This window comes from Streptomyces sp. NPDC107454 (genome assembly GCF_055582885.1).
Genome location: NZ_JBVJPA010000004.1, coordinates 279908 through 337578, shown reverse-complemented (window position 1 = coordinate 337578; position 57671 = coordinate 279908). Strand labels below are relative to the sequence as shown.

47 protein-coding genes and 1 riboswitch (1 of these 48 cut by a window edge) are annotated in these 57671 nt (G+C 71.4%); of the genes, 25 read left to right on the top strand and 22 right to left on the bottom strand.

Annotation, left to right across the window (positions count from 1 at the left end; translation table 11 throughout):
* The 4 genes from ACZ69M_RS11765 to ACZ69M_RS11750 all read right to left on the bottom strand — a co-directional run.
* Positions 1-855: the 5' portion of an SDR family oxidoreductase gene (locus ACZ69M_RS11765; protein ID WP_470048946.1), read on the bottom strand. 60 nt of this gene lie to the left of the window's left edge; the window shows 855 of its 915 coding nt (coding positions 1-855); its start codon is at positions 853-855; its stop codon lies beyond the left edge, outside the window.
* Between the two features lie 122 nt (positions 856-977).
* Positions 978-1607 (bottom strand): MBL fold metallo-hydrolase, encoded by a 630-nt coding sequence (locus tag ACZ69M_RS11760; RefSeq protein WP_382241608.1) that lies wholly within the window; start codon positions 1605-1607, stop codon positions 978-980.
* Complete coding sequence (locus ACZ69M_RS11755; RefSeq protein WP_470048944.1) at positions 1607-2692, bottom strand: S-(hydroxymethyl)mycothiol dehydrogenase; 1086 nt, start codon at positions 2690-2692, stop codon at positions 1607-1609. The genes ACZ69M_RS11760 and ACZ69M_RS11755 overlap by 1 nt, the downstream gene beginning before the upstream one ends.
* Positions 2693-2723: 31 nt before the next feature.
* Positions 2724-2966 (bottom strand): hypothetical protein, encoded by a 243-nt coding sequence (locus ACZ69M_RS11750; RefSeq protein WP_470048943.1) that lies wholly within the window; start codon positions 2964-2966, stop codon positions 2724-2726.
* 775 nt (positions 2967-3741) lie between these two features.
* On the opposite strand from ACZ69M_RS11750, the gene ACZ69M_RS11745 reads away from it, so the two are divergent.
* From ACZ69M_RS11745 to ACZ69M_RS11725, 5 genes are all read left to right on the top strand, one after another.
* Positions 3742-4881, top strand: coding sequence for an inorganic phosphate transporter (locus ACZ69M_RS11745; RefSeq protein WP_470049343.1), 1140 nt, complete (start codon positions 3742-3744; stop codon positions 4879-4881).
* Positions 4882-4925: 44 nt separating this feature from the next.
* Entirely contained in the window at positions 4926-5162 is a 237-nt protein-coding gene (locus ACZ69M_RS11740) for a hypothetical protein (protein ID WP_470048941.1), read from the top strand.
* Positions 5163-5281: 119 nt separating this feature from the next.
* Positions 5282-5854, top strand: coding sequence for an SMI1/KNR4 family protein (locus ACZ69M_RS11735; protein ID WP_470049341.1), 573 nt, complete (start codon positions 5282-5284; stop codon positions 5852-5854).
* Positions 5855-6295: 441 nt separating this feature from the next.
* A complete protein-coding gene (locus tag ACZ69M_RS11730) occupies positions 6296-7072 on the top strand; it encodes a hypothetical protein (protein ID WP_470048939.1) in 777 nt (258 codons plus the stop codon).
* Between the two features lie 382 nt (positions 7073-7454).
* Positions 7455-10232: an alpha/beta hydrolase gene (locus tag ACZ69M_RS11725; protein ID WP_470048937.1), complete on the top strand. Its 2778-nt coding sequence runs from the start codon at positions 7455-7457 to the stop codon at positions 10230-10232.
* A gap of 41 nt (positions 10233-10273) precedes the next feature.
* Here the strand turns inward: ACZ69M_RS11725 and ACZ69M_RS11720 are convergent, their stop codons facing one another.
* Both ACZ69M_RS11720 and chvE read right to left on the bottom strand, forming a co-directional pair.
* A complete protein-coding gene (locus ACZ69M_RS11720; RefSeq protein WP_470048935.1) occupies positions 10274-10522 on the bottom strand; it encodes a hypothetical protein in 249 nt (82 codons plus the stop codon).
* A gap of 35 nt (positions 10523-10557) precedes the next feature.
* Positions 10558-11646 (bottom strand): multiple monosaccharide ABC transporter substrate-binding protein, encoded by a 1089-nt coding sequence (chvE, locus tag ACZ69M_RS11715; RefSeq protein ID WP_470048933.1) that lies wholly within the window; start codon positions 11644-11646, stop codon positions 10558-10560.
* An 806-nt stretch (positions 11647-12452) separates the two neighbouring features.
* On the opposite strand from chvE, the gene ACZ69M_RS11710 reads away from it, so the two are divergent.
* Positions 12453-14207, top strand: coding sequence for an ABC transporter ATP-binding protein (locus ACZ69M_RS11710; protein ID WP_470048931.1), 1755 nt, complete (start codon positions 12453-12455; stop codon positions 14205-14207).
* Between the two features lie 144 nt (positions 14208-14351).
* Here ACZ69M_RS11710 and ACZ69M_RS11705 read toward each other — a convergent pair whose 3' ends face one another.
* Positions 14352-14642: a hypothetical protein gene (locus ACZ69M_RS11705; protein ID WP_470048929.1), complete on the bottom strand. Its 291-nt coding sequence runs from the start codon at positions 14640-14642 to the stop codon at positions 14352-14354.
* 172 nt (positions 14643-14814) lie between these two features.
* Here ACZ69M_RS11705 and ACZ69M_RS11700 point away from each other — a divergent pair, with 172 nt between their 5' ends.
* Positions 14815-15180, top strand: a complete 366-nt coding sequence (locus ACZ69M_RS11700; RefSeq protein WP_470048927.1) for a nuclear transport factor 2 family protein — start codon at positions 14815-14817, stop codon at positions 15178-15180.
* A 24-nt stretch (positions 15181-15204) separates the two neighbouring features.
* Here ACZ69M_RS11700 and ACZ69M_RS11695 read toward each other — a convergent pair whose 3' ends face one another.
* Positions 15205-15819, bottom strand: coding sequence for a MarR family winged helix-turn-helix transcriptional regulator (locus ACZ69M_RS11695; protein ID WP_470048926.1), 615 nt, complete (start codon positions 15817-15819; stop codon positions 15205-15207).
* 59 nt (positions 15820-15878) lie between these two features.
* On the opposite strand from ACZ69M_RS11695, the gene ACZ69M_RS11690 reads away from it, so the two are divergent.
* The gene (locus ACZ69M_RS11690; protein WP_470048924.1) at positions 15879-16811 is read left to right on the top strand and encodes a hypothetical protein; all 933 of its coding nucleotides are present in this window, start codon (positions 15879-15881) and stop codon (positions 16809-16811) included.
* Between the two features lie 17 nt (positions 16812-16828).
* Positions 16829-16915, top strand: a riboswitch (ZMP/ZTP riboswitch).
* 23 nt (positions 16916-16938) lie between these two features.
* Positions 16939-17790: a bifunctional 5,10-methylenetetrahydrofolate dehydrogenase/5,10-methenyltetrahydrofolate cyclohydrolase gene (locus ACZ69M_RS11685; RefSeq protein WP_470048922.1), complete on the top strand. Its 852-nt coding sequence runs from the start codon at positions 16939-16941 to the stop codon at positions 17788-17790.
* 75 nt (positions 17791-17865) lie between these two features.
* Here ACZ69M_RS11685 and ACZ69M_RS11680 read toward each other — a convergent pair whose 3' ends face one another.
* Positions 17866-18852, bottom strand: coding sequence for a CU044_5270 family protein (locus ACZ69M_RS11680; protein WP_470048920.1), 987 nt, complete (start codon positions 18850-18852; stop codon positions 17866-17868).
* A complete protein-coding gene (locus ACZ69M_RS11675) occupies positions 18845-19408 on the bottom strand; it encodes an RNA polymerase sigma factor (protein ID WP_470048918.1) in 564 nt (187 codons plus the stop codon). The genes ACZ69M_RS11680 and ACZ69M_RS11675 overlap by 8 nt, the downstream gene beginning before the upstream one ends.
* 105 nt (positions 19409-19513) lie before the next feature.
* Between ACZ69M_RS11675 and ctaD the strand changes: the two genes are divergently transcribed.
* Entirely contained in the window at positions 19514-21199 is a 1686-nt protein-coding gene (ctaD, locus tag ACZ69M_RS11670; RefSeq protein WP_470048916.1) for an aa3-type cytochrome oxidase subunit I, read from the top strand.
* A complete protein-coding gene (locus ACZ69M_RS11665; RefSeq protein ID WP_470048914.1) occupies positions 21196-21543 on the top strand; it encodes a hypothetical protein in 348 nt (115 codons plus the stop codon). Before ctaD ends, ACZ69M_RS11665 begins: the two co-directional genes overlap by 4 nt.
* A 60-nt stretch (positions 21544-21603) precedes the next feature.
* Here ACZ69M_RS11665 and ACZ69M_RS11660 read toward each other — a convergent pair whose 3' ends face one another.
* Both ACZ69M_RS11660 and ACZ69M_RS11655 read right to left on the bottom strand, forming a co-directional pair.
* Entirely contained in the window at positions 21604-22179 is a 576-nt protein-coding gene (locus ACZ69M_RS11660; protein ID WP_470048913.1) for a hypothetical protein, read from the bottom strand.
* A gap of 521 nt (positions 22180-22700) precedes the next feature.
* Positions 22701-23354 (bottom strand): TetR/AcrR family transcriptional regulator, encoded by a 654-nt coding sequence (locus tag ACZ69M_RS11655; protein WP_470048911.1) that lies wholly within the window; start codon positions 23352-23354, stop codon positions 22701-22703.
* A gap of 173 nt (positions 23355-23527) precedes the next feature.
* On the opposite strand from ACZ69M_RS11655, the gene ACZ69M_RS11650 reads away from it, so the two are divergent.
* Positions 23528-24877 (top strand): YncE family protein, encoded by a 1350-nt coding sequence (locus ACZ69M_RS11650; RefSeq protein ID WP_470048909.1) that lies wholly within the window; start codon positions 23528-23530, stop codon positions 24875-24877.
* Here ACZ69M_RS11650 and ACZ69M_RS11645 read toward each other — a convergent pair.
* Together ACZ69M_RS11645 and ACZ69M_RS11640 are read right to left on the bottom strand one after the other, a co-directional pair.
* Entirely contained in the window at positions 24789-26657 is a 1869-nt protein-coding gene (locus tag ACZ69M_RS11645) for a cellulase family glycosylhydrolase (RefSeq protein WP_470048907.1), read from the bottom strand. The genes ACZ69M_RS11650 and ACZ69M_RS11645 overlap by 89 nt on opposite strands.
* Positions 26658-26784: 127 nt before the next feature.
* Positions 26785-28770, bottom strand: a complete 1986-nt coding sequence (locus ACZ69M_RS11640) for a GTP-binding protein (protein WP_470048905.1) — start codon at positions 28768-28770, stop codon at positions 26785-26787.
* 250 nt (positions 28771-29020) lie between these two features.
* On the opposite strand from ACZ69M_RS11640, the gene ACZ69M_RS11635 reads away from it, so the two are divergent.
* The 7 genes from ACZ69M_RS11635 to ACZ69M_RS11605 are packed head-to-tail and all read left to right on the top strand — an operon-like array spanning position 29021 to position 36748.
* Positions 29021-29491, top strand: a complete 471-nt coding sequence (locus ACZ69M_RS11635) for a (2Fe-2S)-binding protein (protein ID WP_054236554.1) — start codon at positions 29021-29023, stop codon at positions 29489-29491.
* Positions 29488-31890, top strand: coding sequence for a xanthine dehydrogenase family protein molybdopterin-binding subunit (locus tag ACZ69M_RS11630; RefSeq protein WP_470048903.1), 2403 nt, complete (start codon positions 29488-29490; stop codon positions 31888-31890). Before ACZ69M_RS11635 ends, ACZ69M_RS11630 begins: the two co-directional genes overlap by 4 nt.
* The gene (locus ACZ69M_RS11625) at positions 31887-32738 is read left to right on the top strand and encodes an FAD binding domain-containing protein (RefSeq protein WP_470048901.1); all 852 of its coding nucleotides are present in this window, start codon (positions 31887-31889) and stop codon (positions 32736-32738) included. The genes ACZ69M_RS11630 and ACZ69M_RS11625 overlap by 4 nt, the downstream gene beginning before the upstream one ends.
* A 5-nt stretch (positions 32739-32743) precedes the next feature.
* Complete coding sequence (locus ACZ69M_RS11620; RefSeq protein ID WP_470048899.1) at positions 32744-33628, top strand: AAA family ATPase; 885 nt, start codon at positions 32744-32746, stop codon at positions 33626-33628.
* Positions 33625-34905, top strand: a complete 1281-nt coding sequence (locus tag ACZ69M_RS11615; RefSeq protein WP_470048897.1) for a vWA domain-containing protein — start codon at positions 33625-33627, stop codon at positions 34903-34905. The genes ACZ69M_RS11620 and ACZ69M_RS11615 overlap by 4 nt, the downstream gene beginning before the upstream one ends.
* Positions 34906-34938: 33 nt before the next feature.
* Positions 34939-36099 (top strand): XdhC family protein, encoded by a 1161-nt coding sequence (locus ACZ69M_RS11610; protein WP_470048895.1) that lies wholly within the window; start codon positions 34939-34941, stop codon positions 36097-36099.
* Positions 36083-36748, top strand: a complete 666-nt coding sequence (locus ACZ69M_RS11605) for an SRPBCC family protein (protein ID WP_470048893.1) — start codon at positions 36083-36085, stop codon at positions 36746-36748. The genes ACZ69M_RS11610 and ACZ69M_RS11605 overlap by 17 nt, the downstream gene beginning before the upstream one ends.
* Before the next feature lie 5 nt (positions 36749-36753).
* Here ACZ69M_RS11605 and ACZ69M_RS11600 read toward each other — a convergent pair whose 3' ends face one another.
* The 4 genes from ACZ69M_RS11600 to ACZ69M_RS11585 all read right to left on the bottom strand — a co-directional run bounded on the left by ACZ69M_RS11600 (position 36754) and on the right by ACZ69M_RS11585 (position 42578).
* On the bottom strand, positions 36754-37254 hold the full coding sequence (locus ACZ69M_RS11600) for a metallophosphoesterase family protein (RefSeq protein ID WP_470048891.1): 501 nt from the start codon (positions 37252-37254) through the stop codon (positions 36754-36756).
* 27 nt (positions 37255-37281) lie between these two features.
* Positions 37282-38448, bottom strand: a complete 1167-nt coding sequence (locus ACZ69M_RS11595) for an acyltransferase family protein (RefSeq protein ID WP_470048889.1) — start codon at positions 38446-38448, stop codon at positions 37282-37284.
* Positions 38449-38553: 105 nt separating this feature from the next.
* A complete protein-coding gene (locus ACZ69M_RS11590; protein WP_470048887.1) occupies positions 38554-40074 on the bottom strand; it encodes a hypothetical protein in 1521 nt (506 codons plus the stop codon).
* A 59-nt stretch (positions 40075-40133) separates the two neighbouring features.
* Positions 40134-42578: a SpoIIE family protein phosphatase gene (locus ACZ69M_RS11585; protein WP_470048885.1), complete on the bottom strand. Its 2445-nt coding sequence runs from the start codon at positions 42576-42578 to the stop codon at positions 40134-40136.
* Between the two features lie 179 nt (positions 42579-42757).
* Between ACZ69M_RS11585 and ACZ69M_RS11580 the strand changes: the two genes are divergently transcribed.
* Positions 42758-44917: a SpoIIE family protein phosphatase gene (locus tag ACZ69M_RS11580; protein ID WP_470048883.1), complete on the top strand. Its 2160-nt coding sequence runs from the start codon at positions 42758-42760 to the stop codon at positions 44915-44917.
* 149 nt (positions 44918-45066) lie between these two features.
* On the opposite strand, the gene ACZ69M_RS11575 is transcribed toward ACZ69M_RS11580, so the two are convergent.
* Positions 45067-46476, bottom strand: a complete 1410-nt coding sequence (locus ACZ69M_RS11575) for a S1 family peptidase (protein ID WP_470048881.1) — start codon at positions 46474-46476, stop codon at positions 45067-45069.
* A gap of 731 nt (positions 46477-47207) precedes the next feature.
* Here ACZ69M_RS11575 and ACZ69M_RS11570 point away from each other — a divergent pair.
* From ACZ69M_RS11570 to ACZ69M_RS11555, 4 genes are all read left to right on the top strand, one after another.
* Positions 47208-47423, top strand: coding sequence for a hypothetical protein (locus ACZ69M_RS11570; protein WP_054236564.1), 216 nt, complete (start codon positions 47208-47210; stop codon positions 47421-47423).
* Positions 47424-47515: 92 nt separating this feature from the next.
* Positions 47516-48325 (top strand): hypothetical protein, encoded by an 810-nt coding sequence (locus ACZ69M_RS11565; protein WP_470048879.1) that lies wholly within the window; start codon positions 47516-47518, stop codon positions 48323-48325.
* Positions 48322-50544 carry an NHLP family bacteriocin export ABC transporter peptidase/permease/ATPase subunit gene (locus ACZ69M_RS11560; RefSeq protein ID WP_470048877.1) on the top strand — a complete coding sequence of 741 codons (2223 nt, stop codon included), beginning with the start codon at positions 48322-48324 and terminating at the stop codon, positions 50542-50544. The genes ACZ69M_RS11565 and ACZ69M_RS11560 overlap by 4 nt, the downstream gene beginning before the upstream one ends.
* 1 nt (position 50545) lies before the next feature.
* Positions 50546-53371 (top strand): NHLP bacteriocin export ABC transporter permease/ATPase subunit, encoded by a 2826-nt coding sequence (locus tag ACZ69M_RS11555; RefSeq protein ID WP_470048875.1) that lies wholly within the window; start codon positions 50546-50548, stop codon positions 53369-53371.
* A 38-nt stretch (positions 53372-53409) separates the two neighbouring features.
* Here the strand turns inward: ACZ69M_RS11555 and ACZ69M_RS11550 are convergent, their stop codons facing one another.
* Positions 53410-53946 carry an SRPBCC family protein gene (locus tag ACZ69M_RS11550; protein WP_470048873.1) on the bottom strand — a complete coding sequence of 179 codons (537 nt, stop codon included), beginning with the start codon at positions 53944-53946 and terminating at the stop codon, positions 53410-53412.
* Between the two features lie 5 nt (positions 53947-53951).
* Positions 53952-54305 (bottom strand): ArsR/SmtB family transcription factor, encoded by a 354-nt coding sequence (locus ACZ69M_RS11545; protein ID WP_470048871.1) that lies wholly within the window; start codon positions 54303-54305, stop codon positions 53952-53954.
* Between the two features lie 209 nt (positions 54306-54514).
* Here ACZ69M_RS11545 and ACZ69M_RS11540 point away from each other — a divergent pair, with 209 nt between their 5' ends.
* On the top strand, positions 54515-56014 hold the full coding sequence (locus ACZ69M_RS11540) for an MFS transporter (RefSeq protein ID WP_470048869.1): 1500 nt from the start codon (positions 54515-54517) through the stop codon (positions 56012-56014).
* A gap of 82 nt (positions 56015-56096) precedes the next feature.
* Here ACZ69M_RS11540 and ACZ69M_RS11535 read toward each other — a convergent pair whose 3' ends face one another.
* On the bottom strand, positions 56097-57623 hold the full coding sequence (locus ACZ69M_RS11535; RefSeq protein ID WP_470048867.1) for a phosphatase PAP2 family protein: 1527 nt from the start codon (positions 57621-57623) through the stop codon (positions 56097-56099).
* Positions 57624-57671: the final 48 nt, after the last annotated feature.

The window sequence follows — 57671 nt, the reverse complement described above, 5'->3', positions numbered from 1 at the left end:
CCAGGCGTCGGGCCTGCTGCCGTCGCGGTCGGTGAAGCCGTACTCCTGGGCGAGCTGTCCGCTGGAGAGCGAGCGGCCGTTCCAGCGCGCGACGTCCGGGTCGGCGGCCAGCGCGGCCACGGCCCGGCCGACGTAGAAAGGTGTCTCGGAGATGGCGAAGTGCGGGACGCGCTCAAGGGCGTCGCGCCAGTTCTCCTCGCGGACGTCGAAGTTGTCGAGCATCATCTCCGAGCGCAGCCAGCCGGGGGTGAGCGCGAGGGCGGTGGCACCGCGCGGGCCGAGTTCGTGGCCGAGGGAGAACGCCATGCGCAGGACGGACGCCTTGGCGAGGTCGTAGAAGAAGGAGACCCGGTAGGTGTCCCGGTTGTACTCGGCGGTGCCGTCCGTCATCTCGACGACAAGGCCGCCGGGGGTGCGCAGCAGCAGGGGCAGTGCGTGGTGGCTGGTGATCGCGTGCGTCTCGACGGCCCGGCGCAGCAGCCCGAGGCCCTGGTCGAGGTCGGTCTCCCAGAGCGGGGTGTCCCACTCGAAGTCCTTCTCGCCGCCCCAGACGTCGTTGACGAGGACGTCGAGGCGGCCCTGTTCGTCCGCGACGCGGGCGACCAGGGCCGCGACCTCGACGGGGACCAGATGGTCGGTGGGCACCGCGATGCCGACGCCTCCGGCCGCGGTGACCAGGTCCGCCGTGTCCTCGATCGTCTCGGGGCGGTCGTACTCGGAGCGCCGTTCGCGCGTGCTGCGTCCGGTGACGTAGACGGTGGCGCCGGCCGCGCCGAGCTCCACCGCGATTCCCCGGCCCGCGCCGCGGGTCGCTCCCGCGACCAGCGCGACCCTGCCGTCCAACGGCCCTGGCATGTCCGACCTCCGTGCTCGTGGCGTTGACGGGCTGCCTTCGCCCGTGTGTCCCCACGAGAGTCCCTCGGAAGCCGGACATCTCCTGTCGTGATTCGCTGGTGTGTCGCGACGGGTCCGCCCGGTCAGTGACCGCGCTTGATCCACTCCTCCAGATGCGGGGCCTCGGCACCGATCGTGGTCGAGTCCCCGTGTCCGGTGCGGACGACCGTGTCGGCCGGGAGGGTGAGCAGGCGCTCGCGGATCGACTCGACGATCGTCGGGAAGTGGGAGAAGGAGCGCCCGGTGGCTCCGGGCCCGCCCTGGAAGAGCGTGTCACCGGTGAAGACGGTGCCCAGGCCCGGGTCGTAGAGGCAGACCGCGCCCGGGGCGTGGCCGGGCGTGTGCAGGACGGTCAGGTCCGCGCCGGCCGCCTCGATCACCTGACCGTCCTGCAGCCAGGCGTCGGGGAGCCGATCGGGGTGGGTCTGCTTCCACAGCTGCAGATCGTCGGGGTGCAGCCAGATCGTGGCGCCGGTGCGCTCGGCGAGGGCGGGCGCGGCGTCGATGTGGTCGTTGTGGGCGTGGGTGCACACGATGGCCAGCAGCCGCCGGTCGCCCACCGCCGCGGCGATGGCGTCGGCGTCGTGCGCGGCGTCGATGACGATCGCCTCGTGGTCGTCGCCGACGATCCACACGTTGTTCTCGACGTCCCAGGTGCCGCCGTCGAGCGAGAACGTGCCCGAGGTGACGAGGTGCTCGATCCGGGCGCTCATCACAGCACCACCACGGAACGCAGCACGTCACCTTGGTGCATCCGCTCGAAGGCGGCCTCGATCCCGTCGAGGGCGATCGTCTCGCTGACGAACGCGTCCAGGTCCAGCCGCCCCTGGAGGTGCAGGTCGATGAGCATGGGAAAGTCGCGCGAGGGCAGGCAGTCGCCGTACCAGGACGACTTGAGGGCGCCGCCGCGTCCGAAGACGTCGAGGAGCGGCAGTTCGAGCTTCATCTCGGGGGTGGGCACGCCGACGAGGACGACCGTGCCGGCGAGGTCGCGGGCGTAGAAGGCCTGCCGGTACGTCTCCGGGCGGCCGACCGCGTCGATGACGACATCGGCCCCGAAGCCGCCGGTGAGTCCCTGGATCGCCTCGACGGGGTCGGCCGAGGTGGAGTTGACGGTGTGGGTCGCGCCGAGCTTCGCGGCGGTGGTGAGCTTCCGGTCGTCGATGTCGACGGCGATGATCTTCGCGGCGCCGGCCAGCCGGGCTCCGGCGATCGCGGCGTTGCCGACGCCACCGCAGCCGATGACGGCGACGGAGTCCCCGCGGCCGACGTTGCCGGTGTTGATGGCGGCGCCGATGCCCGCCATCACTCCGCAGCCGAGCAGACCGGCGACCGCCGGGGAGACCGCGGGGTCGACCTTGGTGCACTGTCCGGCGGCGACCAGGGTCTTGTCCGCGAAGGCGCCGATGCCCAGGGCCGGGGACAGTTCGGTGCCGTCCTTGAGTGTCATCTTCTGCTTGGCGTTGTGCGTGTTGAAGCAGTACCAGGGCCGCCCGCGCAGACAGGCCCGGCACTGCCCGCACACCGCACGCCAGTTGAGGACGACGAAGTCGCCGGGAGCCACGTCCGTGACGCCGTCGCCGACCGACTCCACGATCCCGGCCGCCTCGTGGCCGAGCAGGAAGGGGAAGTCGTCGTTGATGCCGCCCTGCTTGTAGTGCAGGTCGGTGTGGCAGACCCCGCACGCCTGGATCTTCACCACGGCCTCTCCCGGCCCCGGATCCGGCACGACGATGGTCTCGACCCGCACCGGTTCGTTCCTGCCCGGGGCGATCACGCCACGTACTTCCTGCGCCATGGTGGTGAACCCTTTCGTAGATCGACGTTCGTCAACCGACCCTACGGTGTGACCCGCCGGTAACCGGCCGGTAGAACGCCAGGTGACGGGCGGCGGACCCGAAGACCGCACGCCGGACGGGCAGATCACGGACGACCGGCTGGACGCCGAGTCCGGCGGCCCGGGCCTCCCGCCTCGCCCGGTGGTCGCGGTAGTCGAAGAGGATCTCGCCGCCCGCGATCACCGGCCGCGCATCGGGACGCGCGGCGCGCAGGGGCGACCGGGCAGTTTGCACTGCCAGTTGAGGGCGACCAGGCAGAACGAGTCCCAGCGGCGCCCGCGCCACGCGTGCCCGACGCGGTGTGCCTCGACGACGTGTTCGATACCGCGCTCGCGCAGGCAGTAGCCGACCGACAGTCCCGCCTGGCCCCCGGCCGACGACGGCCACCGGGCAGTGGGCCCACCCTGTGCTCCTGAGTCGGGCAGGGCGAGGACGAGGGCGGTTCACGGGATCCGGACGGGCGGTCCCGGACATGGACGAGCGTCTCGGCGACGTGCTGGGCGGATGTGCCGCGGGGAGGGCTCGACGAGCACGACGTCCGCGAGATCCTGCCCCGCGATGGCACCTCCGGGTGGCGCGCGGCACCGGGCCGAGGGTCGCGCCGATGGCGAGCACCACGCCGGCCGGCCCCTCACGGACGACCGCGAAGCCGCCGGGCGCCGCGCGCGGCTCGGACGGGTGGGACACGTGGAGGTACGCCCGGTCTCCGTGGGCCACGACGTCCAGGACCGGCGGCCCCACCTCGTCGAGGCCGTGCCCTGGAGCTCGGGCAGGGCGGCGAGGGACGCACGGTGCGGCGGCCGAACTCGCGCTGATCGGGAGGGTGGCGGCGCATCGCCCGGCGACCGGCCGTCGGCGACCGCGTGAGCGGCGCCGCGGCCGACGTGAGCCGGGCCTCCGGCCCGGCCCCCGGTCGCGGGCCCGGGAGGAGCCGCCTAGCGTGGAAGACGTCCGGGCGGGGGGCGGCACGGCGCTCGTGGGGGCCGTCCTGTTCTTCGGAGGTCCCCCCGTGGGTACCGTCTCGTTCCTCCTCGTCGTGGTCGTCCTGACGGCCCTGGCCTTCGACTTCACCAACGGGTTCCACGACACGGCCAACTCGATGGCGACGTCGATCGCCACCGGGGCCCTGAGACCACGCGTGGCCGTCGCCGTCGCGGGAGCGCTGAATCTGGCGGGCGCGTTCCTGTCCACGGAGGTTGCCAGGACCATCTCCGGCGGCATCGTGGACGACGCCAAGGTCTCCCTGGTGATGATCTTCGCCGGGCTGGTCGGCGCTCTCCTGTGGAACCTGCTGACCTGGCTCGCCGGGCTGCCGTCGAGTTCGTCGCACGCGCTGTTCGGCGGTCTGATCGGCGCGGTGTGGGTGGGCGCCGGCGCATCCGCGGTGCAGTTCGGAGCGATCGTCGAGAAGATCCTGATCCCCGCCGTCGTCTCGCCGCTCGTCGCCTGTGTCGTGGCCCTGCTGGCGACCTACTTCGCGTACGTCATCACCCGGCGGACGGCCCCCGACCAGGCGCTGCGGGGATTCCGCCGGGGGCAGGTCGGTTCGGCGTCGCTGGTGGCGCTGGCCCACGGCACCAACGACGCGCAGAAGACCATGGGGGTCATCACCCTGGCTCTCATCTCGACCGGGACGCTCGCCCACGACTCCGCGCCGCCCTGGTGGGTGGTACTCATCTCCGGAACGGCGATCGCGCTCGGCACGTACACGGGCGGGTGGCGCATCATCCGCACCATGGGCAAGGGGCTCACCGACATCGAGGCGCCGCAGGGCTTCGCGGCCGAGACCAGCGCGACGGCCGTGATTCTCGCCTCGTCCCACATGGGATTCCCCCTGTCGACCACGCAGGTGTGCACCGGCAGCATCCTGGGCGCGGGCCTGGGCCGCAGGCTGGCCCAGGTGCGGTGGGGCATCGCCGGGCGCATCGCACTGTCCTGGCTGCTCACGCTGCCCGCGGCGGCGGCCGTCGGCGGCGCGGCGGCCTGGACCGCCGGCCACGGCACGGCGGGCGTGGCTCTGGTGGCCGCCGTCGCGGCCGCGGCGGCGGCCGGGTTCTGGGCCCTGTCGCGCCACCGGCCCGTGACTCCGGACAACGTCAACGAAGGGCCCGCCCGGCCGGTCGAGCGCGTGCAACAGCCTGCGGCGTGAGAGCCGGCCGACCGTCCCGTCCGGCAGCGAAAGGAGGCACCGCGATGGACATCCACTGGGCCGCCCTCGGCGCCGTGTTCGGTGTGAGCCTCGGAATCACGCTGCTCACGGTCGTGCTGTTCTCCCTCGGTGTCGCCGCCCTGCCCCGTGGCGACGGCGGAGGCCACGGCGGGGAACGCTCCCGCGGTGCGGGCCGTACGGCCACCGTGGCAGCGGTGCTGTGCTTCGGCGCGTGCCTGGCGGTCGCCGTCTACGGGCTCACCCTGATCATCGGCAGCTGACATCCGTCGTACCCGAGGCACCCCCCTCCAGGCCCGAGGCCTGGCCTGCTGACCCGAACTGCCTGAGATGGCCGGGGCGTTGTCAGTGGTGGCCGGCAGGATCGCCGACATGACGGCCTCTGCGTACGCGCCGACCGGGGTTCCCGCCCGCGTCCGAGGAGCGTATCCGCGCCCTGGAGGAGCGGCTCGGGCACCGGCTGCCGCCCTCGTACCGGACGTTTGTAGCGGTGAGCGACGGCCGGCGGCACGCGGGCGGCTTCGTCTGGCTGCTCGCCGGTACCGACGCGGTGCGCCGGCACGAGGACGCGGCGGGCCTGGCCGAGTACGTTCCCGGGGATCTGGAGGACGACCCCACGCCCGAGGACGTGTTGCTCGCCGGGATGTGGGAGCGCGCGCTGGAAGTGGAGTCGGACGCGGTCCACGTGCTGCTGCACCCGGGGGACGTGGACGACGCCGGCGAGTGGGCGGTGTACTGCTACGCGTCGTGGCACGCGAGTCCTCCGGAACGGTACGCGTCGTTCGGCGCGTTCACGGAGGCGATGTACCGCGAGTTCTACCGCATGCAGGTGAACCGCTCGGAGCGGGCGGGGGCGGAGTTCGTCAACGCGACGACGAGGGCCCTGGACGCGTCCGTCGGGGCCGCGCGGCTGGACGCGCTGGGCGGGAGGTACGAGCGGGCGTCGGCGCCCTGACGGAGGCGATCGCGTACGGCAGGCCCCGGGCGTCGGGGCCGCGCGACCAGCTCCGTCGGCTGCTCGGGGAGACCTGCATGGTGTATTTCCCGGGACTCACGCCCGACCCGCTGTACGCGCCCGAGTTTCTGGCCGTGCCGGCGGCCGAGGACGTACGGCACCACCGGGACCCCCAGCCTCGACCCGCCACCCGAGGGGCGCCTCCGACGAGGTGCGCGAGGCGGCGGACGAGATCCTGCGGCAGGTGGGGGACGGCACATTCCGCTACACCGCCGAAGGCCCCTTCGGCCGTGCCGTGGAGGAGGCGCGGGAGCTGGCACGCTGGGGCGACTGGGGGACGCGGCCTGGCGCACCCGGCGCGCCGCGCTGCCCGAGTGGCGGCCGGTCGGCCGCGAGCACCTCGCGCCGGTCGGCCTGTGCGCCGACCCGCTCCTCGGCCCCTTGATCACTCCGGAGCGGGGCCGGGAACTGCCGGCCACACCCCGGGCCGGACAGCGGGGCGACGCACCGGCTCCCGCGGCCGACCTGGATCCGCCGGGCCTGGCGTGGCCGGCGGACGGCGATCCCGGCAACTTCCTGGTGTCCTACCGCTTCGTCCTGGTGGAGTCAGTGGAGCCGGCCGAGTTGCCCGGTCGTGTCGGCGCCCCCGACAACGCCGTACCGAACGCGCCGGCGACCTTGTGGGACTCGCGCACGCGTTTCCCCGGCAACCGAGCCCTGGCGTGCGAGGACGAGGCGCTGGTCGCCGTCGGCCGGGCGGGCCCCGGCTGGAGCTTCGCCTTCGCGCCACGGCCGGGCGGGACCTTCGACGAGCGGCGGTGCGTCTCCCCAGGCATCGCCGCTTCCCGGGGCACCCGTGCGGTGACGGTGTGGAGCGAGCCGAGCCGCCCCCACCGTCCCGGTGTCTTCCATCTGTCCGTCACGGACGACGGCGAGGAGCGGTACGCGTTCACCGTCCGGGGGACCTCGGTCGGCAGACGGGGGTCCGTGCCGATCGCGCTGGACCCGGACCGTCTCTTCCCGCTGGACGACGCGCACGCCCAGCGGCTGAGCGAGCGCCGTGCCCTGGAGGCCCTTGCCGCCGAGTTCGGCGTCCGGCTGCCCCGGTTCGCCCTCAGTCGCGGACGTCTCCAAAGCTTCCGGACCCGGCCCTGGAACCGGCCGCCGGGACGCGGCGAGGGCTATGTGACGCTGGGCGTGGTCCGCGCGCGGCCCTGACGCCCTACGCCGGCGGCCTGGGCGGGATGCCGGTCCGTGAGGCCAAGGGACGGTTCGCACGCGGCCAGGGCTGAAGCGGTGGGCCAGGGCGCCGGTGAGGGAGTCGCCGTTGCCCGGGCGGTGCCGAGGATGCGGGCGCGGTGGCCGGTGCGGGCGCGGTGGCCGGTGCCGACGACGGCCGTGCGGACAAGGGGAGTTAGGCCCATGGAGGGGCCCATTCCGGCGCCCGCGCGGGGGAATTCCCCGGTGACCCGATTCTTGTCCTGCGCGGGCACATTTCCCTGGCACAGGCAACCCACAGGTTCCGTTTCGCTTCCTTCGAGGCGCGAGGGGCTCCCGGTATCGACGGGGCGCCCGCGCTCGAAGTGTGAGGAGGGGATCCTTGAACCGTACCCGGCGCACAGCGGTCACCGCCGTGGCCGTTCTCGCGGCCCTGGCGGGCTCACCGGGACTGGCCCAGGCCCAACATCCGGTCAAGGTACAGCCGTTGACGCAGAAGGCCGACAGCCCACTGCCGCCAGGCTGGCGCGTCACCGGAAAGGGCGTGGCGCGTGAGCTGGTCTGGCGGTCGGACAGGGCCGTGCCCGTGGGCGACGCCCGTGTCGAGTTCCGCGCGGCCGGCCAACTGCTCGGCATACCGAAGCCGGCCAAGGACGGCCACACGTTCCGGCTCGCTCTGCACGGAGCCACCCCGCTCAAAGACCTTCAAGTCCTCGCGGCCGGGCGCCGGTTGGACGCGCCTGCCGACCACACCGGCAAGAAGCCGGAGAACTCCCTCAAGGCCGTGCAGCCCCCGGCCCCACTCCCGGCGAACTCCGTGGACCCGGGCAGGCCGGGCGGGTATCGCACGGTCACCGGCGAGTACCACCTCGACCCGGTGAAGCTCCCCGGCTTCGCCCAGCCGGTCGAGATGCAGGCCGTCGTGGTCGCGCCCGCCGGCGCCACCGGCAGGCGACCGCTCGCCCTGTTCCTCCACGGCCGCCACGCCACCTGCTTCAAGCCGGGCGGGTCCGAGGACGACGTGACCCTTGAGTGGCCCTGCTCGGCCGGCACCCAGCCGATCCCGAGCCACAAGGGCTACCTGAAGGACCAGAAACTGCTGGCCTCGCAGGGCTATGTGACGGTGTCGATCTCGGCGAACGGCATCAACGGCCAGGACGGGGACGTCGAGGACGGCGGTGCGCAGGCGCGCTCCTCGCTGGTGCGACAGCACCTCGCCAAGTGGGCCGGCTGGGCCGCCCATCCGGGCACCGCCCCGGCGGCCGTGCCCGACGCGGCTCAGGCCGACCTGTCCCGCGTGCTGCTCGTCGGCCATTCGCGCGGCGGCGAGGGCGTCAACCGGGCCGCCATGGACAGCCTCTACCCGCCGCCCGCCGCGCAGGACGGCTACCGCGGCCCGGTGCGCTGGAAGATCCGCGGGACCGTCCTCATCGGACCGACGATCTTCGGCCAGAATCCGGTGGCCGACGTGCCGTCCACGACGATCCTCCCCGGCTGCGACGGTGACGTCTCCGACCTCCAGGGCGAGGTGTACGTCGACGGGACGCGCGGGGTCAGCCGGGGCACCGCCCTGCACAGCGCCGTCTACGTGGTCGGCGCCAACCACAACTTCTTCAACACCGAGTGGACGCCGGGCAAGTCCGAGGCACCCTCCTTCGACGACTTCTGGGACGACCCGGAACAGCGGCCCGACCCGGTGTGCTCCACGGGCGTTCGCACCCGGCTGACCGCCGACCAGCAGCACCGGGCCGGCGCCACCTACATCGCCGCCGCGGCGCGGCTGTTCGTCGCCGGCGACGACCGGGTGCGCCCGCTGCTCGACGGCTCGGGCCGACGCGCCCCCTCGGCCGACCCGGCCCGCGTGCTGACCCACGCGGTCGGCGCCCGCCGCACGGGCGGCTTCCTGCCCGACGCCCCGGTGAAGGTGACCGGCGGCAGGCTGTGCTCGGCGCTCGACCCCGACCCGGCCGTGGCATGTCTCGACCCCGACGCCGCGGGGAGGTCGCCGCACTTCGCACGGTGGTGGACGCAGAAGGAGGCCGGCCGCGGCGCGGTCGCGCTGAAGTGGTCGGCGCCGGGCACGGCGACAAAGGTCCGTCCCGCCGCTCCGGTGTCCCTCGCGGGCGCCAAGAGCCTTGCGCTTCGCGTGTTCGTACCGCCGAACACGACCGGCACCGAGCTGGACGTGGCCGTCACCGACTCCGGCGGCCGCCGGGCCGAGCTCGGCGAGGTCCAGGTCGACGGGCTGCCGGGCACCGACCGCACCGCCTCCTACTGGGCGCGCGAGCTGCGCGTCCCGCTGACCGCGGCCACCCGCGCCGGCCTCGACCTGAGGCACGTCAAGTCCCTTGAACTGACTCCGCGTTCACCGTCAGGACAGGCCTGGCTGATGGATGCCTGGGGCTGGGCCCCCGGTACCCCGGCGGCCAGGGCCGCGACGCTGCCGCGCGTCGACATCGGCCGACTCACCGTCAAGGAGGGCGACGCGGGCACCCTCAGCTACCACGTCCCGGTCCAGGTCTCCGGGCACGGCAGCGGCAAGGTCCGCTTCTCCGTCCTCGACCCGGACACCGGACAGGCCGAGGACAAACTGGTCACGGTACGGCCGGGCAGCGCCCCCATCGACGTGCCCGTGAAGGTGAAGGGCGACACACGCTTCGGCTACGACGAGCAGTACGACGTCGTCGCGAAGGCCGTGGGCGGCGCCGTCATCGGCTCGTACCGGGGCGGGGTCACCGCGGTGAACGACGACCCCGCGCCCGCGGTCACCCTGACGCCGGTCACGGACCGGGTGACCGAGGGAGGGACGCTGACGTGGCGGATCTCGCTCTCCGAGCCCGCCGAGGTGGACATCATGCAGCCGATGCGGGTGCTTCCGGTGACCGAGGGCGCCGAGCTGTCCACCAAGGACGTGGACCCGCAGTGGCTGATGGACCGCGCCGGTGAGCTCCCCGACCCGGAGCGCGCACTCTCCCGGGCGGACCTGTGGTTGGGGACGGACATCCCGGCCGGAGCCACCACCGCCGACTTCACCGTGCCGACGGTGATGGACCAACTGGCCGAGCCGGCCGAGTCGCTGCGCCTCGCGCTGACCGACGACAACGCCGAACCCCTTCCCGGCCGTCCCGTACTGACGGGCACGGTGGTGGACGCACCGTAAACCGCCTGCGTAGGGGGCATGGACAGGATGGTCCATGCCCCCTACGTGCCGCCGCGGGATCGGCAGGGAGCCCGCTGGATCACGAACACCGGGGATCCGTCGATCCGCAGGAAGTGGTGGGTTGCCGTCTTCTCGATCGTCCCGCCGAGCATCCGGTGCCAGAACGAGCATCCGGGCGCCGCAGCGTCGGTACCGGGCCGGTCGCCGCGGCGAAGCGCCGGGCCCTCTCCCCCCAAGCCGCGACTGCCGCCGGTGACCAGCACGCGCAGGCCGCTGAACCCCATGTCCATGGCGCGCCGCGGCATGACAGGCCATGGCCGTTCGGCTACTTGAGCTCGGCGTCGGTGTAGTAGCCGCCCGCGACCAGAACGCTGTCGTAGTTGGTCTTGTCGACGCTGATGGGCTGCAGCAGGTAGGCGGGCACGACCTTGGCGCCGTTGTCGTAGGTCCTGGTGTCGTTGAGCTGCGGCTTCCTTTTGTTGAGCACGTCGTCGACCATGTTCGCGGCGACATCGGCGAGCAGTCGGCTGTCCTTGTAGACGGTCTGCGCCTGCTGACCCGCAACGATCGACTTGACCGAGGCCAGTTCGGCGTCCTGCCCCGTGATGACCGGGAGGGGCTTGCTGAGGGAGCCGTAGTCGTCCGCCCTCAGCGCCGCCAGGACGCCGATGGATATGCCGTCGTACGGCGACAGGACCGCGTCCACCGTCTTGGTCTTGTACGACGTGGCGAGGATGTTGTTCATGCGCTTCTGCGCGGTGGCACCGTCCCAGCGCAGGGTGGTGACCTGGTTGAGCGCGGTCTCGCCGGACTGGACGACCAGTTGCTTGCTGTCCAGGAACGGCTGCAGAAGGTGCAACGCGCCACTGAAGAAGTACTTGGTGTTGTTGTCGTCACTGGAGCCGGCGAACAGCTCGATGTTGAAAGGGCCCTTGCCCTTGTCCAGGCCGAGCTTGTCGATGATGAAGCGGGCCTGGAGCCGGCCGACCTGCTCGTTGTCGAAGGAGGCGTAGTAGGTGACGTTCCTGGTGCCGAGGATGAGCCGGTCGTAGGAGATCACCGGGATCTTGGCGTCGGCGGCCTGCTGGAGCACCTTGTTCAGCGACTTGTTGTCGATGGCCGCGATGATCAGTGCGCTGACGCCCTGCGTGATCAGGTTCTCGATCTGCGAGACCTGGGTCTGCGGGTCGTTCTCGCCGTAGACCAGTTTGGTCTTGTACCCGTTGGCCTGAAGGTCCTTGACGACGCTCTTGCCGTCGGTGATCCAGCGCTCGGAGGCCTGGGTCGGCATGGCGATGCCGATCGTGCCGCCCTTGGAGCTGCCCGTGCTGTTCTGGCCGCCGCAGGCGGACATGGTGAGGGCGACGGAGGCAGTTCCGGCGATGGCGGCGAAGGCGGCTCTGCGATTGCGCATGGTGATCGTTCCTTGTTCTTCTCGTCGTTGAGAAAGATGACGGCGTATCAGATGTCTGTGAGCAGGCGGCGGTGGAACATGCCGGGCGGCCGACGAGCACGTCGAGCGCGAGTGGGTGTGTGCCGCAGCCGGAATGAGGTCCCCGCGTATGGGTGCCGTACGGGTGGATCCCGGGCGCCCTGAACAGCCCGAACTCGAGGTGGAGCGGTGCGCCGCGGCGGATCGGCTCGGCGACCTTGCAGATCCGCACGCGACCGCCGAGGTCGTCGGGGTCTTCGGTGCGCATCTCCATGGGAGTGAGCATCAGTATTCCCTGACGAGGTGACCGACGGTCAGGTTCTCCGCAACATTGTGGAGTCGGGACTCAGGAGCCTCGGTGCGTCGCGGGTCTCCGATCGACGCGTCGTGGCCCAGGCATCCGGGTCTTGCCGATCCGCGCGACCCCTCTGCCGGCGTGCACCTGAACGCATGCCGGGCCGTGCCGCGGGGTTACGTCCACACGTGTTCCAACTCCGGTGATGCACAGGGCAGTTGCCTTTCAACCGTTCGAAATGTCGTCACACGTTCGGAACGTAGGCGTGACCCTAGGAGGGCGAGCGCGGGGGTGTCAACGGGGGAGGACCGGTATGGATTCCGAAAAGATGTGGGAGATTCGCTCCCGGAACGCTCGGACCTGGCTTTCCTCGCAGGGCTGCGCCACTGGTGAGGCAGACGAAGCCGCCCCTGGCACCGGGTGACCCGTTCCCCTCCGGGGGCCGCGCCGACGTAGCCTGAATGCTCCGCGCCGAACTCCCGCTAGGAGCACCGTGAGCATCGCAGAGCCGCACGCCGGACCGCCCGCCTGGCGGCTGCTTCTCGGGTACGTACGACCGCATCGATGGGCGCTGCTGGCGGGCGCGTTGCTGGCGCTGACGACCGGCGCCACCGGTCTGGTGCTGCCGCTGGTGGCGCGGGGGCTCATCGACGACCTGTCGCACGACCGGCCCATCGGGCGGGCGCTCATCGGCATGGCGGCGCTGGTGGTCACCAACGCCGCGGTGGGAGCGCTGGGTTCGTACGTACTGCGGCGCACCGCCGAGTCGGTGGTGCTCGGCGCACGGCGCGCCCTGTCCTCGTATCTGCTGCGGCTGCGGATACCGGCCGTGGACCGCAGCGAACCGGGCGACCTGATGGCCCGCATCACCTCCGACACCACGCTGCTGCGCGAGGTCACCACCGATTCGCTGGTGGGCATCGGCACCGGCGGTCTCACCCTGGTGGCGACGGTGGTGATGATGGGCCTGGTCGACGTGGTGCTGCTCGGCGTCACCCTGGGGGTGATCCTGTGCGCGGGCACGGTGCTCGGCGTGATCGTGCCCCGCATCAACCGGGCCAGCAAGCAGGCGCAGGACGCCGTGGGCGTGATGGGCGCCTCGCTGGAGCGGATCCTGGGCGCGCTGCGCACGGTCAAGGCGTCGGGTGCCGAGCACCGGGAGGAGCAGACCATCCACGCGGCGGCCGAGGAGTCCTGGCGGCAGAGCGTACGGGCCGCCAAGTGGTCGGCGGCCGCGGGCAACACGGCCGGTCTGGCGATGCAGATCGCCTTCATCACGGTCCTCGCGGTGGGCGGCGCGCGGGTCGCGACCGGCGCGATCGAAGTCGGCACGCTGGTCGCCTTCCTCCTCTACGTCTTCTATCTGATGTCGCCGATCCAGCAGGTCGTGGGCGCGATCACCCAGTACCAGACCGGCGCCGCCGCGCTCGCCCGCATCCAGGAGGCGCTGCGGCTGCCCGCCGAACCGGACGCGCTGCCCGCGCCACTGCCGACCCCCGGCGCCGAGCCGGCCGCGCTCGCCTTCGACGACGTCCGCTTCCGGTACGCCGACGACCTGCCGTACGTCCACCACGGCGTCACCTTCTCCGTCCCGGCCCGCGGCATGACCGCCTTCGTCGGCCCCTCCGGCGCCGGCAAGACCACCGTGTTCTCGCTGATCGAGCGGTTCTACGACCCCGAGTCGGGCGTCATCACGGTCGACGGCCGCTCCCTGGACCAGTGGGACCTGCCCCGGCTCCGGTCCGCCATCGGGTACGTGGAGCAGGACGCCCCGGTCCTGTCCGGCTCCCTGCGCGACAACCTGCTGCTGGGCAACCCGGAGGCCGACGACGCCGATGTCACGCGCGTACTGAAGACGACCCGGCTCGACGGGCTGGTCGCCCGGCTGCCGCGCGGCCTGGACACACTCGTCGGGCACCGCGGCACCAAGCTGTCCGGCGGCGAACGCCAGCGGGTCGCGATCGCCCGCGCGCTGCTGCGCCACCCCCGCCTGCTGCTCCTGGACGAGGCGACCTCGCAGCTCGACGCGGTGAACGAGGCCGCGTTGCGCGACACGGTCGCCGATGTGGCCCGCACGACCACGGTCCTGGTGGTCGCGCACCGGCTGTCCACCGTGACGATGGCCGACCGTATCGTCGTCATGGACGCGGGCCGGGTACGCGCCGTGGGCACCCACCGGGAACTGGTGGCCGGGGACCCGCTCTACGCGGAGCTGGCCGCGACCCAGTTCCTCGCGACGGCGGGCTGAGGAGAGCGGACCGTCGCGCGTTCTCCGTACGAAGTTTCCTTCACTCGGCTCAGGACAAAAGTGTCTGCCCCCGGCACGGGGTGCCAGGGGCAGACGCGGGCGGACACGGCCGGACAGGCCGAGGCCCGGCCCGAAGGACCGGCCCTAGGCCTGGAGGCCCGGGAGAACTCCGGTGACGGGTGCGACCAGGTCGGTGACCTGGTGCAACTGATTGAGGTCGTTCAGGCGGTTGAGTCCGCCCAGTTGCTGGGAGACGCGCGGGATGTCGGCCTGGTGCTCCGCGGGGATGTCGCTGACGGCGAGCGCGTCGAGCTGGGTGATCGGGTTCAGCTTCCCCGCGTCCGGGGCCTCGGCCGCGGACGCCATCGGCGCGGCAAGGCCCGTGACACCGACGGCGAGACCAACGGCGGCGACCATACGTCGTGTTGAGATCATGCTTGCAGCAACGGTCCCGGACGGCGCGCGGTCACGGCCGTCCCCCGCTCCTCACCCGAGAGGCGCATCCCACCGGCTGGGCTTGCCGTGGGCCATGGGGCGGAGGACGCTCGGTAGAGAGGCCCTTCGCGGTCCCCTCCTTGGCGGACCGCGGCCTTCCGAGGAGGTCGACATGGGCACCATGGCAGGCCCCGCCTTCGACACCGAAGCGCTACGCCGGGGCATAGAGGGACACAGTGCGGCGGATCTCCTGTCGCTCTACGCGGACGACGCGGAAATGACCATCGTCGACCGCAACACCCAGCCAAGCCACCCGATGATCAAACACGGTCGCGGCGAGATCGCCGAGATACTCAACGACGTCTACAGCCGCGACATGACCCACAAGTTGGAAGAGTGTGTCGTCCAGGGCGACCACGTCGCGTTCACCGAGTCCTGCCAGTACCCGGACGGCGTGCGGGTACTCGCCAGCTCGATGATCTCGCTGCGGGACGGCAAGATCGTCGAACACACGCTGCTCCAGGCATGGGACGAGTAGGAAGGAACTGGCCGAAGGTCCAGATCAACTCTCGCCTGACCTGGACCTTTTCGGCGAAGGTCGCGATGGGTCGCTCGCGCTCGCAGCGGCCTCTGCTGCCACGACCAGTTTCCGCAGCAGGTCTGCGAGCGTCCGCTTCTCTGCTGGAGTCAGTACTGCGAGCAGCGCGTTCTCACCCCGGTCCTCCGACACCGCGTGCTGTTCGAACGCGGCGTATCCGGCGTCGGTGAGCCGCACATCCACACGACGCCGGTCGGCCGTGTGGTGGGTACGGGCGATCAAGCCGTCCTCCTCCATCGGACCCAGCCGCGCCGACAGTGCGCCGCGGGTCAGCCCGAGCATGTCGGCGAGCTGCGAGGGGCTCGCCGCGTAGGGCGGGCCGAGTCTGCGCAGCATCAGCAGCACCTTGAACTGCCAGTGCTGCAGCCCGTCGGAGTCGAGCACGTCCCGACGGGCCTGAGCCGCGTGCCGGGCCAGGATCGCGAGCCGGACGAAGATCTCCTCCTTGACCGGGTCCATCCAGTCGAGTTCCTTCGCCCAGACCGCGACGTGCCGGTCGACCGAGTCCGCCGCCGACGCCCGCCCCCGAGCGGACTTCGGCTCTTCCGCCCTCACGTCTCCCGCCTTCACGTCTTCCATGCGCCACTCCGTAGATAGTTTTCTTGTGGATAGTTTTTCTGATTACTACTTTCCCTGCCATGACGAACACCGCAAGTACCCTTCGTACGGCCGTACCGCTCGACGAACTCATCGCTGTAGCAAGGGAGTTGAGGATCGGCGCTCGTTGGGAACGCGCTACGCGCCTGCTCGACTCGGCCGAGGCGTCCGATCCGAGGTCCCGTGCCCGTCTCGCCCTGGCCGCCGCCGAAGTAGCCCTGGAGAGCGACTGGTTCGGCGGGACCGCCCTGGCGGGGCCACGGCTCGCCGCCGCCGAGGAATTCGTCGAGGTCCTCGGCGCGAGCCCCGGCGGGAACCCCGCCCATGAGGCGCACTCCGGCATCCGCTGGGATCTGGACTTCCTCCGGCTGCGCCACGGCTACCTCGGGCAGGTGCGCGTCGACGGTGTTTTCCGTGCCGGACCCGAAGGCAAGGACCCGGACGCGCTGGCCGCCCTCCGCACACACGCCGAGCGGCTCCGCGGCCGGGCCCCGGACGAGGTGCGCCGGGGCTGGGCCGAGATGTATCTGGGCCTCGTCGCCGACAATCTCTTCGCCGAGCGGGACGTCGCGCCCGGCCACTACGAAGCCGCGCTGCGTGCCGGTGAAGCGGGTGAGGCAGGTGAAGGCGGCTCACACGACTGCGGTGACGATCTGCTCGTCCGTGAAGCGCTGCGGCACCTCGGCGATCACGACCACGATCACGGTGACCACGCACGGGCACGGGAGCGCTGGAGCAGGGCGACCGAGCTCGGCGCCCGGGCCGGGACCGTCCCGGGCACCCTCTCTCAGCAGCTGCTCCTGGCGGTAGTGGCGCGCGACGCGGGCGACGAGGCCGGTGCCGTCGCGCTGGTCCGCGAGATCGCCCGCTGGGCCAGGGCCATCGGCGCCGTGACCACCGAGGCACAGGCCAGGGGGTTCCTGGCCGGGGTCGACCCGACGGCGCCGCCCGCTCCCGCCGAGTCGGACAGCTGATCGTACGAGCTACTCTGGTCGCGGGCCGTGACTGGCGCTGAGGTGGAATACCACCGGGGAGCGGCCTGACGAACGGGTCTTTGCCGCGCGCCTGGGCGATTGTGTCAGCGACGCTCAGGAGTAGCTCATGTCCCAGGCCCAGCTCATGGACGGCGCGGGTCTCGCGCGCCGCGTCGTCGAGGAGACCGCGAAGCGCTCGGCCGCACTCACCGGGCGCACGGGGATGGCTCCGTGTCTCGCGACGGTGCTGGTCGGCGAGGATCCCGCCTCGGTCACCTACGTCCGGATGAAGCAGAACCGCAGCCGCAAGGCCGGCATCGAGTCCCGGCACGTCGCCCTGCCCGCCGACACCACCACCGCCGAGCTGGTCGACACGCTGAAGGCGCTGTCGGGCGACCCGACCGTGCACGGCATCCTGCTCCAGCACCCCGTCGGGCCGCACATCGACGAGCGGGCGGCGTTCGAGGCCATCGCGCCGGAGAAGGACGTCGACGGGGTGACGCTCAGCTCGTACGCGGCGATGAGCTTCGGGCTCCCGGGGTTCGTGTCCTGCACCCCCGGCGGCATCATGCGGCTGCTCGACGCGTACGACGTCGACCCGGCGGGCCGGCGCGCCGTCGTGGTGGGCCGCAGCGCGATCCTCGGCAAGCCGGTCGGGATGCTGCTGCTCGGACGCGACGCGACGGTGACGTACTGCCACTCGCGGACGACCGGTCTCTCCTCGGTCGTCCGCGAGGCGGACATCGTGGTGGCCGCCGTGGGCCGGCCCCGGCTGATCCGCGGTGAGGACATCAAGCCGGGAGCCGTCGTGATCGACGCGGGTTACAACGCCGGGAACGTCGGCGACGTCGACTTCGACACCGCCCGCGAGCGGGCCCGGCTCATCACGCCGGTGCCGGGCGGTGTCGGTCCGATGACGATCGCGGTCCTGCTGGAGCAGACCGTGACCGGGGCCGAGCGCCAACTCGGCCTCCGGTAGAGCGTTTCGGCCTCACCTACCGCGTTTCGGATTCCGCTACAGCGTTTTGGGTTCGCTCACGGGACGTCGGTCCGCTCAACGCATCCACGCGCTGTACGACATCACGTCCCCGGCCTTGACGCCGTACTCGGGATCGTCCTTGGTGACGGTGTCCTCGATCCCGAGTACGGCGCCGCTCCTCGGGTCGAGGACCAGCATCCGGCGCACGGAGTGCGCGGCGTCCTCGTACACGTACGCCTGTCCCTGCCTGCCCAGCCGGTCGGTGACCGCTCCGGCCGGGCGCAGGCCCTTCGCGTCGGCGAGGACGCGGACGAGCGCGGCGTCCTCACGGGCACCCAGCGTCCAGTTGTTCAGCAACTCGGCAACAGCATCGAGAAGTTGGGATGTACCCATGGCCTCGACGCGGTCGATCTCCTCGAGGTAGGCGCGCAGCCGCTCGGCGTCGTGCGGCGGCCGGGCCACCGGCGGGGCGTCGCTCCAGCTCGGCGGGTAGGTCTGCCGGCTGAGGACGTGCCCGTCCTCGACCGTGCGGGGGACGGGGTCGGCGTCGGTGACGACCGGCCTGCCCGGATGACGGGGGTCGGTCGCCACGACGAGTTCCGTGTGACTGCCGTCGGCCTTCCAGCGGACCACGCGTTCCGCGGGGAGGGTGATCGGCGGCCGGGCCCCGGGCCCGGAGGTCAGACTCATGCTCCAGGTCTGTACGTGGGTGCCCTGGACGAGCCGCTGCGAGCCCGCGGAGGCGGCCACTCGGTCGGCGAGCCGGTCCAGGGGTACGGGGGTGGAGCCCGCCTCGACGATCAGCGGGCGGGGTGCTGCCACGGCCGGGGTGGTGGTCGATCCCGACAGCGTGAGCGTCAGGACGACGACACCGACGGCGGCCGCGGTGCCGACGCTCCAGACCCAGCGGCGCAGCGGGCGGGGGCTCTTGCGCTGCCGTTCGCCGTGCAGCAGGTGGTTGAGGCGGCGCTGCGCGTGCTGGTCGAGGGGGCGGTCGTGGAAGCGGGGGTCGGTGGCCGGCACCGGGTTGGCGCGGCGCAGGATGTCGAGTTCGTCAGCCATGGCCGTGCTCCTTCGGGGCGTCGCGGCGGGGCGAAGCGGTGCCGCCGGCCACGGTGATGTGCATACGGTCGATCTCGGCTCTGAGCCGGCGGCGGGCGCGGTGCAGGCGCATGGCCGCGGCGCGGGTGCCGCAGCCGAGGGCGACGGCGACCTCGTCGACGCCGAGTTCCTCCCAGGCGGTGAGGCGCAGTACCTCCTGGTCGGCCGGGGAGAGCCGGGCCAGCGCCTCGTGCACCCAGTCGCCGGGCGACGCGGAGTCGGGGCTGTCGACGACCTGTCTGCCGTGCGCGCTCTCGTCGTTGCCGATCCGGTCGAGGAGCCTGCGGCGGCGCCCGTAACCGCGTACGGCGTTGGCCAGGCAGTGCCGCGCCACCCCGTACAGCCAGGGAAGCGGGGACGGCGGGAGGTCGGACCGGCGCCGCCAGGCGACGGTGAAGACCTCCGCCACCACCTCCTCCACATCACTGCCCCGGCCGTCCAGTCGCCTCGCCACGTAGCGGCTGACCGCCCAGTAGTGCTCGCGATAGGCAGCGGCGAAGGTCTCGTCGTTGCTCATGATCCGTAAGTGTCCGGCAGGTGCGCGATCGTCACAGGTGCGGGTGTGACGCTCGTCGCTTCCTTCAAGTGTGACGGCGGGGCCGGCGGCGGACACAGGCGGGGCATGGAAAGCACCACAGTGACGACGCCGCCCGCAGCGCTTCCCGCGCGTGCGCGGCGTCCTGGACTCGCCGCGGTGAAGTGGCTGACCACCACGGATCACAAGACGATCGGCACGCTGTATCTGGTCACGGCGTTCGGCTTCTTCTGCGTCGGCGGGGTGATGGCGCTGCTGATGCGCGCCGAACTCGCCCGGCCGGGGCTTCAGATCATGTCGAACGAGCAGTTCAACCAGGCGTTCACGATGCACGGCACGATCATGCTGCTGATGTTCGCGACGCCGCTCTTCGCCGGTTTCGCGAACTGGATCATGCCGCTGCAGATCGGCGCGCCCGACGTGGCGTTCCCACGGCTGAACATGCTGGCGTACTGGCTCTATCTCCTCGGCTCGCTGATCGCCGTGGGCGGATTCCTGACGCCTCAAGGAGCGGCCGACTTCGGCTGGTTCGCCTACGCGCCGTTGTCGGACGCGGTCCGCTCGCCCGGTGTCGGCGCCGACATGTGGATCATGGGTCTGGCGCTCTCGGGCTTCGGCACGATCCTCGGCTCGGTCAACTTCATCACCACCATCATCTGCATGCGCGCCCCCGGCATGACGATGTTCCGCATGCCGATCTTCGTGTGGAACGTGCTGCTCACGGGTGTTCTGGTGCTGCTGGCCTTCCCCGTGCTCGCGGCGGCACTGTTCGCGCTGGAGGCGGACCGAAAATTCGGTGCGCATGTGTTTGACGCCGCCAATGGCGGAGCCTTGCTATGGCAACACCTCTTCTGGTTCTTCGGCCATCCAGAGGTGTACATCATCGCTCTACCATTCTTCGGCATCATCTCCGAAGTCATCCCGGTGTTCTCCCGCAAGCCGATGTTCGGCTACATGGGCCTGATCGCCGCGACGATCTCCATCGCCGGTCTGTCCGTGACCGTGTGGGCGCACCACATGTACGTCACCGGTGGCGTACTGCTCCCGTTCTTCTCCTTCATGACGTTCCTCATCGCCGTACCGACAGGCGTGAAGTTCTTCAACTGGATCGGAACGATGTGGAAGGGGTCCTTGAGTTTCGAGACCCCGATGCTGTGGGCGACCGGCTTTCTGATCACCTTCGTCTTCGGCGGTCTGACGGGTGTGATGCTCGCCTCGCCGCCGATGGACTTTCCGGTCTCCGACTCGTACTTCGTGGTGGCGCACTTCCACTACGTGATCTTCGGTACGGTCGTGTTCGCGATGTTCTCCGGATTCCACTTCTGGTGGCCGAAGTTCACCGGCAAGATGCTCGACGAGCGCCTCGGAAAGATCACCTTCTGGACGCTGTTCGTGGGCTTCCACGGCACGTTCCTGGTGCAGCACTGGCTGGGTGCGAACGGAATGCAGCGCCGTATCCCCGACTATCTGGCGGTGGAGGGCCTGACCGCCCTCAACACCATCTCGACGATCTTCTCCTTCCTCCTCGGGAGTTCCCTCCTGCCGTTCTTCTACAACATCTGGAAGACCGCCAAGTACGGCGAGAAGGTCGAGGTCGACGACCCGTGGGGCTACGGCCGCTCACTGGAGTGGGCGACGTCCTGTCCCCCGCCGCGCCACAACTTCCTCACCCTGCCGCGCATCCGCAGCGAGTCCCCCGCCTTCGACCTGCACCACCCGGAGATCACGGCCGCGGCCGCACGTCTGGAGACGCCCCGGAAGGAACTGCGATGACGACGATGGACGATCGACCGCCGGCCTCGCGGGCACTCATCGACGAACTGGAGGGCCATCTGCTCATCGAGGCCACCAAGGCCGAGGGGCGGGCGGAAGCGGCTCGTTTCACCCATTCCCTCGCCTGCCTGACGGACACCCAGCGCGAAGAGGTGGAAGAACGCTTCGCGGACACCTATCTGGCCCTCACCCGCCGCTCCTGGGAACGGACGGCACGGCGCGGCCGGGAACTGCGCGCCGAGTACGAGGCGAGGTACCGCGCGCTGCGTCGGCGCCTTTGCGCGGTGTTCCTTCTCGGTGCCGCTTTCGCGCTGGTGACCGTCGATGCGGTCAGCAGACGGTGACCTCGCGAGCGAGGTCGGCACGCAGAAGCATCCCGGACGATTCGTCCACCAGATTCCGCATCATCGACAAGTAGGGCTCGTCGCCGCCCAGTTCGTCCAGAATGCGGTGCGCTTCGCCGCGGAACTCGTTGACGTCGTCCTCGTAGCGCCCAAGAACGCCCGGTGCCAGAAGGGTGTCGATGAGTTCCGCTCGGGCGTCACGGGAGTTCCTCGCGTCGGCGTGCAGCCGAGGGCACATGCCAGGAGATACGTCACCGTGCCGTTCAGAAGGTCCTCGTTGCGGCCTGACAGGATGTCTTCCTGGTCGTTGAACATCTGCCACAGGATGCCGAATGCATCGCCGAAATCCCGCCAGAGCTCCACTCTCTCCTTCTCGGCACCCGCCAATTCGGCGGCCATCGCGGTGACCATCTGGCCTTCGGTCGCGACGATCCAGCACTTCACGATCTCGGCCGACAGGGCGCCGCGCACCGATTCCGGGACGGCCTGCGTCTGGACGACGAGCAGAGGGAGCGAAGTCCCGCTGACGAGTGCGGCGAGCAGCGCCTCAGCTCCGCCGAGGTCACAGGTCGTTCCGGACCGTGCCGCGGCCGCTTCGCCCGCGCCGGCCTGCTGGTCGCCATCGGCCTCGTCCACAGGGCCACTTGGTGGGGACCCGCTCTCGGTGCTGCCGCTGATCGTGCATGCCGTGGAGACGGGCGCGCCCGAACCGGCCGTGCCGCTGGCCGACCGCGGCACGCACCGCGCCGGCCTCAGGGGACTCCGAGGTGGGGCTCTGCCCGTCGGCCAGGTGGTCGAGACTCCCGATGGGACCTTCATCGTCGGTTTTCGGTGGACATCGACGCGGAGATGGAGACCACGCTGGAGAGACCCTGGTCCCTCCCCCGCACCCGTCCTACCTCCGGAGGACGTGCCGGGCCCTCGGGCCGCGCAAGCCCACGGCTTCCCCCGGTCATGGGCTGCCGGCAGGGGCATCCTCGCGCGGAGGCGGCCCCACTGCGCCGAACCCGTGGGGACGGGGAGCGGCGCGCGGTTCCCGAACCCGGTGGCGGATCCCCGGGATTCACCGCCGGGTTCGAGGACGCCTCGACCTGCGCCCGGCACGACACGGCACGGCACGGCACTCACGGTGAGGTCACGGCGTCGGCTTCCGGCCCCTACGGGTTCCACCCCGCCGGTCGCAGGATCCCCAGCAGCTGACGGACCAGTTCCTCGACCACCTCGTCGAGCGTCGCCGCCACCCAGCCGGCGCGCCAGTCGTGCAGAAGGCCGTTGACGCTGCCGATGAAGGCGGTGGCGGCGATCCGGTAGTCGCGCGGCACCGCCTCACCGCGGTCGGCGGCCGCGGTCGCCTCGGCGCAGATGAAGTCGACCCAGCGTGCCCGACGGGCGAGCCGCTGCTCCTCCAGGCGCGGACTGACGCCGATGATCTCGACGAAGGTGATGCGGATGCGGCGCGGGTCCGCCGTCACGTTCGCGGCGTAGGCACGGAAGATCGCGGTGGCGCGCTCGGCGAGCGGCAGGTCCTGGGCGTCGGCGAGGGCGGCCAGAGCCGCCTGCTCGGCCCAGTCGTTGACCTGGAGGTGGAGGGCGGCCAGCACGTCCTCGAGGGTGCGGAACTCCTCGTAGAACTGACGCGTCGACAGTCCCGCCGCCTCGCTCAGCGCCGCGATGGTCGTGGATCTGAACCCCGGGCTGTCACCGAAGAGTTGGAGCGCGGCGGCCAGAAAGCGCGAGCGTCGCTCGGCCTGCCGTTCCGCGGCGGTCCTGCCTCCGTAACGGCCGGTCGGCTGTTTGATCCTGCCCGCCACGCGTTCCTCCCTCGCCGGAGGGACGAACCGTTCGCCCCTCCGATGATTTTGTCGTGCACGGACCCTTGTGGAGAGCACCGGTCCTTCCTTACTTTCCAGTAAGTCCATTGTGAACGCAGTCGTGTTCAGACTTTTCTGCACCCGCACCCCCCGCCTACGACAAGGGACCCACCATGTCTGCCCTCAGACCCAGACACCTCTGTACGCTCGCCGCCGCCGTCGCCCTCACCTTCACGCTCGGCGGTGCGGCGACCGCGGCCCCCGCGCGGACCGCCGCGCAGACCGCCGCGGCCGACCTGCGCGAAGTGATGTTCGTGGGCAACAACTGGGACGGCACCGCGGACGTCATCAAGTCCACCGGTGACTTCGCGAAGATCGGCCGGATCAACGTCGTCCCGGACAAGGACGCGCGGATGGCGGCGATCAACGCCGATCCGATCAAGTGGATCTACTTCCAGGCCATCCGCAACGGCGTCGGCGAGGGCCACGACCAGCTCGTGGACGACATGTACTCCACGCCCGACGGCAAGTCGGTGGTGGTCTCCCGCCCGAGCTTCGCCGATGTCGTCTCGATCGACCTCGCCACCGACAAGATCAACTGGCGCTTCCCCGTGGCCGGTTACCGGTCCGACCACATGGCCGTCTCCCCCGACGGCACCCGCGTCGCGGTCTCCGCGTCGACCGCGAACACCGTGCACGTGCTGGACATCAACACCGGCAAGCAGCTGGGCTCCTTCGGCACCGGCGACAAGCCGCACGAGAACATCTTCACGCGGGACGGCAAGTACATCTGGAACATGGCCATCGGCGATGTGAACACCTCGCTCGACGACCCGTGGCTGGACTGGACGAAGGGCGACCGGCACATCACCGTCGTCGACGCGACCACCTACAAGCAGGTCAAGGTGATCGACATGCGGCAGCGGCTGGACGCGATCGGTCTCACGGACTTCTCCGACGCGGTCCGGCCCGCCGTCTTCAGCCCCGACGAGTCCAAGCTGTACTTCCAGGTGTCGTTCTTCAACGGCTTCCTGGAGTACGACGTGGCCTCCGACCGGATCACCCGGGTGAAGACCCTGCCGATGAACCCCGCGACCAGCACCGACCGCACGACCTGGGTCAACGACTCGCGCCACCACGGCATTTCGATGAACCCGTCCGGCACCAAACTGTGCGTCGCCGGAACGATGGACGACTACGCGACCGTCGTCGACCGGGCCACCCTCCAGGAGGGCCCGCTCGTCACCGCCTCGAAGCCGTACTGGGCGACCGTCAGCGGTGACGGCAAGGACTGCATCATCTCCGAGAGCGGCGCCGACCAGGTCACCGCCATCGACTTCGCCACCGGGCAGAAGACGGTGTCGGTGCCGGTCGGCGACCACCCCCAGCGTGTTCGCCTCGGCCATGTGGAGGCGAACTGGACCGGCCCTTCGACTAGTTGCCCGTCGACGCGGCCCATGAGTTCAGTTCGGAACGGGCCGCGCTCAGCAGATCGACGGACGGGGCCGTCGCCCCGTTCGTGACCAGCGCGTAGTGCAGGGTCCCCGAGTCCGGTGCGGTGAGCAGCAGTCGGCGACTGCCGGTGCCGCCCGGCTCGGGGGCCACGGCGATCGGGGTGGTCGTGGTGTAGGCGGGCGGGGAGATCGTCGCACCGAGGTCGGAGACCACCGTCGTGGACGCGGTCGGGAAGGACGCCGGGAGATGGAGTTCGGTGGGAGCGCTGCCACCGCCCGAGCGCCACAGGAGCAGCCCGTACTGGCCCGATCCCACCAGTTGGGAGACGTGCGGCAGGGACGACGGAACCGGGTTCCAGGTCAGGGTGGTGGAGCCGTCCCGGGAACGGTCCTCGTAGGTGAAGGCGACGGTGCTGCCCGAGGTCGCGCTCGGATAGAGCCGGTCGAGCAGGCGGGCGTCCTGACGGAGCGCGGCCGTACCGGAGTCGTCGAGGCGTACGGCCGAGAGGTCCTCGTCGTTCCAGGCGTCGCCGGAGGTGAGGACCTTGCTCGCGTTGCCGTTCATCAGCTCGTGATGGCGGCCGCTGTAGATGTCCCACTGCCACTGGGTGCCCGAGAGCACCGGGCCGGAGGACGCCGGTCTGGTCCACCAAGTGGACCCCGGCAGGCGGGAGTCGAGGGCCTGGTACATCGCCTTGTCGACCGTGGGGGCCTTGCCGGAGACCGTTCCCGACAGCGGATGGCCGAACTCGCTGACGATGGCCGTCGTCCCCGCGGCCGAGGCGCGGTCGCGGACCGTACCGAAGTCGGTGGCGTACTGGCCGTCCGCGGCATTGCCCCACATGAGGATGCCCGAGATGGCCTTCTGGTCGTAGAAGTGGGTGTTGAAGACATAGCGCGGCCCGAGGGTGCCCGCGTCGAGCAGGCCGCCCTCCTGCTTCTGGGAGTCGATGTTGGAGTTCCAGAAGAGGTTGGCTTCGACGAAGGCGGGCTTGTCCTGCCAGCCGGCCGCGTCCATCCGGGCCCGGAACTTCACATAGAACGGCCAGAGCAGGTCCCGCTCCCAGGTGCGGCTGGTCTGCCCGGAGTCGTAGGTGCCTGCGTACGGCTCGTTGAACGGGTCGAAGCCGACGAGGCCCGCGAACTGGGCCGTGGTGAGGTGCTGTCTGACGTAGGTCATGGTGGCCTGGGCCGTGGTGAGGAAGGCGTCCTGGACGCCGTACGCGTTGTGCCAGAAGTCGTACTGTGCCTGCTTCACGGCCCCGTTCTGGGTGATGTTCTGCCCCCAGAAGAGGCAGATCCCGCAGGACTCGCTCGGGTAGTTTCCGGCGTCCACGGCCCACTTGGGGGCTCCGTCGCCGGTGTACCAGCTGCCCGAGTTGAAGAGGTAGCGGGAGTAGAGGTCCTGGTGGAAGTCGGGATACACGCGGATTCCGGCGTCGAGGAAGGCACGTATCTGGTCGGTGACGGCGGCGAGGTAGGCGGAGTCGACCTGCCCGCGTACGGGTTCGGCTTGGGCCCAGGAGAGCAGGAAGCGCACGGAGTTGCCGCCGCCGAGGGCCCGCAGGGCCGTCGCGGACTTCTTGGCGTCGGCGACCGAGGCGAAGGGCAGACCGCTGTTCTCTTCGAGTTTCGTCTCGCCGGAGACGTTGTAGCCGCGCAGGACGACCTCGCGGCCGAGGCCGTCGAGGAAGCGGCCCTTGTCGACCGTGAGAGTGGCCGCCGCGGGCGCGTCGAACCACAGGAAGTCGGGGAGTCCGTCCGCGGCGGCGGGCTGGGCGCCCACCGCCGAGAGGAAGCCGGTGAGGAGCACGAGGACGCCGAGCAGACGCGCACGTAACTTCGACATGTCCACAACATTCGCGGGTGCGCAAGTGGGCGTCAATACTTCTGACTCCAGAGTAAGTTTCAGGTTCTGAAGACCTTCTGAAGACCTTCTGGAGATCTTTTGGGGAGACGTGTCGCCTTGTGCGGGCTCAGGCACCGACCCGCCGCGTCACGTTCAGCAGGTACTCCTTCCGGTCCAACGGGTTGAGGTCGGTGCGCGGACGGTCGGGGACCGTGCCCCGCAGGACCGGCGCGTAGTGATCGAAGGCGCATTCCAGCTCGCCCTCGCCGCGGGTCAGCCCCGGCAGTTGCCGCTCCAGCCCATGGACCCGGGCGACCGGGATCCGGCCCTCCAGCACGAACGAGACGCCCCGCAGCTCGGTGGCCCCGGCGACGGCTCCCTGTTTCGCGAGCACGGGCAGCACCGCGCCCAGCGTGTCCGCCGGGGCCTCCAGCCTGAAGCGGTGCATCGGCTCGTACACCTGGGTGCCCGCCGCCCGCAGCGCGTCCATCACCACCAGGGGGGTCAGGCCCCGGAAGTCGGCGCCCGTGCTGGACATGCTCTTGTCGAAGCCCTGGTGGGCGTGGCTCTGCCGGGGCCAGTAGCCGGAGTGGGTCATGGTGACCGTGCAGTCCGTCACCTGCCAGCCGTGGATTCCCTGCGCGAGCGTCTCCTTCACGGTGTCCTCGACCGCCTTGAAGAACGCGTACGGCATCGCTCCGAGCTCGACCTCCAGCCGGAACTCCACCCCGGAGCCGACCGGGGCCGGATCGACGCGCAGGCCGACGGTCGCGAGAAAGGGATGGAGACCTTTCTTGATGAAGTCGACCGCAGCGCCGCTGCCGAGGGGCCGCTCGATGCACAGGGGTGTCGTCTCGCGGAACAGGACGTCGATGCCGAACTCATCGGCCAGAGTCGCCTGGATGACCTCTTTCTGCACCTCTCCGTAGAGCGAGACGGAGATCTCCTTGCGCGTCTCGTCCTGGCGCACATCGATCAGGGGGTCCTGCTCGGCCAATTGGGTGAGGGCGCCGTGCAGTGCGCCGCTTTCGGCCGGACGGCAGGCTTCGACGACGGTTTCGAGGGTCGGGGGCGAGAAGTGGTGCTCACCGGCCGACGACTTCCGCGGTACGCCGATGGTGTCACCGATCCGGATGTCCGCGAGGCCCCAGAGCTTGCCGATCCGCCCCGCCGCGACGGACATCTCGCGCGGCGCCGCACCCCGGTCGAAGACACTGATCGCGGTGACCCTGCCCTCCTTGCCGTCACCCAGAGGCAGCCGGTCGCGCGTCCGCAGCGTCCCGGAGAACATCCGGGCGTACGCGATCTTCTCCCCGGCGGGCCCGCGCTCGACCTTGAACACGCTGCCCGACAGCGGGCCGTCGGCATCGGCCTCGGCGCGCGGCAGCAACTCCCTGATCCCCACGATCAGTTCGTCGACCCCCGCGCCCGTCACGGCCGAGCCGAAGAACACCGGATGGACCAGGGCCTGCCCGGTCTGCCGCACCAGAGCGGCGCGGATCAGGTCGTACGACACCCGGCCCTCGACGTACGCGGCGAGCAGCGCGTCGTCGTGCTCGGAGAGCAGGTCGAGCAACGGCGCGCCGAGCCGCGCCTCGTCGAACAGGCCGAAGCGGGCGTCCCGCGTGCCCTGCGCCCGGACCTCGCCCATGGGGACGATCGCCGGGGTGAGCCGCGCCGCGACGGCGTCGAGCACGCGCTCGGGACACGCCCCGCCACGGTCGATCTTGTTGACGAAGACGAGCGTGGGGATGCGCAGCCGCCGGAGCGTCCGCATCAGCACACGGGTCTGGGCCTGCACGCCCTCCACGGCGGAGATCACCAGCACGGCGCCGTCGAGCACGCTCAGCACGCGCTCCACCTCGGCGATGAAGTCCGGGTGTCCCGGGGTGTCGATCAGATTGACGGTCACGTCGTCGACCGCGAAGGAGACCACGGCGGACTTGATCGTGATGCCACGCTGCCGCTCCAGCGCGAGGGAATCGGTCTGGGTGTTCCCGTCGTCGACGCTGCCGATCTCGTCGATGACTCCGACCGAATGCAGCAGCCGCTCGGTCAGGCTTGTCTTACCGGCGTCTACGTGCGCCAGGATTCCCAGGTTGAGCATATGCACCGGGTGTCATGTCCTTTGGAGTGGGAGTGATTCCTTCCTGGGTGGACATGAACGGTGTGGTGCGCATCGCTGCTCCCTGATCTTGGTGGACGCTTCGCTCTCAGTGGAGCAGGCGGCCTCGCTCGGCAGCAACGGATTAACGCTCAACGAATCCCCGCCGCAGCACTCGCCGCCCTCCCCGCCCGGCCCTAGAGTGACGCACACCACGTAAAATGACTGATACCCCTCACCTGGCTCTCCGGGAGGGCACATGACCCGCATTTCGGTGAAGGTGGACGGCACCACGTACGAAGACGAGGTCGAACCCCGCCTTCTCCTGGTCCACTATCTGCGCGACCACCTGGGTCTGACCGGCACCCCGATCGGCTGCGACACGTCGAACTGCGGGGCCTGCACGGTCGACCTGGACGGGGAGACAGTCAAGAGCTGCTCGGTCCTCGCCGTCCAGGCGGACGGGAGCGAAGTGACCACCATCCAGGGGCTGGCGCACGACGGTGAGTGGCACGCGCTCCAGAAGGCCTTCCACGAGCGGCACGCGCTCCAGTGCGGCTACTGCACCCCCGGGATGATCATGGCGGCCCGCGATCTGCTGCGCGAGAACCCGGCCCCCGGCCCGCAGGAGGTACGCGAGGCCCTGGAGGGCAACCTCTGCCGGTGCACCGGCTACCAGAACATCGTGCGCGCGGTCCTCGCCGCCTCCCGACAGGAGGTCTCGCCGTGACGGACCAGATCGTCGAACGCGAGGTCGGCCGCTCCCGGCCGCGCAAGGAGGACGCCCGTCTGGTCACCGGGCAGACCAACTGGACCGACAACATCAACGTCAACGGACTGCTCCACCTGGCCATCCTGCGCAGCCCCATGGCACACGCCCGGATCGACCGGATCGACGTCGCACCCGCCCGCGAGCGCCCCGGCGTGGTCGCCGCGTTCACCGGCCAGGATCTCGCCGAGGGCCTCGGCTCACTCCCCTGCGCCTGGCCGGTCACCGAGGACATCGTGCTGCCCGACCACCCGCCGATCGCGGCCCGCGAGGTCCGGTACGCGGGAGACCCGGTGGCCGTCGTCGTGGCCCGCGACCGGTACGCGGCCGCCGACGCCCTGGAGGCCGTCGAGGTCGACTACACACCCCTGCCCCCGGTGCTCGACCTGGAGGCCGCCCTCGCCGAGGACGCCCCACTGGTGCACTCCGACAAGGGCACCAACCGCTGCTACGTCTGGCCGCTGGCCACCGGCGAGAACTACGCGGCCGTGCGGGAGCGGGCGGACGTCGTCCTGAAGCGCCGCTACCTCCAGCAGCGGCTCATCCCCAACGCCATGGAGCCGCGCGCCGTCGTGGTCACCCCGCTCGCCGCCTCCGGCGAGTACACCGTCTACTCGGCCACCCAGATCCCGCACATCCTGCGGATCATGCTCGCCGTCGTCACCGGCATCCCCGAGCAGAAGCTGCGCGTGATCGCTCCCGACGTCGGCGGCGGCTTCGGCTCCAAGCTCCAGGTGTACGGCGAGGAGGCCCTCGCCCTGACCGTCGCCCGGCGGCTCGGACGGCCCGTGAAGTGGACCGAGTCGCGCTCCGAGGGCTACCTCGCGACCCACCACGGCCGCGGCATGATCCAGGACATCGAGATCGCCGCCACCAGCGAGGGCAGGCTGCTCGGCCTCAAGGTCGACCTCCTCGCCGACATGGGCGCCTATCTGATGCTCGTCACCCCGGGCATCCCGATCCTGGGCGCCTTCATGTACCCGGCGATCTACAAGATGGACGCGTACGACTTCACGTGCACCGGCGTCTTCACGACCAGGACGCCGACCGACGCCTACCGCGGCGCGGGGCGCCCCGAGGCGACGTACGCCATCGAACGGATCATGGACGAGCTGGCCGTCGAACTCGACCTGGATCCCGTCGAGTTGAGGCGGCTCAACTGGATCAGGCACGAGGAGTTCCCGTACACGTCCGTCGCGGGTCTGACCTACGACAGCGGCAACTACGAGGCTGCCACGGACAAGGCGCTCGCCCTCTTCGGATACGACAAGCTGCGCGCCGAGCAGGCGGACCGCAACCTGCGCGGCGACTCCGTACGCCTGGGCATCGGCGTGTCCACGTACACCGAGATGTGCGGGCTGGCGCCCAGCCGGGTGCTGCGTGACCTGCGGTACGCGGCGGGGGGCTGGGAGGCGGCGAGCATCCGCATGCTGCCCACCGGCAAGGTCGAGGTGGTCACCGGCACCAGCCCGCACGGGCAGGGCCATGTGACCTGCTGGAGCCAGATCGCCGCCGATGTGCTCGGGGTGCCCTTCGAGGACATCGAGGTGGTGCACGGCGACACCAGGGCGGCGCCCCAGGGCATGGACACCTACGGCTCGCGCTCGCTCGTCGTGGGCGGGGCCGCGGTGCACCACGCGGCGCGCAAGGTGGTGGAGAAGGCGCGGAAGGTGGCCGCGCACCTGCTGGAGGCGAGCGAGCACGACCTGGAGTTCACGCACGGCGTGTTCTCCGTGAAGGGCTCGCCCGAGGCGCGCAAGACCATCCAGGAGGTCGCCTTCGCGACGTTCTCCTCGCACGACCTGCCCGACGGCATGGAGCCCACCATCAACGCCGAGCACCTGGTCGACCCGGACAACTTCTCCTATCCGCACGGCACCCACCTGTGCGCGGTCGAGGTCGACACCGAGACCGGACGGACCACCATCCGCTCGTACGTCTGCGTCGACGACGTCGGCAGCGTCATCAACCCGATGATCGTCGAGGGGCAGGTGCACGGCGGGGTCGCGCAGGGCATCGCGCAGGCGCTGTACGAGGAGGCCGTGTACGACGACGAGGGCAACCTCGTCTCGGGCACGATGGCCGACTACCTCGTGCCCTCGGCGGCCGACCTGCCCGAGTTCGTGACGGACCGGACGGAGACACCGGCGACATCGAATCCCCTGGGTTCCAAGGGAGTCGGAGAGTCGGGGACCATCGCCTCCACGCCCGCCGTCGTCAACGCGATCGTGGACGCGCTGCGCCCGCTCGGAGTGACCGAGGTGAGGATGCCCTGCACGCCGCAGCGGGTCTGGGAAGCCCTTCGGTCCGCTCGGGCGGCGGACGGGTCCGCCCGCTCCGGTGAGGAGGCGTCGGCATGATTCCCCCCGCATTCGACTACGTGCGGCCCGCGAGCGTCGACGAGGCCGTGCGCACCCTCGCGGACGCGGGCGAGGACGCGAAGGTGCTGGCCGGCGGGCAGAGTCTGCTGCCCCTGCTCCGGCTGCGGCTCGCCTTCCCCGAACTGGTCGTCGACGTCGGCCGGATCCCGGAGCTGCGCGGGATCCGCGAGGACGCCGGCACGCTGGTCATCGGCGCGATGACCTCGCACCACGACGTCATCCGCGATCCGCTGGTGCGCCGGCACGCCGGACTCCTGGCGGCGGCCACCGCCACGGTCGCCGATCCCGCCGTACGCCATCGCGGCACCCTCGGCGGTTCGCTCGCACACGCCGATCCGGCCGGTGACCTGCCCGCCGTGGTCCTCGCGCTCGACGCGACCCTGATCGCGGTGGGACCGGAGGGGCGGCGCGCGATCCCGGCCCACGAGTTCTTCGTCGACTATCTGCAGACCGCGCTGCGCCCGGACGAACTGCTGGTGGAGGTGGAGATCCCGTCGACCGAGGGCTGGGGCTTCCACTACGAGAAGTTCCAGCGGGTCGCGCAGGCCTGGGCGGTGGTCGGCGTGGCGGCGCTCGTCCGGCGGGACGACGGACACCTCGCCGAGTCCCGGATCGGGCTGACCAACATGGGCTCCACGCCCCTGCGGGCGACGTCCACCGAGGCGGCGCTCACCGGCGCCGACGCCGAACCGGGCGCGGTGGCACGGGCCGCCGAGTCGGCGGCGGAGGGCACGCGTCCGTCGTCCGATCCCTCGGGCTCACCCGAGTACCGCGCGCACCTGGCCCGGGTGCTGACGCGACGCGCGGTGCTGGCCGCCCTGGAGTAGCGCCCATGCACGAGGTGAGCGGTCCGGCGGAGGTGCGGGCCCGCCTGGAGAAGACGGGCTATCTCGTCGACGACGGGCTGGCCGTGGCCTGCTTCCTGGCGCTGCGGCTGCACCGGCCGCTGTTCTGCGAGGGCGACGCGGGCGTGGGCAAGACCGCGCTCGCGTCCGCCCTGGCCCAGGCGATGGACGCTCCGCTGATCCGGCTCCAGTGCTACGAGGGCATCGACGCCTCCCAGGCCCTGTACGACTGGGACTTCCCGCGTCAGCTGCTGCACCTGCGGGCGGCCGAGGCGGCGGGCGTGACGGATGCCGACCGGCTCGAAGGGGAGCTGTACGACCGGCGGTTCCTCGTCACGCGTCCGCTGCTGCGGGCGCTGGAGACCCAGCCGTCGGTGCTGCTGGTCGACGAGATCGACCGCGCGGACGACGAGTTCGAGGCGTTCCTGCTGGAGCTGCTGTCCGAGTACACGATCACCATTCCGGAACTGGGCACCCTGCGGGCGCAGCTGCCGCCCGTCGTGGTGCTGACCTCGAACCGGACGCGCGAAGTGCACGACGCGCTGAAGCGAAGGTGCCTCTACCACTGGTTCGACCATCCCGGGTTCGCCCGTGAACTCGCCATCGTGCGGAGGCGGTTGCCGCGGGTCACGGAGCGGCTGGCCGAGCAGGTGACCGCACTCGCGCAGGCTCTGCGCGCCGAGGACCTGGTCAAACCGCCCGGGGTCGCGGAGACCATCGACTGGGCGGAGGCCCTGGACGCGCTGGGGGCGAGCGAGGTGGACGCGGAGCTGGCGGTGGCGACCCTGGGCTCGGTGCTGAAGTACCGGGAGGACGCCGAGCGGGCACGGGGGCTGGATCTGGCGGCGATCCTCGCGGCACGGGAGACATGAGCGGCGTGAACGGCCGGGACGGCGTGAACGGCGGGGACAGCCGGGACGGCCGGGAGGGCGTGAACGGCGGGGACGGCCGGGACGGCGCAGACGGCCGGAACGGCGGGGAGGACGCAGACGGCCGGGACGAGGCGGGACAACGCCGTACCGTCGACGCGTCCGCCGTGGTCGTCGGGTTCGCCCGCGCGTTGCGCGCCGCGGGCGTCGACGCCTCGCCCGACCGTGTGCAGGCCTTCCTGGGCGCGCTCGACGTGCTCGATCCCGGTGCGCGCTCGGACGTGTACTGGGCGGGACGTCTCACCCTGTGCGGGAGCCAGGACGACCTGGAGCGCTACGAGCGGGTCTTCGCGGCGTACTTCGGCGGCCGGCCCGGCGGCGCCCCGGCCCGGTCCGCTCCCCCGCCGCGGACCCGGACGGTCCTGCGCGGCGCCGGTACGGTGCCCCGCCCGGCGGCGCGGGCCGAGGACGCCGTACCCGTGGCCGTGCTGGCCGACTCCACCGACGTACTGCGCCATCGGGACTTCGCCGAGCTGACCGCCGCCGAGCGCGACCAACTGCGGCGGCTGCGGGCCGCGTTCACCCTGCGCGGCGAGGCCCGGCGCACCGCACGGCGGCATCCGGCCCGGCGGGGCGCCGTCGATCCGCGGCGCACGGTACGGGAGTTGCTGCGCGGCGGCGGGGAGCCGGCGCGGCTGCGGCACCGGGCACGAGCGGACCGCCCGCGCCGGGTGGTGCTGCTCGTGGATGTGAGCGGCTCGATGGGGCCGTACGCGGACGCGCTGCTGCGTTTCGCGCACGCGGCCCTCCACGGCCCCCGCATGGGTGGGACCGCACGGGGCACCCGCACGGAGGTCTTCACGATCGGTACCCGGCTGACCCGGGTGACCCGTGAACTGGCGCACCGGGATCCCGACACGGCCATGGCCGCGCTCGCGGCGGCGGTGCCGGACTGGCGTGGCGGCACCCGGTTGGGTGAGATGCTGCGCGGCTTCCTGGACCGGTGGGGGCGGCGGGGCATGGCGCGCGGAGCGGTGGTCGTCGTGCTGTCCGACGGCTGGGAGCGTGGCGATCCGGCCCTGCTCGCGGAGCAGATGCGCCGCCTGCACCGGCTCGCGCACCGGGTGATCTGGGCGAATCCGCGCAAGGTCCGACCCGGTTACGCGCCCCTGGCCGGCGGGATGGCCGCGGCGCTGCCGAGCGTGGACGCGTTCGTCGAGGGACACAGTCCGGCCGCGCTGGAGCGGCTGGCGGCGGTCGTGAGAGGAGCGGACTCTTGAGTGGGACGCACCCTGTGGTGAGCGGAGCGAGCGATGCGTGAGATCCTCCCGGCGCTGGAGCGGTGGTACGCGGCGGGCTCCCCCTTCGGGCTCGCCACGGTGGTCTCGGTCAGCCGCAGCGCGCCCCGGGACCCGGGAGCCGCCATGGCCGTAGGGCCCGGCGACGAGGTCGTGGGCAGTGTGTCCGGCGGCTGTGTCGAGGGGGCGGTGTACGAGCTGGCGCAGGAGGTGGTGGCGTCCGGCGAGGCCCGTCTGGAGACCTTCGGGTACAGCGACGAGGACGCGTTCGCCGTGGGACTCACCTGCGGCGGCGAGATCACCCTGCTCATCCGCCGGGTGACGCCCGCCGAGGACCCCTCGTTCGCCGCGGTGGCCGACTCGGTGGCCGCCGGCCGGCCCGTGACGGTGGCGACGGTGATCGGGGGACCGGCGCCGCTCGGGGCCACGCTCGCGGTGTGGCCGGACGAGGTGGCCGGTTCGCTGGGCTCCACGGGTCTGGACGTGGCCGTCACCGCCGACGCCCGGGGTGAACTGGCCCAGGGCGCCACGATCCGGCGGCACTACGGGCCGCACGGCGAGCGCCGCGAGGACGCCGTGACCGTCTTCCTCCATTCCTTCGCGCCGCCCCCGCGCATGCTGGTCTTCGGCGCGATCGACTACGCGGCGGCGGTGGCCCGCATCGGGGACTTCCTCGGCTACCGGGTCACGGTGTGCGACGCCCGCCCGGTCTTCGCCACCGCGAAACGGTTCCCGGCGGGTGTGGAGGTCGTCGTGGACTGGCCGCACCGCTATCTGCGCGGCACGAAGACCGACGCGCGCACGGTGATCTGCGTCCTGACCCACGACCCCAAGTTCGACGTGCCCCTGCTGGAGGAGGCACTGCGCCGCCCGGCCGCGTACATCGGGGCGATGGGCAGCCGTCGTACCCACGACGACCGCAGGAAACGGCTCATCGACGCCGGTCTGTCGGAGGGCGAACTGTCCCGGCTGCGCTCGCCGGTCGGGCTCGACCTCGGCGCCCGTACGCCGGAGGAGGTGGCCGTGTCCGTCGCCGCGGAGATCGTCGCACTGCGGTGGGGCGGCAGCGGGGCGCCGCTGACGGCGACGGGCGGGGCGATCCATCCCGGTCCCGTCGTTGCGCCTGCCGGACCCGTCGATACGCCTGGAGGAGAGCAGCATGGAACTGCATCATGAGTTCACCGTCCCCGTTCCCGTCGACGACGCCTGGCGGGCACTCCTCGACGTCGAACGGATCGCCCCGTGCATGCCGGGCGCGACGGTGGACGACTACGACGGCAAGACCGTGACCGGTTCGGTGAAGGTCAAGGTGGGGCCCATCACGGTGACCTACCGGGGCACCGCCGTCTTCGAGGAACAGGACGAGTCCGCGCACCGGATGGTACTGATCGCGAACGGCAAGGAGACCCGCGGCCAGGGCACGGCACGGGCCACGGTCACGGGCACGCTCGCCGAACGCGACGGCGGCACGGCGGTGTCGGTGCGGACCGATCTGACCGTCACCGGGCGTCCGGCGCAGTTCGGTCGCGGCGTCATGGCGGAGGTGGGTGACAAGCTGGTCGGGCAGTTCGCGGAGTGTCTGGCACGGCGCCTCGGGGAACCGGCCGAACGAACCGAGTCACCCGAGCCGGTCGAACCGTTCCAGTCGGCGCGACCAGTCCCACCGGTGCCGCCGGTCCAACGAGTCCAACCAGTCCAACCGGTCGAGCCGATCGACCTGTTGCGGACCGCCGGGCCTCCGGTCGCCAAACGCGTGGCGGTCGCCGTGGCCACCGCCGTACTGGCACTGGTCTTCGTGCGCATCCGACGGCACCGGCACGCCTGAGTGCCTCAGCCGGGGTCGACGCGGTGCAGGGTCACCTCGGTCAGCTGTCCTTCGGCCACGGTCGCGGTCATGTACGTGTGGTGCGGCTGGCGGCGGCGGTCGGTCGGGGAGCCCGGGTTGAGCAGGCGCAGGCCCGTCCCGGTGGTGGTGTCCCAGGGGATGTGGCTGTGTCCGAAGACCAGGACGTCGAGGTCGGGGTAGCGCTCGGCGCAACGCCGTTCGCGGCCCTGGGCGGCGCCGGTCTCATGCACGACGCCGAGGCGCAGACCGTCCAGGTCGACGCGGGCGACCTCGGGGAGGCGGGCGCGCAGGGCCGGGCCGTCATTGTTGCCGTACACCCCGACGAGCCTGCGTGCCCGCTGCTCCAGCAGATCGAGGGTGGCGGTGTCCACCCAGTCGCCCGCGTGGACGACGACGTCGGCGTGCGGGAGTTCCGCCATCAGCTGCGGCGGCAACGCCTTGGCCCGCTTGGGCAGGTGGGTGTCGGACATCAGGAGCAGACGCACGGCACCCACCCTAGGAGTGCGGTCGGGTCATCGCGAGGAGTGCGGTCGTGCCGGCGCGCGCCCTGCCGAGAACATGGACTTCCATGATCGGTTCCGCTTGAACGGCAGCTCGAACAGCTTGGCGAACAGCCACGCTCCCAGCACCGAGGCGGGCAGTGCCAGTGTCAGCGTGAACCAGAACGCGGGCAGACCCGGCGATACGAAACGGGGGGCCATCTTTCGGCAGACGATCATGACGATCGGCAGGTGGACCAGGTAGAGGCTGTAGGAGAAGTCGCCGAGGCCGCGCATGGGGCGCGTGGCCAGCAGCCGCATGAGGAACGCGGGCCTGCCGGTGGCAACCGCCGTGATCATCATGGTCATGGCGGGCGCCACGGCGAGATCGATCCAGAAATAGTGGTCCACCGTCCACACCGACCCCCTGATGACGACAAGCGCCACAACCGGCAGGGCGGCCAGAGCGGCGAGCCAGTGCCACGGCAGCCGCCGGACCTTCTCCGGCGCGACGACGATCCCCGCGCCCACCAGTCCCGCGACGAACACGGGGGCGAGGTTCGGTGTCAGCCAGTTCACGCCTTCCACCGGGGACGCGTTCGGCGCCAGCAGGCCACGCGCGATCACCAGGAGCGTCACGCTCGCGACCAGGACGACCGCGCCCAGCCGCCGTCGGACGAGAAGGAGGAGCGGAAAGACGAGATAGAGCTCCGCCTCCACGCCGATCGACCAGAAGGCCCCGTTCGGCGTGGGAGCCGTGAACACGTCCTGGACCACGAAGCCGTACACCAGAATCGATGCGCCGGTCGGCGGTCCGAAGTGCGAGGCCGGCACGACGAACCAGGCGACCGCCAGGCTCAACGCGAGTGCCGCCCAGTAGGGAGGCAGGATGCGCCACGCGCGCCGCCGCAGGAACCGGGAAGCGCCGCCGAGCTGCCAACCGTTGCGCGCCGGTGAGATGGCCAGGGAGAAACCGGACAGCACCAGGAAGAAGACCACGGCGAGACGCCCGTACATCAGCCAGCCCAGCCATGCGGGACCCGAGTTCTTGGGAAAGCCCGGCATGGTCAGAAGCCAGCAGTGGAAGAGCAACACGTAGAGCGCGGCCAGGCCGCGGAGCCCGTCAAGGCCCAGCACCTGGCCGCGACCACGCGTATCGGGCCGCTGCAGCGGTGGAGAGACGGTGAGTGGCGTTCCCATACTCTCTCTCACGTGTCGTCCCGGGCCGATGTTCAACTACCGTCCGATCATCGGTCTGTACGCCTCGGAGTCGATGCACTGGAACAGCCGACCGGGCCGGACCGCTCAGCTCAGCGTATCGACGCGGGGCCCGGCCGGGTCTCCGAGCGTCCGCGCCAGCCGCCGTATCTCCGCCACGTCCAACGCCGGGTTCGCGGCTGCCGGATGGGCCAGTTCCTCGTCGTCGAGGAGTTCCGTCAGCCGGGGCCGCGGGAGGTTCGGGTGGCGGGCCGCCGCGGCCCGTACGGCGGGGTCCGGGTCCCTGGTCAGGCGTTCCGCGACGGCCGGCGCGATCTCGGGGTCGCGCATGGCCAGGGCCCTGACCTCGGGGTCCTCGTGGTCGGCGAAGGCGGCCAGTCGGGTGGCCGGGAAGTTCGGCCGGGTGGCGAGGTGCGCGCGGTCGGAACCGGTGTACTCCAGGAAACAGCGCAGCAGCAGAGCCGCGGGGGCGTCGGGATGGTTCTGGGCGAGCGTGACGCGTACACCGAGGTCCTCGTCGTCGGCCAGGCGTGCCACGAGGTCCGGCGGGAGCTCGTGGACCCGTGCCGCCCTCCGGCGCAGCATCGGATGGGCGGAGAGGGCGTCCCGGCGGACGTCCTCGGGGGCCCGGGGCACCCCCGGTGCAGGCGAGTGGGAGAAACCGCAATCCGTGGGCACCTCGTAGTCGATCGCGGCCCGCTCCTCCTCGCTCAGCGCCGGGTGCACGGACAGCGCGAGCCGCACCTCGGGGTCGGGGTCCACGGCCAGCGCACGGCGTTCGGCGGGTCCGAGATCCGCGCGGTACGCGATGCCCTCCCGCACCTCCGGGTCCGGATCGGCTGCCAGCAGGACCACCACATCGGCGGGGAGGCTGGGGTTGCGGGCGATCATCGCCCGCTCGTCTTCACTGGCCGGAGCGGTCAGGACAAGGTCCACGACGGCTCTGGTGAGGGGCAGGTTGCACAGCATGCCGGTGCGTGCGTGACAGGGACGATCGGGCAGCGCGCTCTCCAACCAGGCCGCATCCTCGTTGTGCGTGTACAGCAGCGCCCTGTCCCGGACGCCCTCGTCGGAGTCCGCCAGCAGCGCGGCCCGGGCGTCGGCGGACAGCCACTCCCACGCGCCGACCCCCCAGCGGCGGACCTTCGCGTCCGGGTGGGTGTGCATCGTCCGCAGCAGCTCCGTGGAGATCTGCTGGTAGAAGGAACCGCCGAGTGCGTCGTTCCCGTACGTCCTGATCATGTGGACGAGCGCCTCGTCGGGCAGTGGTTCGGGCCGGTCCCGGAAAGGCATCCGGGGACCGTCGGCGAGGTGGGCGCGGACGAACCACTCCGGATCGTCGATCAGCCGTACCCGCTGGGCCGGACCGACGTGGGGATTGCGGGCGAGGAAGCTGCGGGTGTACCTGTCGGGGTGCTCGATCACCGCGTCCACGACGGCGTCGGGCAGGACCCGGTCCCGGCACAGCACCATCCGTACCGCCGCCGGACCCTCCGCGAGCAGCCGCAGCAGAACGTCCTGCGGGCTGGAGGGATTGAGTGCCAGCCCGGCCAGCCGCCGCGCGGCCAGGTCGGCTTCCTCCCATATCCGCTCAGGCGTCTTCACCATGCTCAGTGCCCCCCGTGTGCAATCCGGCCCCCGCCCCCAGGAGCACCTGGTGCCCGACCCTATCCCCTTGCGTCCAGCGGGATTTCGCTCCACACCTGCTTGCCGCCGCTGACCGGCACGGTGCCCCAGGTCGCCGACATGGCCTCGACGAGGAGGATGCCGCGGCCGCCGGTGGCCTCCCAGCCGATGCTGGTGGGCTTGACGGGCGTACGGGGTGAGGTGTCGGCGACGGAGATCCGCAGGCGGTGGTTGATGAGGGTGATGTCGAGTCTGACCTGCCCGTCGGTGTGCACGAGGGCGTTGGTGACGAGTTCGGAGACGACGAGGAGCGCGCCGTCCATGCTGTCGTCGGGCACGCCCCAGGCGCGCAGGGTGCGCCGGGTGAAGCGGCGGGCGTGCCGGACCGCCTCCGGGACGCGCCACACCGTCCAGCTCTCCCGCAACGGGCGGGTCGCCAGACCGTCGTAGCGCATCAGGAGGAGAGCCACGTCGTCGCTGCGGTTGGCGCCCGTGAGCAGTCCGTCGGCCACCACTCCGAGGTGGGCGGGGTCGGACGCGGTCAGTTCGCCGGCCAGTCGGTTCAGTCCGTCCTCGATGTCGACCTCGGCGGACTCGACGAGACCGTCCGTGGTCAGGGCGAGGACCGTGCCGCGCTGGAGTCGCAGCGGGATCATCGGGAAGTCGGCCTGGGTGACGACGCCCAGTGGTGGTCCGCCCTCGGACACGGTGACCTCCGTTGTGCCGTCCGGGTGACGCAGCACGGGCGGGTGGTGTCCGGCGCGTACGCACCAGGCGGTGCCCTCCTCCAGGTCCACGTCGACGTAGCAGCAGGTGACGAAGAGGTCGGTCTCCAGGTCCATGAGGAGTCGGTTGGCGTGCTGCACGACGACGTCCGGGGGGTGGCCCTCGACGGCGTACGCGCGCAGGGCCGTGCGCATCTGGCCCATCAGGGTGGCCGCCTGGGCGTTGTGGCCCTGGACGTCGCCGATGACGAGGGCGACGTGGTTGTCGGGCAGCGGGATGACGTCGTACCAGTCGCCGCCGACCTCCAGGCCCGCTGTGGTGGGCAGGTAGCGGGCGACGGCGACCGCGCCGGGGATCCGGGGCAGGCGCCGCGGCAGCAGGGAGCGCTGGAGCATGCCGACCAGCTCGTGTTCGGCATCGAAGGCGCGGGCACGTGTCAGAGCCTGGCCCGCGAGGCCCGCGGACGCGGTGAGCAGCGCGCGCTCGTCGGTGCCGAACTCGTGCGGGTCGTCCCAGCCGATCAGACAGGCACCCGCCATCCGGCCGCCTGCGGGCAGCGGCAGGATGGCGAGACCGCCGGGGCCGACGTCGGCGAGCGCCGGTTCCAGAGGTGCTCCGGCGGGCCAGACGGCGGGGCGCCCCTCGATGAGGGCCGCCTCCAGCGTGGGCATGGCGCGTACGGGCGCGTCGGGCCACTCCGAGCGCCACTCGGAGCGCCACACCTCGGGCCAGGCTTCGGGTTCGGGAGGGTCGAGGAGGGTGACGACGAGACGGTCGCCCTCCAGCTCGGCGAGGGCGATCCGGTCGGCCCGCAGGGGGCCCCGCAGCGCGGACACCACGGCCCGGCCGACGTCGCGGACGGTGCCCGCGGTGGCGAGGGTCGAGGCGAGTCGCTGGACGCGGGCCACGTCACTGACGCCGGAGCGGAGCTTGGAGGTGTCGGCGACGGTGCCCACGAGGTGCGCCGGGCGCCCCTCTCCGCCGGGCACGAGACGGCCGTGCAGCCGTAGCCACTTCGGCTCTCCGGAGGGCTGGAGGATGCGGAACTCCAGCTCGCGGTCGCCGATGGACATGTGGTCCGCCTCCACCACGGACATCAGCGTGGGCAGGTCCTCGGGGACGGTCATCGACAGCAGGCTCTCGACCTTGCCGTCGAACTCCGCCGGGTCGAGGCCGAACAGCTCCAGCATCTCGTCGTCGACCTCGAGGTGCCCGGTGTCCATGGCGAGGTCGAACGAGCTGGTGGGCCGGGCGGCGGTGTCGCGCGGTACGCCGGGCGCGGGACAGACGGCGGCCTCGGCGATCAGGCCGAGGCACTCCCGGTCCTCCGCGTCGAAGCCGCCCGGGCGATCGCCGGCCGCCACGAGGCAGCCCCCGTCCGGCAGGGGCAGGACGGCCAGCCAGAAGTCCTGGGCCGGCAGCCTGCGGGCGTCGGCGCGGCGGGCGATCTCCGCCGGGCCGAGCCACAGCGGTCGGCCGGAGCGGTATACGTCCGCCACCGGGGAGCCGCCGGTGAGGACATAGCTGTCGCGCAGGCCGTAGAGCGTTCTGGGGACGCCCGCCGACTCGGACAGGTACAGCTCGTCGCCGCTCTCCGTGGGCAAGTACACCGCGACGACACTCGCGCCCGCGAAGACGAGTCCCTGTTCGAGAACGCGGCGCTGTCGCTCGCGCGGGTCCAGGTCCGGGGTGGGCGTCTTGAGGGCAAGTTCGGCACGCAGCGTCCTCTTTCCGCGTTCCGCCGCGCCCTCACTGACCACGTCCGCAATTACAGCGCTTCCGGGACGTCCGCGCAGCCCCTGTGACCGTTCCGGGGCCGTCGGGCCTGCGGCGGAGCCCGCATGCGGCACCCTGTGCCGCGCGTGGCGTTCGCCGTGCGGGAAGGGCCGTCACGAGGGAGCCTTGATCCCTGAGTCCCGTCGCGCGGCCCTGCGAGGAGGTGGTCGGCGTGTCGGACTGGCAGGGGTCCGTGCAGGCGCCGGCGGGTCGTCCGACGCCGGTCGGACGGCCGCTGCTGTCGCTGACGCTGGCCTCGATGATGGAGGAGGTCCACGCCCACTCCGGGGCGGTGTACCTGCTGACGCCGGGTGAGGCCGTGCTGGAGATGGCGGTCATGGCGGGCATGCCCAGGTCGTTCGCGGCGCCGTGGGAGCGGGTGGGGCTCAACGCGCCGATTCCGGTCGCCCTGGCGGTGCGCGAGCGGCGGCTGGTCTGGGTCGGCGGCGAGGAGGAGATGGCCCGCCGCTTCCCGCGGATCGCCGTGGTCCTGCCGTACCCCTTCGCGCTGGCCGCCCTCCCGGTGGCGACCGAGGGCACCGTGTACGGCGCCGTGTTCGTGACCTGGCCCGGCTCGCATCCGCCGGACCTCTCCGACCGGGAACGCGACCATCTCACCGCGTCCTGCGCCCGGCTCGCGCTGCGTCTGGAACGGGTGGCGGCGGAACGGCGTCCGCTCCGTCCCGAGCCGGATCTGCTGGCGTCGTCCGCGGCTCCGGCCGCCGGCGTGCTCGGCACGCTGGAAGCGGCGCGGATGGTGGCGCGACTGCCGTACGGGCTGTGCGCCCTGGACATGAACGGCCGGGTCAGTTTCGCCAACGCCGCGACGGCGGACATGCTCGGTGTCCCGGTCAGCGGGCTGCTGGGCAGCCAGCTGTGGGCGTCGGTGCCCTGGCTCAACGACCCCGTCTACGAGGACCGTTACCGGGCCGCGCTGATCAGCCAGCATGTGACGTCGTTCGTGGCGCTGCGGCCGCCCGGTGAATGGCTGTCGTTCCGGCTCTATCCGAGTACGACCGGACTGAGCGTGCGCATCTCCCGGGCCCGGGCGGTGGCCGAGATGGGGCGCGTCGAGTCCCGGCACGGCGAGGCCGACACCACCCCGCGCCTGGTGACCATCACTCAGGTGCTGAGTCTGGCCGGCGCGCTCACCCAGGCGGCGAGCGTCGAGGACGTGGTGCAGCTGGTGGCGGACGAGATCGCGCCGGCCGTCGGCAGCAAGGCCCTGGCCGTCCTCGGCTCGCGATCCGGCCGCCTGCACGTGCTCGGCCACCGTGGGTACGGGGACGCGCACGTCGTGGAGCGCTGGCACGGGGTGCCACTGAGCGCGCAGACTCCGGGCACCCAGGCCCTGAAGACCGGGGTGCCGGCGTTCTTCGACTCCCGTCAGCAGCTGGAGCGCCTCTACCCGGACCGGAGTGCGACGCCCGACGGGATGGCGGCGTGGGCGTATCTGCCGCTGATCGCGTCCGGACGGCCGGTGGGCGCCTGCGTCCTCGGGTACGCGGAGCCGCACACCTTCCCGGCGGACGAGCGTGCCGTGCTGGCCAGCCTCTGCGGTCTGATCGCGCAGGCCCTGGAGCGGGCCCTGCTCTACGACGCCAAGCTCCAGCTGGCGCACGGTCTGCAGGCCGCGCTGTTGCCGCACTCGTTGCCCACGCTGCCCTCGATCGAGGCGGCCGCGCGCTATCTCCCGGCCACTCAGGGGATGGAGATCGGCGGGGACTTCTACGACCTGGTGCCCTCGCACGGTCTGGCCGCCGCGGTCATCGGTGACGTGCAGGGGCACAACGTGACGGCGGCAGGCCTGATGGGGCAGATCCGCACCGCCGTACGGGCGTACACGACCGTCGGTCAGCCGCCGGAGGAGGTCATGCGCAGCACCAACCGGCTGCTGATCGACCTGGGGGCCGAGCTGTTCGCGAGCTGTCTCTATCTGCGTCTGGACCCGTCGCGCGAGGTGGCCGTCATGTCGCGCGCGGGTCATCCGCCCCCGCTGCTGCTGCGGCCGGACGGGCGGGTCCGGGTGCTCGACCTGGCCGGTGGGCCACTCCTGGGGATCGACGCGGCGGCCACGTATCCGACGACCGAGGTGCCGCTCGTCCCCGGTTCGGTCCTCGCCCTGTACACCGACGGTCTGATCGAGTCGCCCGGCGTGGACATCGAGGACGCCCTGGCCGACCTCGGCCGCAAACTCACCGAGGGCGGTGACCTGTCGCTGAACGCGCTGGCCGACCGTCTCGTCGAGCAGAGCGGGGCGGCGACGCAGGAGCGGCTCGACGACGTGGCGCTGCTTCTGCTGCGGGCGCGTGCGCACAACTGAGCGGTACCGGAAGCCCGCAGGCTCCGGCCCTCTCGTGAGCGGCGGGGGAAACGCGGTGGGGTCCGGCCCTCCCGCCGGAGGGCCGGACCCTTCCACTGCCGACCGGGCCGTGGTGGCGCGGCCGGGTCAGTGGCTCGTGGTCACCGGTGTCACGGGGTGCTGGTCACCAGGCCGGAGCCGGCGTCCATACCGGTGCTGGACTGGTCGCTGCCGGTCCCGGACTGGTCGCCCGCGGCCGGGTCGGTGGCCGCCGGGTCCGTGGCCGCGGGGTCCGTCGCCGCCGGGTCCGTGGCTGCCGGGTCCGTGGCCGCCGGATCGGTGGCCGCGGGGTCGGTGGCCGCGGGGTCGGTCGCGGCCGGGTCGGTGGCCGCCGGGTCGGTGGCCGCGGCGCTCGCGTCGCCGGCACCCGCGGCGCCACCCGCGCCGAGCGTCGCGCCGGTCGCCTGGAGGGCGGCGGTCACGGGCTGGAAGAAGGTCTCGCCGCCGACGGTGCAGTCACCGCTGCCGCCGGAGGTCAGGCCGATGGCGCTGCCGTCCTGGGTGAACAGCGAGCCGCCGCTGTCGCCCGCCTCGGCGCAGACGTTCGTCTGAATGAGACCGGTGACGGTGTCGACGCCGTTGGGGTCGGTCTCACTCTGGAAGTTGACCGTGGCGTCGAGACCGGTGACCGAACCGTCGTGCAGACCGGTCGTGCTGCCCATCCGGAGGACCTGCTGGCCGACCGTGGCGTCCGCAGCCTGGGTGATCTGGACGGTCTTCCCGTTGCCGACGTTCACCTCGCTCGCCGTCTGGGTGGCGGGGTCGTCGTACTTCACGAGGGAGAAGTCGCCGGCACCGGGGAAGGTGGCCTGGTCGACGGTCGCGATCGGCTGCCCGTTCTGCGAGTCCGACCACTGCTTGGCCGCGACACCGCAGTGCCCGGCGGTCAGGAAGGCGGGGGCGCCGTCGCTCGCTGTGACGTTGAAGCCGAGGGAACAGCGGACGCCGCCGCCGTTCGCCTGGGCGAAGATGGCGTCACCGCCCGACACGAACGTCTTGAACGTACCGGCGGACTTCTTGACCGTGGCCACGCCGGAACCGAGCGAGTCGACGGTCGACGTCAGCTTGGCCCACTTCGCACCCGTGACGGTGCTGTCGGCCGTGACCTGGACCTGGTTCGTCTTGGGGTCGATCGACCAGGCGGTGCCGGGGATGGTCGCGTCGGACTTCAGTGTCTTGGCAGCCGTCTTGAGCGAGGACAGGCTGTTGCTGACGCTGCGGGGAACAGCGCCGGCCTTCTCGACGGTGTTGACGACATTGCTGTTGTTGCCGACGACATTGATGATGACCTGCTGCTTCGAGGCGTCCCAGTACGCGCCGCCGAAGGCGTCACCGAGCTGGGAGGCGATGAGCGAGGCCAGGTTCGAGGCGTCCGCGGACTTCAGCGTCTTGGGAGTGGCGTCCTTCGCGTCGGTCTGCGAGGCGTTGGCGTGGGGCAGCAGCAGGGCCGCCGCTCCGAGCGCCGCGACGCCTCCGACAGCGATGGCGGCCTTGCGCTTGGGAATCCTTTTGTGACTCAACTCTTTGACCTCCTGGGGACGGGGTCGAGGCCACCGTCCGGCGGCTGACTAGGGGGCGCCTGGATGCCTGTTGATACGCGTGAGCCGCGCGGGCTGTTCAACTGTGTTTGAAAAAGAGCCGAGTTGGCTCGGCCAAACACATGAAATACGAGGCAATCGGGCCATTACACCGAGTGAGCGCGGAGCGGTGCGGTGCGAGCACCGCCCGCGCGCCGCCGGGCCGAGCGCGGGACGCCGGCCGGACCGATCCGACACGTTCCGCCACCGTTCGGTGACGGTCCGTCCTCCGGCGGGAACGGAATCCCGGCTTCAGGGAATCTGCACATCGAATACGCAGGCGCGTCACGGCGGACAGCGGATCTGCACACTCGCGCGCCCCCCTCCGCGCCATTGCGGTGGGACTGTCCCTTTCGGGCGCGGGGCGACAAGCGCGGGGACGGAACAATGCCGTGCAGCATGTGAAGAACTGACTGTCGAGACGTGCGCACACCTGCACGGTTGGGCCCCGGCCGGGCTCAAGTTCGCAGGTGAGAGCGCCGGTTGATTGGATGCGCGCGCCGCGAGCGTGCTTTGATCCGTTGCACCGCGGAGGTCGCAGCCAGGCATCCGGGAACGGGCGCCGCACAGCGCCCGGAATCGGGTGCCGCACCCCCGCGGTGGCGGCCGTCATCTGTCCCCAGAGGGGGGCCGCTCTCCCCCTTATGAATATCCATACGAAGGGAAGTTCCCTCATGAACTCCACCCCCCAGGTTGCCACCGCCGAGATCTCGGACGCCGACCTCGACAACGTCTCCGGCGGCCTGTCGCTGAACGCCGTTGGCACCGTCACCGGCCTGGTCGACGGTGTTGCCCCGGTCTCCGGCCTGGTCAACACGGTTGTCGGCACCGTCGAGGGTGTCACCGGCCTCAACACCGCCCCGGTCACGGGCCTGGTTGCCGGTCTCTGATCGCGTTTCAGTGCCGTTGAGTCCCGGAACCACTCCCCGGTTCCGGGACTTCTCGGATGCCGTAAACCTCTCGAACAGGTGAGGGAAGTCCCGTGCAGTTCCGCCAACAGGCCCTCGCCAAGCTGCAGTCGCCCGAAGAGCTCGACCTTCCGGTGCGCTTCGCCCGCCCCCAGGGCTGGCTCGCCCTGTCCGTGACGGTGGTCGTCATGGCTGCGGCGTCCGTCTGGGCCGTGACGGGCACGGTGGCGTCCACCGTGAGCGCGCCCGCCGTCCTCACCCACGGCGAGGGCAGTTACATCCTGCAGAGCCCCGTCGCGGGGCAGGTCACCGAGGTCGTCGCCCAGGAGGGCGAACGGCTGCCCGCGAACGCGCCGGTGCTCAAGGTCCGTACGTCCCAGGGCGGTACGACCGTCGTCCGCGCGGTCGCCGCGGGGCGCGTCACCGCGCTCGCCGCCACCATCGGCGCGATCATCTCGACCGGCACGAACGTCGCCGCCGTGGAGAAGGTCGCCCACGCCGACGATCCGCTCTACGCGACGGTGTACGTCCCCGCCGAGAGCGCCGCCACCATCCCCGCGAACGCCGCGGTCGACCTCACCGTGCAGTCGGTGCCGACCCAGCAGTACGGAGTACTGCGCGGCCATGTGAAGGCGGTCGGCCGGAGCGTGGAGACCCCCCAGCAGATCTCCTCCTTCCTCGGTGACAGCCAACTCGGCGAACAGTTCACCAAGAAGGGCAGGCCGGTGGCCGTCCTGGTCCGCCTCGACCGCTCCGCCGCGACGAAGAGCGGCCTGAAGTGGTCCTCGGCCGACGGGCCGCCGTTCGCGCTCACCTCCATGACCCTGGCCACGGGTTCGATCCGCCTGGCCGATCAGCGCCCCGTCGATTGGCTCCTGCCGTGACCGCCGCACCAGACACCCGGAGCAGACGCCGCACCGCCCCGCCCAAGCGCACGGTCCCCAAGGCGAAGGGGAAGACGGTCCGCACCCCCACCGTCCTCCAGATGGAGGCCGTGGAGTGCGGCGCCGCATCCCTCGCCATGGTGCTCGGCCACTACGGCCGCCACATCCCTCTCGAAGAGCTGCGCATCGCGTGCGGTGTCTCCCGGGACGGCTCGCGCGCCAGCAACCTGCTCAAGGCGGCGCGCAGTTACGGCCTCACGGCCAAGGGCATGCAGATGGACACGGCCGCGCTCGCCGAGGTGAAGGCGCCCGCGATCCTGTTCTGGGAGTTCAACCACTACGTCGTCTACGACGGCATGGGCCGCCGCTTCGGGCGGCGCGGCGTGCACATCAACGACCCCGGCAAGGGCCGCCGTTTCGTGCCGATGGAGGACTTCGACACCAGCTTCACGGGTGTGGTGCTGGTCATGGAGCCGGGGCCCGACTTCCACAGGGGCGGCCGCAAGCCGGGCGTCCTGGGTGCCATGCCGGCCCGGTTGCGCGGCACCTCGGGCACGATGCCCGCGGCCGTGCTGGCGAGCCTGCTGCTGGTCGCGGTCGGCGCGGCGGTCCCCGCGCTGAGCCGGACGTACATCGACACGTATCTGATCGGCGGCCGGACCTCGCTGCTGGGCGTGCTGTTCGCGTCGATGGGCGCCTGTGTGGCGCTGACCGTCGTGCTGACCTGGCTCCAGCAGGCGAACCTGCTGCACGGCCGGATCATCTCCTCCACCCTCTCCAGCGCCCGCTTCCTGCGCCATCTGCTGCGGCTGCCCGTCACCTTCTTCTCCCAGCGCAGCCCGGCCGACCTGGTGCAGCGGCTCCAGTCGAACGACGCGGTGGCCGAGACCCTGGCCCGCGACCTCGCGGCGGCCGGCGTGGACGCGATCGTGGTCGTCCTGTACGCGGTGCTCCTCTACACCTACGACCCGCAGCTCACGGCCGTGGGCATCGGCGTCGCGCTGCTCAACGTGATCGCGATGCGCATGGTGATCCGGCTGCGCGCGACCCGTACGGCGAAGCTGCGGGCCGACAGCGCGCGCCTCACCAACACCGCGTACACCGGCCTTCAGTTGATCGAGACGATGAAGGCGACCGGCGGGGAGGACGGCTACTTCCGCAAGTGGGCCGGGCAGCACGCGACCACCCTGGAGGAGCAGCAGCGCCTCGGGGTGCCGAGCGCCTGGCTGGGCGTGGTCGCACCGACGCTCGCGACGCTCAACTCCGCGCTGATCCTGTGGATCGGCGGTCTGCGGGCGGTCGAGGGGCACATCTCCGTCGGTCTGCTCGTCGCCTTCCAGGCCCTGGTCACCCGCTTCACCGCGCCCCTCACCCGGCTCAACGGCGTCGCGGGCCGCATCCAGGACTTCGCCGCCGACGTGGCCCGGCTCAAGGACGTCGAGAACTTCCAGACCGACCCGCTCTACGCCCGTTCCGGCAGCGGCGAGTCCACCCGCCGCCTCCAGGGTCATGTCGAGCTGGAGAACATCACGTTCGGCTACAGCCCGCTCGACAAACCCCTGCTCACCGGCTTCTCACTGACGGTCGGACCGGGCCAGCAGGTGGCCCTGGTCGGCGGCTCGGGCAGCGGCAAGTCCACGGTGTCCAGGCTCATATCGGGCCTGTACGCCCCATGGGAGGGCACGATCCGCATCGACGGACAGCGGCTGGAGGACATCCCGCGCGGCGCGCTCGCCGCCTCCGTCTCCTTCGTCGACCAGGACGTGTTCCTCTTCGAGGGGACGGTCCGCGACAACGTGGCCCTGTGGGATCCGTCCATCCCGGACGAGGCCGTGGTCGCGGCGCTGGAGGACGCGGCGCTGTACGACGTCGTCACGCGCCGCCCCGGTGGCATCCTCAGCCGGGTCGAGCAGGACGGCCGCAACTTCTCCGGTGGCCAGCGCCAACGCCTCGAGATCGCACGGGCGCTCGTGCGCCGGCCCAGCATCCTGGTGCTCGACGAGGTGACCAGCGCGCTGGACGCCGAGACCGAGCAGACGGTCATCGACAACCTGCGCAAGCGCGGCTGTGCCTGTGTGGTGATCGCGCACCGGCTGAGCACCGTGCGCGACAGCGACGAGATCGTCGTGCTGCAGCACGGCACGATCGTGGAACGCGGGCGGCACGACGCCCTGGTGGCGGCCGGCGGTCCGTACGCCGAGCTGGTCAAGGAGCGATGAGATGACCACGGTTCACGAGGGCGCACGCGAGGGAGACCTCGTCCTCGGCGCGCTCGGCGGTATGGGAACGCCGGTCGACTGCTCCGGCCTCGGCCGCCTCGACCTGGAGGGACCGCAGGTCCTCTGGCTGGTGGCGGCGGGCGCCATGGACCTGTTCGCGGTCGACGCCGTCCAGCAGGGCCACTGGCACCACCTCGGCCGCCTCGAAGCGGGCTCCCTGCTGCTGGGCCCCGTCGCCGGCCCGCAACACACCCTCGTGGGGCGGCCGTTGCGGGACTGCGTGGTGCGCCGGATCGTGCTGCGCGAGCTGTACCAGCCGGTGGACACCCAGACCTGGTCCTACGACGACTACGGCAACCCCCAGTACGTACCGCCGACGTCGAGCCCGCTGGAGTACGCCCTCGCCCTCGGCGTCGGCCGCAGCCTGTCCATTCTCTTCCAGGCGCCGATGGCCACGGAGAACGCCGCCGCGCTGACCGATGACGACGTCTTCTGGATGCAGGTGCCGCCCGGGAGTGTCCAGTACGGCTCCCTGTACGGCGCCGAGGCGGCGGCCGATCTGCTGATGGACTCCGGTGTCTGGCAGGGCATGGTCGACCAGCAGTACCGGCTGCTGTCCACGCTCGACCGCTGGATCGAGCAGCTGGAGGCCAGCCACGAGGACCGCACGGCGGCGGGCATCAAGGCGGGCGAGGCCGTCCGCGCCCAGGCCGACCGGACGCTGCTGGCGTCGATCGGCAAGTCGTCCAAGCGCCCGACGGCGGCCGACGCGGACGCCACGTACGCGGCGTGCAAGCTGGTCGCCCGCGCGTCCGGGATCACCCTCGCCGAGTCCGCGCAGAGCGGCACGGAGAGCGACCGGCTCGACCCGGTGGAGCGGATCGCGCTCGCCTCGCGCGTCCGCACCCGTGCCGTACGCCTCGACGGGCGCTGGTGGCGCGACAACATCGGCCCGCTGGTGGGCCACCGTGCCGTGTCGGGCTCCCCGGTCGCGCTGCTGTGGCGGCGCGGCGGCTACGTGGCCGTACAGCCGTCTTCGGGCCGGGAGACCCCGGTCGAGAAGGCCAACGCGCCGGAGTTCGAGCCGCGGGCCGTGATGTTCTACCGTCCGCTGCCCGAGCGGAAGCTGAGCCCGCTGCGGCTGCTGCGCTTCTGCCTCCAGGGCACCGGCGGCGACCTGCGCAACCTCGCGATCAGCGGTCTCGTCACGGTCGCGATCGGCGCGCTGGTGCCGATCGCCACCGGCCAGGTGCTCGGCGAGTACGTGCCCAAGGCCCAGCACGGCCTGATCGTGCAGGTCTGTCTGGCCATCATGGTCACCAGCATCGTGTCGGCCGCGTTCATGCTGCTCCAGAACCTCACGATGCTGCGGATGGAGGGGCGGATCGAGGCGACGCTCCAACCGGCCGTGTGGGACCGGTTGCTGAGGCTGCCCACGAAGTTCTTCACGTCCCGCTCGACGGGTGAGCTGGCCAGCGCGGCCATGGGCATCAGCGCGATCCGCCGCCTCCTCGCGGGCGTCGGTCCGACGCTCGCGCAGGCGGGCACGGTCGGCGCGATGAACCTGGGGCTGCTCCTTTGGTACAGCGTGCCCATGGCGCTCGCCGCGATCGGCATGCTCGTCGTCATCGCGGCCGCGTTCCTCGGGCTCGGTCTGTGGCAGGTGCGCTGGCAGCGCCGTCTGGTCGTCCTCAGCAACAAGCTCAACAACCAGGCGTTCCAGACCCTGCGCGGCCTGCCCAAGCTGCGGGTCGCGGCGGCCGAGAACTACGCGTACGCCGCCTGGGCGGGCGAGTTCGCGCGCAGCCGCGAGCTTCAGCAGAAGGTCGGCCGCATCAAGAACCTCACGACGGTGATGGGCGCGGTGTACCTGCCGCTGTGCTCGCTGCTGATGTTCATGCTGCTCGCGGGTCCGGCGCGCGGCTCGCTGTCGGCCGCCGACTTCCTGACCTTCAGCACGTCGATGACGATGCTGCTGACCTCGGTCACCCAGGTGACCGGCGCGTTCGTGTCGGCGGCGGCCGCGTTGCCGATGTTCGAGGAGATCAAGCCGGTGCTCGACGCCACGCCGGAGGTGCGGGTGGCGAGCACCCGCCCCGGGGTGCTGTCCGGTGCGATCGAGGCCCGGCGGCTGTCCTTCCGGTACGCCGACGACGGCCCGCTGGTCCTGGACGACGTGTCGTTCGACATCAAGCCCGGCGAGTTCGTGGCGGTCGTCGGCCCCAGCGGCTGCGGAAAGTCCACGCTGCTGCGGCTGCTGATCGGCTTCGACAAGCCGGTCTCGGGCAGTGTGCTCTACGACGGGCAGGACCTGGGAGCGCTCGACCAGTCCGCCGTACGCCGTCAGTGCGGTGTGGTGCTCCAGCATGCCCAGCCGTTCACCGGCTCGATCCTGGACTGCATCTGCGGTACCGAGCCGTACACGCCCGAGGAGGCGATGGCGGCGGCCGAGATGGCCGGCCTGGCCGAGGACATCAGGCGGATGCCGATGGGGCTGCACACCATCGTCTCCGGCAGCGGCGCGATCTCGGGCGGCCAGCGGCAGCGCCTGATGATCGCCCAGGCGCTGATCCGCCGGCCCCGCATCCTCTTCTTCGACGAGGCGACCAGCGCGCTCGACAACGAGACCCAGCGCACGGTCATCGAGAGCACCCGGGCGCTCAACGCCACCCGGATCGTGATCGCGCACCGGCTGTCCACGGTGATGGACGCGGACCGTGTCATCGTGATGGAGGACGGCCGGGTCGCCCAGCAGGGCCCGCCCGCGCATCTGCTCGCGGACACGGGCGGGCGGCTGCACGAGCTGGTGCGACGGCAGCTGGCCTGAGTCGGCGCCGTCGGCCACTCCCCGGCACCGCGGCTCCGTCAGTCCATGCCCGGCACCGGAGCACCGGAGGGGACCCCGGCCTCGACGTAACGGGCGTAGATCTCCTTCCAGGGCGCGGTGGCCCCGGCGTGCGGGCCCTCGAAGCGTTCGCCGCGGGCCTTCGTGTCCAGGGCGGCGAGGCACACCTCCCAGCCGGCGCCGTTGCGGGCGGCGGTGTTCTCGGCCGCGAGGACGTGGGTGAGGGTGAAGTGGGTGCGCTTGTCGTCCAGGGCGTCGAGGTCGAAGCGGAGCTCGTCACCGCCCCAGTCGAAGGAGAGGTGCCGGGGCGGGTCGACGGCGAGGACCCGGCCCGTGGACTCGGGCATGTTCGGGTCGCCGCTGAACCTGATCGTGCCGCCGGGGCGCAGCTCGATCTCGGCCCGGGACGGGAACCACTCGACCAGTTCGTCCGGGTCGGTCACGAACCGCCAGACGCGGTCGACGGGGTGTTCGTAGGTGCGGCTGAAGCGGACGGCGGGGCGGCCGTCGTCGAGGGTGAGGTAGGTGCCGGTGAGCGCGGTGGGTTCGGCGGACATGCGGCTCAGTCCTTAGGGGTGGGGTCTTCCGGGGGGTCCGACGGCTCCAGCGCCGTCCTGTCCAGGCGGCGGCCGAGGGCGTCCAGGCTCTCGTTCCACAGCTTCCGGTACGGGGTCAGCCAGGCGTCGAGTGCGGCGATCGGGGCCGGGTCGAGGGCGTAGACACGGCGTTGCGCGTCCTGTCGTACGCGTACCAGGCCCGCGTCCCGGAGCACCCGCAGATGCTTCGACGTGCTCGGCTGGCTCAGACCGCACGCCTCCACGATCTCTCCGACCGGCCGCGGGCGCTCAAGGAGCAGCGCGACGATCGCACGACGGTGGGGGTCGGCGAGAGCGGTCCAGAGGGTGGCGTCGGACATGGCCCCAATATGCCTCGACGGTTATATGCCCGTCAAGGCATACATGCCGGAGCCGACCGACTCCAGCCGCCGCCGTGATGACCACCTCACCCGACACCCTCAGCGAAACGTTGCCGTTTCGTTGGGGGTGCTCTAGTCTTCGAGGTGTACGAAACAGTTTCGTTTACGTTCCTGTAACCCCTGAGCGACTTCCCTGGAGTGGTTCTCCCATGTCCCAGACCCTGACCGAAGGCGCCCGCAAGGGCACCGTGGACGGTTCGTCCACTCCATCGTCCAAGCGGTGGTGGATCCTCTCGATCATCGGCATCGCACAGCTGATGGTGGTCCTCGACGCCACCATCGTGAACATCGCCCTCCCCTCCGCCCAGGCGGACCTCGGCTTCTCCGACGGCAACCGGCAGTGGATCGTCACGGCGTACTCGCTGGCCTTCGCCTCCCTGCTGCTGCTCGGCGGACGCATCGCCGACCTCTTCGGACGCAAGCCCGCCTTCCTCATCGGTATCGCCGGATTCGCCGGAGCCTCGGTGCTCGGCGGCGCCTCCACCAGCTTCGGGATGCTGGTCACCGCGCGCGCCCTGCAAGGTGTCTTCGGCGCGCTGCTCGCGCCCGCCGCGCTCTCGCTGCTGAACACGACGTTCACCGACGCCAAGGAACGCGCCAAGGCGTTCAGCGTCTACGGGGCGATCGCCGGCGCCGGTGGCGCGGTGGGCCTCCTGCTCGGCGGTGTACTCACCGACGCGCTCGACTGGCGCTGGACGCTGTTCGTCAACCTCGTCTTCGCCGTCGTCGCCTTCGCCGGTGGCTGGGTGCTGCTGAGCAATCACCGTGACGCGGCGAACTCCAAGCTCGACCTGCCGGGCACGCTGCTGGTCTCCTCCGGTCTCTTCGCCCTCGTCTACGGCTTCTCCAACGCCGAGACGCACGACTGGAGTTCACCGCTGACCTGGGGCTTCCTCATCGCGGGTGGTGTCCTGCTGAGCGCGTTCGCCTGGTGGCAGACGCGCGCCGAGCACCCGCTGCTGCCGATGCGCGTGCTGCTCGACCGCAACCGTGCCGCGTCCTTCATCACCGTTCTGATCACCGGCGCGGGCATGTTCGGCGTCTTCCTCTTCCTCACCTACTACCTGCAGCTGAACCTGGGCTTCAGCCCCACCAAGACAGGTGTGGCGTTCCTGCCGATGATGGCGGCCCTGATGGTCATGGCCCAGGTCTCCACCACCGTCCTGGTGCCGCGGATCGGACCGAAGGTCGTCATCCCCGCGGGCTTCGCGATCGCGGTGGGCGGCATGGCCTGGCTGACCGGCATCTCAGTCGCCTCCGACTTCTCGACCGCCGTGCTGCCGCCGCTGCTGCTGATCGGCGCGGGCCTCGGCATCGTGATGCCGCCCGCCATGTCGCTGGCCACCAGCGGGATCGCGGCGGAGGACGCCGGTGTCGCCTCCGCGACGGTCAACACCATGCAGCAGGTGGGTGGTTCGATCGGTACGGCGCTGCTGAACACGCTGGCCGCGAGCGCCGCGACGAGCTATCTCGCCGGCAAGGACGCGACCAGCAAGCTGGTCCAGGCGCAGGCGACGATCGAGAGCTACACCACCGCCTTCTGGTGGTCGGCGGGCTTCTTCGCCGCGGGCGCGGTGATCGCCTTCCTGCTCTACCGCCGCGGAACCCTGGACGCGGACCCGGACGCCGTGCGGGCCGTCCACATGTAAGTCCCGTGTGATCACTCACAGGCCGAGGGGCCGCCGTCTGCAGGGAGACGGCGGCCCCTCTCACGTCTGCGGCGGCGGGCCGTCACGGCGGCCGTCCGGGGATGCCGGGCGGGTTCGTTCCGCTGGGTGCGGAGGGCCGGTACACGACGAGCGTCCGCCGCCCCTTCTCCAGCCTCAACCCGGGCGGCGCGGGCGCGACTTCACCGTCGTAGGCAAGTGTGTCCGTACCACCGAGCTCCGCCAGCTCGACCCACGAAACCGTCTCCGCTCCATAGACCCGGGACCGGCCGAGCGTGCCGGCGAGCGCGGAGACGATCACCCGGGTGCGGGCGAGCCGGTGTTCGCCGTCGATCAGGCGCAGGTCGATCAGCCCGTCGTCCAGGCGGGGCCGGTAGGCGGGAGCGAAGCCCTGGGGTTCGTAGCGGCCGTTGCCCGCGAAGAGCAGCCACAGCCGGCGGTGGTGTCCGTCGACGCTCAGTTCCACGGGCGTCGCGGTGCGCAGCACCCGGACGAGGGCGACGGCCGCCGCCGGCCACTTGCCCAGGCGCTGCTCCAAGTGCTCCCGCATCCGCACGAGTTCGGGGTACAGGCCGATGCTGAAGGTGTTGAGGAACCGCACCTCGTGACCCGTCCCCGACCGCGCCACGCCGAAGTCCACGGCCACCGCCTCGCCCCGCGCGACCGCGACGGCGGTGTCCTCGGCATCCCGTACGCCGACGTCCTGGGCGAAGTGGTTCAGGGTGCCGCCTGGGAACACCGCGAGTGCGAGCCCCCGCCCGGCCGCCGCGCGGGCCGCCGCGTTGACACTGCCGTCGCCCCCGCACACCCCGAGCGCACCGCCCGCAGCCCCGGCCCGCTCGACCGCCCTGTCCACCGCCCGCTCCAGCAGCGCGGCGAAGTCGTCGTCCGGGCCGCGCTCGACCAACTCGGCCCGCGGCAGCAGTCCGCGCAGCCGCTCGGCGGGCGACGACGGGGTGCCGGGCGCCCCCGTCCCGGCCCGGGTGTTGACGAAGACGACGAGTCCTTCGCCGCCGGGCAGCGCGGGCGCGGACGCCGAGGGCCGTTCGCGCGCCGGGAGCGCGGGGCGCGGCGGCCACCAGCGGCAGGTGAGCGCGGCGGCCGCGACGCCGATCGCCATCCCGGCCAGCACGTCTGCGGGGTAGTGCACCCCGACGTACACCCGCGAGAAGGCGACGGCGGCAGCGAAGGGTGCGACCAGGGCGCCGTATCCGGCCGACTCCAGGGCGACTCCGGTGGCGAACGCCGCGGCCGAGGCGGAGTGGCCGGAGGGGAAGGAGGTGGTGTGCGGCTGGCGTTTCAGGTGCCGGATCGACGGCACATGCTCCAGCAGCGGACGGGGCCGCCGGGTGCTCCACTTCACGACGGTGTTGACGGTCAGCGAGGCGATCGCGAGCGAGCCCACGCCCCGCAGGGCCGCCCGGCGGGGCGCCCGGCCCCCGACGAACGCGAGACCGGCCGCCGTGCCGAGCCACAGCCGTCCGTGATCGGCGGAGCGGCTGAGCCGCCGCAGCGCCGGATCCGCGCCGGGCACCCGTGCCGCGGCCACCCGCGTGAACAGCCGCCGGTCCCACTCGCCGAGAACTCTCATGCCCCACGGCTACGGCACTCGGCCCGCCTCGGCATCCCCAGTCAATAC

Bases quoted from the DNA above. Each gene is read 5' to 3' on its own strand.
- ACZ69M_RS11760 (WP_382241608.1), bottom strand. From the start codon at position 1,607: ATGAGCGCCCGGATCGAGCACCTCGTCACCTCGGGCACGTTCTCGCTC.
- ACZ69M_RS11755 (WP_470048944.1), bottom strand. From the start codon at position 2,692: ATGGCGCAGGAAGTACGTGGCGTGATCGCCCCGGGCAGGAACGAACCG.
- ACZ69M_RS11740 (WP_470048941.1), top strand. From the start codon at position 4,926: ATGGACATCCACTGGGCCGCCCTCGGCGCCGTGTTCGGTGTGAGCCTC.
- ACZ69M_RS11720 (WP_470048935.1), bottom strand. From the start codon at position 10,522: ATGGACATGGGGTTCAGCGGCCTGCGCGTGCTGGTCACCGGCGGCAGT.
- chvE (WP_470048933.1), bottom strand. From the start codon at position 11,646: ATGCGCAATCGCAGAGCCGCCTTCGCCGCCATCGCCGGAACTGCCTCC.
- ACZ69M_RS11705 (WP_470048929.1), bottom strand. From the start codon at position 14,642: ATGATCTCAACACGACGTATGGTCGCCGCCGTTGGTCTCGCCGTCGGT.
- ACZ69M_RS11700 (WP_470048927.1), top strand. From the start codon at position 14,815: ATGGGCACCATGGCAGGCCCCGCCTTCGACACCGAAGCGCTACGCCGG.
- ACZ69M_RS11695 (WP_470048926.1), bottom strand. From the start codon at position 15,819: ATGGAAGACGTGAAGGCGGGAGACGTGAGGGCGGAAGAGCCGAAGTCC.
- ACZ69M_RS11690 (WP_470048924.1), top strand. From the start codon at position 15,879: ATGACGAACACCGCAAGTACCCTTCGTACGGCCGTACCGCTCGACGAA.
- ACZ69M_RS11685 (WP_470048922.1), top strand. From the start codon at position 16,939: ATGTCCCAGGCCCAGCTCATGGACGGCGCGGGTCTCGCGCGCCGCGTC.
- ACZ69M_RS11680 (WP_470048920.1), bottom strand. From the start codon at position 18,852: ATGGCTGACGAACTCGACATCCTGCGCCGCGCCAACCCGGTGCCGGCC.
- ACZ69M_RS11675 (WP_470048918.1), bottom strand. From the start codon at position 19,408: ATGAGCAACGACGAGACCTTCGCCGCTGCCTATCGCGAGCACTACTGG.
- ctaD (WP_470048916.1), top strand. From the start codon at position 19,514: ATGGAAAGCACCACAGTGACGACGCCGCCCGCAGCGCTTCCCGCGCGT.
- ACZ69M_RS11665 (WP_470048914.1), top strand. From the start codon at position 21,196: ATGACGACGATGGACGATCGACCGCCGGCCTCGCGGGCACTCATCGAC.
- ACZ69M_RS11650 (WP_470048909.1), top strand. From the start codon at position 23,528: ATGTCTGCCCTCAGACCCAGACACCTCTGTACGCTCGCCGCCGCCGTC.
- ACZ69M_RS11645 (WP_470048907.1), bottom strand. From the start codon at position 26,657: ATGTCGAAGTTACGTGCGCGTCTGCTCGGCGTCCTCGTGCTCCTCACC.
- ACZ69M_RS11635 (WP_054236554.1), top strand. From the start codon at position 29,021: ATGACCCGCATTTCGGTGAAGGTGGACGGCACCACGTACGAAGACGAG.
- ACZ69M_RS11625 (WP_470048901.1), top strand. From the start codon at position 31,887: ATGATTCCCCCCGCATTCGACTACGTGCGGCCCGCGAGCGTCGACGAG.
- ACZ69M_RS11620 (WP_470048899.1), top strand. From the start codon at position 32,744: ATGCACGAGGTGAGCGGTCCGGCGGAGGTGCGGGCCCGCCTGGAGAAG.
- ACZ69M_RS11615 (WP_470048897.1), top strand. From the start codon at position 33,625: ATGAGCGGCGTGAACGGCCGGGACGGCGTGAACGGCGGGGACAGCCGG.
- ACZ69M_RS11610 (WP_470048895.1), top strand. From the start codon at position 34,939: ATGCGTGAGATCCTCCCGGCGCTGGAGCGGTGGTACGCGGCGGGCTCC.
- ACZ69M_RS11605 (WP_470048893.1), top strand. From the start codon at position 36,083: ATGGAACTGCATCATGAGTTCACCGTCCCCGTTCCCGTCGACGACGCC.
- ACZ69M_RS11595 (WP_470048889.1), bottom strand. From the start codon at position 38,448: ATGGGAACGCCACTCACCGTCTCTCCACCGCTGCAGCGGCCCGATACG.
- ACZ69M_RS11590 (WP_470048887.1), bottom strand. From the start codon at position 40,074: ATGGTGAAGACGCCTGAGCGGATATGGGAGGAAGCCGACCTGGCCGCG.
- ACZ69M_RS11570 (WP_054236564.1), top strand. From the start codon at position 47,208: ATGAACTCCACCCCCCAGGTTGCCACCGCCGAGATCTCGGACGCCGAC.
- ACZ69M_RS11555 (WP_470048875.1), top strand. From the start codon at position 50,546: ATGACCACGGTTCACGAGGGCGCACGCGAGGGAGACCTCGTCCTCGGC.
- ACZ69M_RS11550 (WP_470048873.1), bottom strand. From the start codon at position 53,946: ATGTCCGCCGAACCCACCGCGCTCACCGGCACCTACCTCACCCTCGAC.
- ACZ69M_RS11545 (WP_470048871.1), bottom strand. From the start codon at position 54,305: ATGTCCGACGCCACCCTCTGGACCGCTCTCGCCGACCCCCACCGTCGT.
- ACZ69M_RS11540 (WP_470048869.1), top strand. From the start codon at position 54,515: ATGTCCCAGACCCTGACCGAAGGCGCCCGCAAGGGCACCGTGGACGGT.
- ACZ69M_RS11535 (WP_470048867.1), bottom strand. From the start codon at position 57,623: ATGAGAGTTCTCGGCGAGTGGGACCGGCGGCTGTTCACGCGGGTGGCC.